General features: G+C 54.6%; 54 protein-coding genes, 1 pseudogene and 1 other annotated feature (2 of these 56 cut by a window edge). Of the genes and pseudogenes, 32 read left to right on the forward strand and 23 right to left on the reverse strand.

The features are described from left to right. Positions 1 to 189: the 5' portion of a response regulator transcription factor gene (locus ACFPPD_RS21910; RefSeq protein ID WP_209744509.1), read on the reverse strand. 486 nt of this gene lie to the left of the window's left edge; the window shows 189 of its 675 coding nt (coding positions 1–189); the start codon lies at positions 187 to 189; the stop codon falls past the left edge of the window. 138 nt (positions 190 to 327) lie between these two features. On the opposite strand from ACFPPD_RS21910, the gene ACFPPD_RS21915 reads away from it, so the two are divergent. Then, a complete protein-coding gene (locus ACFPPD_RS21915) occupies positions 328 to 999 on the forward strand; it encodes a hypothetical protein (protein WP_209744512.1) in 672 nt (223 codons plus the stop codon). Between the two features lie 96 nt (positions 1,000 to 1,095). Here ACFPPD_RS21915 and ACFPPD_RS21920 read toward each other — a convergent pair whose 3' ends face one another. Then, a complete protein-coding gene (locus ACFPPD_RS21920) occupies positions 1,096 to 1,938 on the reverse strand; it encodes a carbohydrate ABC transporter permease (protein ID WP_209744515.1) in 843 nt (280 codons plus the stop codon). Then, the gene (locus tag ACFPPD_RS21925; RefSeq protein WP_209744518.1) at positions 1,938 to 2,828 is read right to left on the reverse strand and encodes a carbohydrate ABC transporter permease; all 891 of its coding nucleotides are present in this window, start codon (positions 2,826 to 2,828) and stop codon (positions 1,938 to 1,940) included. Before ACFPPD_RS21925 ends, ACFPPD_RS21920 begins: the two co-directional genes overlap by 1 nt. A 155-nt stretch (positions 2,829 to 2,983) precedes the next feature. Between ACFPPD_RS21925 and ACFPPD_RS21930 the strand changes: the two genes are divergently transcribed. From ACFPPD_RS21930 to ACFPPD_RS21940, 3 genes are all read left to right on the forward strand, one after another. Continuing rightward, positions 2,984 to 4,816: a sensor histidine kinase gene (locus ACFPPD_RS21930; RefSeq protein ID WP_209744522.1), complete on the forward strand. Its 1,833-nt coding sequence runs from the start codon at positions 2,984 to 2,986 to the stop codon at positions 4,814 to 4,816. Next, positions 4,809 to 6,446 (forward strand): response regulator transcription factor, encoded by a 1,638-nt coding sequence (locus ACFPPD_RS21935; RefSeq protein ID WP_209744525.1) that lies wholly within the window; start codon positions 4,809 to 4,811, stop codon positions 6,444 to 6,446. The genes ACFPPD_RS21930 and ACFPPD_RS21935 overlap by 8 nt, the downstream gene beginning before the upstream one ends. A 132-nt stretch (positions 6,447 to 6,578) precedes the next feature. Next, positions 6,579 to 7,898, forward strand: a complete 1,320-nt coding sequence (locus ACFPPD_RS21940; protein ID WP_209744528.1) for an ABC transporter substrate-binding protein — start codon at positions 6,579 to 6,581, stop codon at positions 7,896 to 7,898. 150 nt (positions 7,899 to 8,048) lie between these two features. On the opposite strand, the gene ACFPPD_RS21945 is transcribed toward ACFPPD_RS21940, so the two are convergent. The 3 genes from ACFPPD_RS21945 to ACFPPD_RS21955 are packed head-to-tail and all read right to left on the reverse strand — an operon-like array spanning position 8,049 to position 11,539. After that, complete coding sequence (locus tag ACFPPD_RS21945) at positions 8,049 to 9,626, reverse strand: DUF3369 domain-containing protein (protein WP_378083351.1); 1,578 nt, start codon at positions 9,624 to 9,626, stop codon at positions 8,049 to 8,051. A gap of 5 nt (positions 9,627 to 9,631) precedes the next feature. Continuing rightward, a complete protein-coding gene (locus tag ACFPPD_RS21950) occupies positions 9,632 to 11,134 on the reverse strand; it encodes a sensor histidine kinase (RefSeq protein WP_209744531.1) in 1,503 nt (500 codons plus the stop codon). A 24-nt stretch (positions 11,135 to 11,158) separates the two neighbouring features. Beyond that, entirely contained in the window at positions 11,159 to 11,539 is a 381-nt protein-coding gene (locus ACFPPD_RS21955) for a hypothetical protein (protein WP_209744534.1), read from the reverse strand. A gap of 168 nt (positions 11,540 to 11,707) precedes the next feature. Here ACFPPD_RS21955 and speD point away from each other — a divergent pair, with 168 nt between their 5' ends. From speD to ACFPPD_RS22005, 10 genes are all read left to right on the forward strand, one after another. Beyond that, positions 11,708 to 12,511: an adenosylmethionine decarboxylase gene (gene speD, locus ACFPPD_RS21960; RefSeq protein ID WP_209744536.1), complete on the forward strand. Its 804-nt coding sequence runs from the start codon at positions 11,708 to 11,710 to the stop codon at positions 12,509 to 12,511. Positions 12,512 to 12,587: 76 nt separating this feature from the next. Then, complete coding sequence (locus tag ACFPPD_RS21965; protein WP_209744538.1) at positions 12,588 to 12,743, forward strand: hypothetical protein; 156 nt, start codon at positions 12,588 to 12,590, stop codon at positions 12,741 to 12,743. A gap of 152 nt (positions 12,744 to 12,895) precedes the next feature. Further along, entirely contained in the window at positions 12,896 to 14,080 is a 1,185-nt protein-coding gene (locus ACFPPD_RS21970) for an ROK family transcriptional regulator (RefSeq protein WP_209744540.1), read from the forward strand. A gap of 21 nt (positions 14,081 to 14,101) precedes the next feature. Continuing rightward, a complete protein-coding gene (locus tag ACFPPD_RS21975) occupies positions 14,102 to 15,049 on the forward strand; it encodes an ROK family protein (protein ID WP_209744542.1) in 948 nt (315 codons plus the stop codon). A gap of 215 nt (positions 15,050 to 15,264) precedes the next feature. Beyond that, positions 15,265 to 15,978, forward strand: coding sequence for a polyphosphate polymerase domain-containing protein (locus tag ACFPPD_RS21980; protein ID WP_209744544.1), 714 nt, complete (start codon positions 15,265 to 15,267; stop codon positions 15,976 to 15,978). A 2-nt stretch (positions 15,979 to 15,980) separates the two neighbouring features. Continuing rightward, positions 15,981 to 16,694 carry a DUF4956 domain-containing protein gene (locus ACFPPD_RS21985; protein ID WP_209744546.1) on the forward strand — a complete coding sequence of 238 codons (714 nt, stop codon included), beginning with the start codon at positions 15,981 to 15,983 and terminating at the stop codon, positions 16,692 to 16,694. Positions 16,695 to 16,708: 14 nt separating this feature from the next. Next, positions 16,709 to 18,454, forward strand: coding sequence for a CotH kinase family protein (locus ACFPPD_RS21990; RefSeq protein ID WP_209744549.1), 1,746 nt, complete (start codon positions 16,709 to 16,711; stop codon positions 18,452 to 18,454). 323 nt (positions 18,455 to 18,777) lie between these two features. Continuing rightward, positions 18,778 to 19,164: a GntR family transcriptional regulator gene (locus ACFPPD_RS21995; protein ID WP_209744552.1), complete on the forward strand. Its 387-nt coding sequence runs from the start codon at positions 18,778 to 18,780 to the stop codon at positions 19,162 to 19,164. Continuing rightward, entirely contained in the window at positions 19,164 to 19,895 is a 732-nt protein-coding gene (locus ACFPPD_RS22000) for an ABC transporter ATP-binding protein (RefSeq protein ID WP_209744555.1), read from the forward strand. The genes ACFPPD_RS21995 and ACFPPD_RS22000 overlap by 1 nt, the downstream gene beginning before the upstream one ends. Beyond that, a complete protein-coding gene (locus tag ACFPPD_RS22005; RefSeq protein ID WP_209744558.1) occupies positions 19,892 to 21,436 on the forward strand; it encodes a hypothetical protein in 1,545 nt (514 codons plus the stop codon). The genes ACFPPD_RS22000 and ACFPPD_RS22005 overlap by 4 nt, the downstream gene beginning before the upstream one ends. A gap of 104 nt (positions 21,437 to 21,540) precedes the next feature. Here ACFPPD_RS22005 and odhB read toward each other — a convergent pair whose 3' ends face one another. Together odhB and ACFPPD_RS22015 are read right to left on the reverse strand one after the other, a co-directional pair. Next, entirely contained in the window at positions 21,541 to 22,761 is a 1,221-nt protein-coding gene (gene odhB, locus ACFPPD_RS22010) for a 2-oxoglutarate dehydrogenase complex dihydrolipoyllysine-residue succinyltransferase (RefSeq protein WP_209744561.1), read from the reverse strand. A gap of 6 nt (positions 22,762 to 22,767) precedes the next feature. Continuing rightward, on the reverse strand, positions 22,768 to 25,659 hold the full coding sequence (locus ACFPPD_RS22015; RefSeq protein ID WP_209744564.1) for a 2-oxoglutarate dehydrogenase E1 component: 2,892 nt from the start codon (positions 25,657 to 25,659) through the stop codon (positions 22,768 to 22,770). A gap of 429 nt (positions 25,660 to 26,088) precedes the next feature. Between ACFPPD_RS22015 and ACFPPD_RS22020 the strand changes: the two genes are divergently transcribed. From ACFPPD_RS22020 to ACFPPD_RS22045, 6 genes are all read left to right on the forward strand, one after another. Beyond that, a complete protein-coding gene (locus ACFPPD_RS22020) occupies positions 26,089 to 27,342 on the forward strand; it encodes a hypothetical protein (protein ID WP_209744567.1) in 1,254 nt (417 codons plus the stop codon). Between the two features lie 361 nt (positions 27,343 to 27,703). Next, positions 27,704 to 28,078 carry a hypothetical protein gene (locus ACFPPD_RS22025; RefSeq protein WP_209744570.1) on the forward strand — a complete coding sequence of 125 codons (375 nt, stop codon included), beginning with the start codon at positions 27,704 to 27,706 and terminating at the stop codon, positions 28,076 to 28,078. Positions 28,079 to 28,114: 36 nt separating this feature from the next. Next, positions 28,115 to 28,711, forward strand: coding sequence for a YdeI/OmpD-associated family protein (locus tag ACFPPD_RS22030; RefSeq protein WP_209744572.1), 597 nt, complete (start codon positions 28,115 to 28,117; stop codon positions 28,709 to 28,711). A gap of 29 nt (positions 28,712 to 28,740) precedes the next feature. Then, complete coding sequence (locus ACFPPD_RS22035) at positions 28,741 to 29,724, forward strand: helix-turn-helix transcriptional regulator (protein ID WP_209744575.1); 984 nt, start codon at positions 28,741 to 28,743, stop codon at positions 29,722 to 29,724. Positions 29,725 to 29,745: 21 nt separating this feature from the next. Further along, a complete protein-coding gene (locus tag ACFPPD_RS22040) occupies positions 29,746 to 30,051 on the forward strand; it encodes a putative quinol monooxygenase (RefSeq protein ID WP_209744578.1) in 306 nt (101 codons plus the stop codon). Between the two features lie 154 nt (positions 30,052 to 30,205). Beyond that, complete coding sequence (locus ACFPPD_RS22045) at positions 30,206 to 30,703, forward strand: DinB family protein (protein ID WP_209744581.1); 498 nt, start codon at positions 30,206 to 30,208, stop codon at positions 30,701 to 30,703. Positions 30,704 to 30,803: 100 nt separating this feature from the next. On the opposite strand, the gene ACFPPD_RS22050 is transcribed toward ACFPPD_RS22045, so the two are convergent. After that, the gene (locus ACFPPD_RS22050; RefSeq protein WP_209744995.1) at positions 30,804 to 31,631 is read right to left on the reverse strand and encodes a 1,4-dihydroxy-6-naphthoate synthase; all 828 of its coding nucleotides are present in this window, start codon (positions 31,629 to 31,631) and stop codon (positions 30,804 to 30,806) included. A gap of 5 nt (positions 31,632 to 31,636) precedes the next feature. Further along, positions 31,637 to 32,290, reverse strand: coding sequence for a futalosine hydrolase (locus ACFPPD_RS22055; RefSeq protein WP_209744584.1), 654 nt, complete (start codon positions 32,288 to 32,290; stop codon positions 31,637 to 31,639). A 200-nt stretch (positions 32,291 to 32,490) separates the two neighbouring features. On the opposite strand from ACFPPD_RS22055, the gene ACFPPD_RS22060 reads away from it, so the two are divergent. Continuing rightward, complete coding sequence (locus ACFPPD_RS22060; protein WP_378083364.1) at positions 32,491 to 33,057, forward strand: ribonuclease H-like YkuK family protein; 567 nt, start codon at positions 32,491 to 32,493, stop codon at positions 33,055 to 33,057. A 22-nt stretch (positions 33,058 to 33,079) separates the two neighbouring features. Here the strand turns inward: ACFPPD_RS22060 and ACFPPD_RS22065 are convergent, their stop codons facing one another. Continuing rightward, positions 33,080 to 33,958, reverse strand: a complete 879-nt coding sequence (locus tag ACFPPD_RS22065) for an AraC family transcriptional regulator (RefSeq protein WP_209744590.1) — start codon at positions 33,956 to 33,958, stop codon at positions 33,080 to 33,082. Between the two features lie 164 nt (positions 33,959 to 34,122). On the opposite strand from ACFPPD_RS22065, the gene ACFPPD_RS22070 reads away from it, so the two are divergent. The 7 genes from ACFPPD_RS22070 (at position 34,123) to ACFPPD_RS22100 (ending at position 40,517) form a co-directional block, all read left to right on the forward strand. Beyond that, entirely contained in the window at positions 34,123 to 35,184 is a 1,062-nt protein-coding gene (locus ACFPPD_RS22070) for a Gfo/Idh/MocA family protein (RefSeq protein WP_209744593.1), read from the forward strand. Further along, positions 35,181 to 36,059, forward strand: a complete 879-nt coding sequence (locus ACFPPD_RS22075) for a sugar phosphate isomerase/epimerase family protein (protein ID WP_209744596.1) — start codon at positions 35,181 to 35,183, stop codon at positions 36,057 to 36,059. Before ACFPPD_RS22070 ends, ACFPPD_RS22075 begins: the two co-directional genes overlap by 4 nt. A gap of 1 nt (position 36,060) precedes the next feature. Beyond that, the gene (locus ACFPPD_RS22080) at positions 36,061 to 36,945 is read left to right on the forward strand and encodes a sugar phosphate isomerase/epimerase family protein (protein WP_209744599.1); all 885 of its coding nucleotides are present in this window, start codon (positions 36,061 to 36,063) and stop codon (positions 36,943 to 36,945) included. A gap of 15 nt (positions 36,946 to 36,960) precedes the next feature. Then, positions 36,961 to 37,158 carry a cysteine-rich CWC family protein gene (locus tag ACFPPD_RS22085; protein ID WP_209744601.1) on the forward strand — a complete coding sequence of 66 codons (198 nt, stop codon included), beginning with the start codon at positions 36,961 to 36,963 and terminating at the stop codon, positions 37,156 to 37,158. Between the two features lie 355 nt (positions 37,159 to 37,513). Continuing rightward, positions 37,514 to 38,950, forward strand: coding sequence for an RtcB family protein (locus ACFPPD_RS22090; RefSeq protein ID WP_209744603.1), 1,437 nt, complete (start codon positions 37,514 to 37,516; stop codon positions 38,948 to 38,950). Positions 38,951 to 38,952: 2 nt separating this feature from the next. Continuing rightward, positions 38,953 to 40,182, forward strand: a complete 1,230-nt coding sequence (locus tag ACFPPD_RS22095) for an AAA family ATPase (RefSeq protein ID WP_209744605.1) — start codon at positions 38,953 to 38,955, stop codon at positions 40,180 to 40,182. A gap of 47 nt (positions 40,183 to 40,229) precedes the next feature. Next, positions 40,230 to 40,517 (forward strand): late competence development ComFB family protein, encoded by a 288-nt coding sequence (locus ACFPPD_RS22100; protein WP_209744607.1) that lies wholly within the window; start codon positions 40,230 to 40,232, stop codon positions 40,515 to 40,517. A gap of 131 nt (positions 40,518 to 40,648) precedes the next feature. Here ACFPPD_RS22100 and ACFPPD_RS22105 read toward each other — a convergent pair whose 3' ends face one another. The 10 genes and pseudogenes from ACFPPD_RS22105 to ACFPPD_RS22155 all read right to left on the reverse strand — a co-directional run bounded on the left by ACFPPD_RS22105 (position 40,649) and on the right by ACFPPD_RS22155 (position 50,848). Beyond that, a complete protein-coding gene (locus ACFPPD_RS22105) occupies positions 40,649 to 41,329 on the reverse strand; it encodes a hypothetical protein (protein ID WP_209744609.1) in 681 nt (226 codons plus the stop codon). A 729-nt stretch (positions 41,330 to 42,058) separates the two neighbouring features. Then, positions 42,059 to 42,931 (reverse strand): haloalkane dehalogenase, encoded by an 873-nt coding sequence (locus ACFPPD_RS22110; RefSeq protein ID WP_209744614.1) that lies wholly within the window; start codon positions 42,929 to 42,931, stop codon positions 42,059 to 42,061. Continuing rightward, positions 42,924 to 43,232, reverse strand: coding sequence for a luciferase domain-containing protein (locus tag ACFPPD_RS22115; RefSeq protein WP_378083372.1), 309 nt, complete (start codon positions 43,230 to 43,232; stop codon positions 42,924 to 42,926). The genes ACFPPD_RS22110 and ACFPPD_RS22115 overlap by 8 nt, the downstream gene beginning before the upstream one ends. A 25-nt stretch (positions 43,233 to 43,257) precedes the next feature. Continuing rightward, positions 43,258 to 43,719 (reverse strand): MarR family winged helix-turn-helix transcriptional regulator, encoded by a 462-nt coding sequence (locus ACFPPD_RS22120; RefSeq protein WP_378083375.1) that lies wholly within the window; start codon positions 43,717 to 43,719, stop codon positions 43,258 to 43,260. A gap of 213 nt (positions 43,720 to 43,932) precedes the next feature. Then, a pseudogene (locus ACFPPD_RS27000) lies at positions 43,933 to 45,364 on the reverse strand (IS110 family transposase). Between the two features lie 714 nt (positions 45,365 to 46,078). Next, positions 46,079 to 46,849: a nucleotidyltransferase domain-containing protein gene (locus tag ACFPPD_RS22135; protein WP_209744623.1), complete on the reverse strand. Its 771-nt coding sequence runs from the start codon at positions 46,847 to 46,849 to the stop codon at positions 46,079 to 46,081. A gap of 41 nt (positions 46,850 to 46,890) precedes the next feature. Beyond that, positions 46,891 to 47,095: a binding site (T-box leader), on the reverse strand. Between the two features lie 391 nt (positions 47,096 to 47,486). Beyond that, positions 47,487 to 48,761, reverse strand: a complete 1,275-nt coding sequence (locus tag ACFPPD_RS22140; RefSeq protein WP_209744625.1) for an MFS transporter — start codon at positions 48,759 to 48,761, stop codon at positions 47,487 to 47,489. Between the two features lie 129 nt (positions 48,762 to 48,890). Continuing rightward, positions 48,891 to 49,238: a hypothetical protein gene (locus ACFPPD_RS22145; protein WP_209744628.1), complete on the reverse strand. Its 348-nt coding sequence runs from the start codon at positions 49,236 to 49,238 to the stop codon at positions 48,891 to 48,893. Positions 49,239 to 49,337: 99 nt separating this feature from the next. Next, positions 49,338 to 50,423 carry a phosphodiester glycosidase family protein gene (locus ACFPPD_RS22150; RefSeq protein WP_209744631.1) on the reverse strand — a complete coding sequence of 362 codons (1,086 nt, stop codon included), beginning with the start codon at positions 50,421 to 50,423 and terminating at the stop codon, positions 49,338 to 49,340. Then, positions 50,420 to 50,848 carry a hypothetical protein gene (locus tag ACFPPD_RS22155; protein ID WP_378083382.1) on the reverse strand — a complete coding sequence of 143 codons (429 nt, stop codon included), beginning with the start codon at positions 50,846 to 50,848 and terminating at the stop codon, positions 50,420 to 50,422. Before ACFPPD_RS22155 ends, ACFPPD_RS22150 begins: the two co-directional genes overlap by 4 nt. Before the next feature lie 250 nt (positions 50,849 to 51,098). Here ACFPPD_RS22155 and ACFPPD_RS22160 point away from each other — a divergent pair, with 250 nt between their 5' ends. From ACFPPD_RS22160 to ACFPPD_RS22175, 4 genes are all read left to right on the forward strand, one after another. Then, a complete protein-coding gene (locus ACFPPD_RS22160) occupies positions 51,099 to 51,962 on the forward strand; it encodes a DUF72 domain-containing protein (RefSeq protein WP_209744634.1) in 864 nt (287 codons plus the stop codon). A gap of 36 nt (positions 51,963 to 51,998) precedes the next feature. Continuing rightward, a complete protein-coding gene (locus ACFPPD_RS22165) occupies positions 51,999 to 52,994 on the forward strand; it encodes a Gfo/Idh/MocA family protein (RefSeq protein WP_209744637.1) in 996 nt (331 codons plus the stop codon). After that, on the forward strand, positions 52,991 to 53,974 hold the full coding sequence (locus ACFPPD_RS22170; protein ID WP_209744640.1) for a Gfo/Idh/MocA family protein: 984 nt from the start codon (positions 52,991 to 52,993) through the stop codon (positions 53,972 to 53,974). Before ACFPPD_RS22165 ends, ACFPPD_RS22170 begins: the two co-directional genes overlap by 4 nt. A 112-nt stretch (positions 53,975 to 54,086) precedes the next feature. Further along, positions 54,087 to 55,217, forward strand: a complete 1,131-nt coding sequence (locus ACFPPD_RS22175) for an MFS transporter (RefSeq protein WP_209744643.1) — start codon at positions 54,087 to 54,089, stop codon at positions 55,215 to 55,217. A gap of 68 nt (positions 55,218 to 55,285) precedes the next feature. On the opposite strand, the gene ACFPPD_RS22180 is transcribed toward ACFPPD_RS22175, so the two are convergent. Both ACFPPD_RS22180 and ACFPPD_RS22185 read right to left on the reverse strand, forming a co-directional pair. Continuing rightward, positions 55,286 to 56,623 carry an ABC transporter substrate-binding protein gene (locus tag ACFPPD_RS22180; RefSeq protein ID WP_209744646.1) on the reverse strand — a complete coding sequence of 446 codons (1,338 nt, stop codon included), beginning with the start codon at positions 56,621 to 56,623 and terminating at the stop codon, positions 55,286 to 55,288. Positions 56,624 to 56,858: 235 nt separating this feature from the next. Further along, positions 56,859 to 57,191, reverse strand: the 3' end of a protein-coding gene (locus tag ACFPPD_RS22185; RefSeq protein ID WP_209744649.1) for a carbohydrate ABC transporter permease. The gene runs 510 nt beyond the window's last position; 333 of the gene's 843 nt are visible here — the last part of the coding sequence; its start codon lies beyond the right edge, outside the window — the gene reads right to left on this strand; its stop codon occupies positions 56,859 to 56,861.

The raw sequence follows: 57,191 nt of genomic DNA on the forward strand, positions 1-57,191 counted from the left end.
CGTATCGCGGCCATTCCCGTCCGGCATCATCCAATCGAGCACGACAACATCGTAGCTGGAAGCCGTCGCATAGTCGAACGCATCGTTGCCCGTCGTTACCCAATCGACCGTGCAGCCGGTTTTTTTCTTCAGCATATGCGCCGTCAGTTCGCCCAACCGGACATCGTCTTCCGCCAATAGGATCTTCATCCCTTTGCCCCATTTCCCGAATAACGCTTCAGAGAAAGTATAATCGATAGGGTTGGTGCTTTCACCATAATTTCACCAAGTCCAAGTAAGATACGAATCAAGCCATACACAATCCAACGAGAAGAAGGGAAGATTACGATGAATAAAAAAACGAAAAGCATTATCGTCTGCGCATTGGCAACCGCGATTGTCGTAAGCGGAGGGTTAGCGTTCAGCAGGAATGACCGGGTGTCTGCCGCACCGGCAAGAGAGGATTGCAAAGGAGGACCTCACGGTAAAATAAACAATAAAACGGACAACGGAACTGTAACCGCTCCTAAGCAAGTCGGCGATGTGGTTATATCCGGCGGATTCGACACGGACCCCCAAGACCATGGCAGACCGGTCGTGCTTATTGCTGCGGCGCTTGGGGTACCCACCGAGGTTTTCCGAGAAGCATTTAGCGGAGTCACTCCTTCAGGATTGGATAGCCAGCCAAGCTCCGAGCTCGCCGAGCGGAACAAAGCGGCCCTTCTTAAAGTCCTTGCTCCCTATGGGATCGCGAATGACCGCTTGGATGAGGTGTCCAACTTCTATCGCTATAACGGAAAACAAAGCAAAACCTGGCAGATGACTCCGGCAACCGCGACTGCGACGATTACGAATGGCGTCGTGACCGGTGTTAAGATCACGAATCCGGGAGCAGGCTATTCTTCCCCTCCGACAATAACCGTGAAGGGGCCGAGCGGAATGATTACCGCGACAGCTACTTTATCCTTCACTAAGGATTTTAAGACGAACGGGAGCATCTCTTCTATAACGATCAAATAATCGTACGAAATAGAGAAATGGCGGTACAGGGATAATTGCCCTTGCACCGCCATTTTTCTATTTGATCAAGAAGTTTGCTGCGAGTAAGCTATCATCTTATCCTTTTACGGCTCCGGCAACGACGCCTTTAACGATGAATTTCTGCAACAAGATAAATACGACGATGGAGGGCAGAACGGCCATGACCATCGCGGTCATCGCGTATTGCCAATCCGACGTATACTGGCCGACGAAGGTGTAGGCGGCAAGCGTTAACGTCTTCGTCGTCGGAGAGCCGTTAACCATGAGGAGCGGAAGCAGGAAATCGTTCCAGATCCACATGACGTCGATAATGATGATCGTCGCGGTAACCGACTTCAGCAACGGGAAAATGACGGAGAAGAACAAGCGGAAGCCGGAAGCCCCGTCTATCGTGGCGCTCTCGTCGATTTCTTTGGGAATCCCCTTCACGAACCCATGGTAGATAAACACGGCAAGAGGCGCGCCGAATCCCCAGTATAGTACGCCAAGTCCCCAAGTGCTGTTCGTGAGATGGATATCCTTGGCGAGTTGCAGCACGGTCAGCATGATCGACTGGAACGGAATGAGCATCGGCATGATGCACAGGATATACAGAATGGCGCTCATCTTGGACTTCGTTCTCGATAGCTTATAAGCCGCGATCGAGGAGACGAGGACGATACCGGCAAGCCCGACGATCGTCACGATCGCGTTATTCAAGAATAACCTTGGATAATTGATGAAGCTCCATACGTACGAATAGTTATCGAAGGCGAGGTGCCTTGGAAGAGCAACGACGTCGGTCATGACTTCGCTGAAGCTTTTCAAAGAGTTGATAAGCGCCAGGATGAGTGGATACAGGAAAAGAATCGATAATAGGATCATGACGATTTCAAGGACGACGCGTCCTGCTGATAATCTGTTCGTTTTCGTTTTCATTACGCCTCGATCTCCCTTCTCTTGAAGAGGGTTAGCTGAAGCAGGGTGATCGCTAATACCGCGACGAAGAGGATAAGCGCTTTAGCCGTTCCGTAACCGTACAGGTTGTTCTGGAAAGTATCTCTGTAAATATCGTACGCAACGCTGTAGGTCGTGCCGCCGGGTCCTCCTCCGGTAAGGGACAGGATGACGTCGAATACTTTGATGGAATTCGTCAACGCCATAAAGACGGAAATGGTGATGGAAGGAGCAAGCAAAGGCAACGTGATGCTCGCGAACCTACGTACAGGTCCGGCACCGTCGACGGTTGCCGCTTCTTTCAGATCCTCCGGTACGGATTGCAAGCCTGCTATATAGATGACCATGTAGAATCCGATCGATTGCCATACCGATACCCCGAGTATGGATAGGAATGCCAGTCCCGGCTCCCCAAGCCAACTGAGCTTGAATATCCCCCACCCCGTGCTTGCTCCGAGAGACTCGAATCCCTGCATGAAGATGAATTTCCAGATGAAGCCCACAATGACGAGGCTAAGGATATACGGAATGAAGAAAGACGTACGCAGCCATGTCGTGCTTTTCAGCTTCATGTCCAGAATGACGGCAAGCCCGATGGCGAGCACGTTCACGATAAGGATATACAAGACCGCGTATTTAACGGTAAACCAAGCCGCGTCCGTGAAATTCGAATCTCCCATGAATATTTGCTTGAAATTATCAAGGCCGATAAACTTAGGGCTCTTGGAAATTCCGTTCCACTTGGTCATGGAGTAGCGAATGGTCATGGCGAACGGAATATAGAACGCAACGGCGATGCAGATCAGAACCGGCAAAGTAAAAATGCCGAACTCCAGCTTATCGCTCCATTTTCTGCCTAGATTCTTGAACATTAGAGCACCTCGTTTCGCTGAAGTCCATCTTATCTCGACTTCTTTTCAATCCAATGAATGTATTATAAAATAGCCCGCATATCGCAAAAATGGATTAATGAAATCATTTTGGGGTAAAAAGGTGAACGGATGCGTATCCGGAAAGGGGGAACAACATGCTCGGAAGAGTCTTAAACATCCTCATGCTGATCCGGTTCGGCTGGATTTCCCGCAGGCTGGTCAACAAGCTTATACTCATCTCCACTACCGCGATTATCCTTGTCGTTGCGTCGTTAACCTTTATTTCTTATCAGATGCTTCAGAGGGAATCCGTAAACAACGGCATCGCGAGCACGACGAATAATTTGCTGCTCGTGAACCGGAACATGGAAGACTATTTGGAGGGCATCGATCAGATGTCCATGCCGCAGATCAAGTACGACGAACTAACGTATGCCCTCGCGCACGAGGACAAGGATTATGCTTCCAGGATGTACTTGGAAAATTACTTGAGGAATCTATACTTCTCGCGCAAGGATCTCGATTCGATTTACTTGTACGTCGTCGATCAGCAGAAGTATTATTCCATCTCCCAGGAAAACTATAATATTACGGTGCGAACGGGCTCTAACCCTTCCATCGTCGGCATGCATTGGTACAAGCAGGTCATGGAAAGCCCCGCTAACTCGGCTCATCAATCCTTCGCGGAGCCGGGAACCGAGACGGGCTACCCTGTCGATAAGAAAACGAGCTTCATGGCCTACCACCGGGTTCTCAAGACCATCGTTACCCGCCAGCCGCAGGCGGTCATTTCTTATTACTTCAACGCATCGGCCAAGGACGAGATTATGAAGGATATCCCGTTCAACGAAGATCAGCATCTCTTCTTTCTGGGACCGGACAACGAATTGTTCGACGCGGACGACTTGGGCTTCTACGGTCGGGCCGACGATGCCGGACTGATCGATCGGTTGAAGGACAAACCGACCGGCCGGTTGAAGTGGACCGGCGACGGGCAGAAGTATCTGGTCGTCTTCGACGCAGGCAAGCAGCGAGGTTGGAAGCTGGTCAAGCTGATTCCTTACAAGCAGCTTTACGAAGCGGCGATCACGACGCGCAATCTCAACTACGCGATCGGTTTATTATTCCTGCTCCTGTCGGTTATTCTCGTGACCCTAACCTCCAACGCCATCACGAGACCGCTCAAGAGGCTGTCCCATCAGATGAGCCGTTTCAGCGCGGGCGATTTCGACGCGGAGACGGAAGTCAAGGGGAGAGACGAGATCGCGTACTTGTCCCGGCACTTCAATCAGATGGTGAGAAGAACGAACGAACTTATCAACGAGCGGTACAAAATGAAGCTAGTGGAGAAGAACGCGATTCTGAAGGCGCTGGAAGCCGAGATTAATCCGCATTTCCTCTATAACGCTTTGCAGGCGATATCGACGAAAGCTATTAAGAACGACCGATACGATATCGCCGATATGATCGATGCGCTCGCCATGACGTTGAGGTACTGCATCAGCGGCAAAGACGTCGTATACGCCAGAGAAGAGCTGCAGCATATCGAGCGTTATTTATCTCTGCAGAAAGCCCGATTCGGCAGCAGGCTTCAAGTCGTTTACGAGTGGGACGACTCGCTGATGGAGCTCAAGATCCCGAAGCTGTCCATTCAGACGTTGGTCGAGAATGCGATTAAGCACGCGCTGGAGAGTGTTTCCCATACGGTCACGATCGTCATCGGGGCACTGTTGACGCCAACCCTTGCCGTCATTTCGGTTAGGGATGACGGTCCCGGATTTGCTTCGGGAAGGCTGGATCAGGTGTTGAATTCGTTCCGGAACGAATGGGAAGATCGGACCGGGGACAGCGAAAGCGTCGGATTGGTTAACCTTCATACGCGCTTGAAGCTGCTTTACGGAGAAGAAGCGGAGCTTGGCATCAAAACGGATCATACGGGAACGGTAATGGAGATGAGGTTACCTCGGGGGAGTGGCAGCTATGTATAAAGTTCTGATCATCGACGACGAAGAGCCTCTGCGCGAGGCGATACGCATTCTGGGCGATTGGGAGAAGCTAGGGGTCGAACGGGTGCTGGAAGCGACCGACGGTAAAATCGGCCTTTCCATGCTGGAGGAGCATAAGATCGATCTCGTCATCGTGGACATGAAGATGCCCGAGATGAACGGCGTGGAGCTGCTGCGCGTCATCGAACGGGAATATCAGGATTTGCTGACGATCGTCATTAGCGGGTACAACGATTTCGAATATACGAGACAGGCGATCCACGCCAAGGTCGTTGATTATTTGCTTAAGCCCGTCAACCGGCGCGACCTCAACGAAGCGCTGCTGAAAGCGATCAACGTGCTCGAGGCCAAGCGGAAAATGAAGAGCGAGCACATCAGCAAAAACATAACGCTGAACTTGTCTTTGCCCAAATTGAAGGAAAAAGTGTATATATCCCTCATCGAACGCAGCTTCAAAAATCAAATGAACGAAACGTTCCTGCCTCTCATCGGCGCGGACGATGCCATGAACCGCTTCGCGACGGTCGTCTTGCGAGTGCTGAATCTGGAAGCCGTAAGCGTCGGCCGCTTCCATAACGACGTCGATCTGCTTCGATTCGCCATCGCGAACGTAATCGACGAGATCGCAAGCGACCATTTTCATTGCTTCAGCTTCGCCAGCCCGAAGGAAGAGAGGGAGATGATCGCGGTCATCACCATGAAGGGCGGGTACCGGGAAGATATGGTCTACCGTTCCGTTCACCAGATGAAACGGGTTTCCGCGACTTTGGCCAAGCTATTCGGCATCGTCGCGCTCGTCGGCATCGGCGACCTATGCGACGAAGCGCTGGACATAGCCGATTCTTACGATAATGCGAAAGCGTCCATCAACGGGGTCGATCTGTTGAAGCTCAATGGAAGCGCGGTGACGAACGAAGCGGCGCAATCGTTCCATAAGGACAATCTTTCCATCTCCAGCCGAATTCCGATGATTCGAAGCGCGCTTGAGAACGGAAGTATCCAACACGCGAAGGGAATCATGGGCGATCTGGCGAAAAGCTGGAAATCCTCCGGCGGTTTCAGCGTTTGGGAAGCCGACCGGACGGCGCGCGAGCTCGTCGTTCTGCTGAACGACATCGCGTTGGAACTGAAGGTATCGCCCGAGCGGTTGCTGATCGGCGGAGATCACGCCCTGCGGATGAAGGGAATATCGGCCGATTATACCGACTTCGGCCAATACGAGTCTTTGCTTAACCGGATCCTCGAATATTACGTCGAAGAAATTCGCAAGGCCTTGACGGTGAATCGCCCGTTCGACGTCGGAGATATTAAAAGCTTCATCGACAATCATTACTTCGAAGACATCAAAATATCGGTCTTCTCGGATAAATACTTTCTTAGCAGGGAATACCTGATGAAGCTTTTCAAACAGGAGTTCGGTACCGGCATCCACGAGTACGTGCAGAAAGTACGCATGGACAAAGCCAAGGAGCTGCTCGACGATCGCAGCCTGAAAATCCAGGATATCTCCGAGATGTTAGGCTACAAGGACAAAAATTATTTCAGCAAAGCCTTCCGCAACTATTATTCGTACTCGCCAACCGAATATCGGGAGAACCGGATGAACGGATAAAATGCGAACTCAAGCACATCCGTACGCTTTTTTACCCTCAACAATTCACTTATGTGCATTTTTATCCGTCTTCCGAAACATTAGAATAAGCCTCGTAGACGTTATTCAACCACATGAAATGGGGGCATTTCGATGTTAAAAAGGCTTCTGGCACTGTCGACTAGCGCGGTGCTGACGATGGGAATTCTGGCGGCATGTTCGGGCAACAACGATAACGCGAACAACGGCGCCGCAACGGGAACGGCATCCGCGCCGGCGAGCGGGGAAGCGGCTTCCGTAACGATCAACATGTTCACGGCTTCTCCGGAATACACGGATGCTTTCAATGCTTATATCGCGGAATACAAGAAGGTAAAGCCGAACGTGAAGATCAACCTGGAAATCATGCAGGCCGATTACAACACGGTTCTTAAATCGAGAATCGCTTCGGGCAGCACGCCGGACGTGTTCCAAACGACGGCAGGCGGAGATATCGACACCTTCGCGGAATATAGCGCCGATTTGACGAACGAACCGCTTGCGGCCGCGATGACCGACGCCGTTCGCTCCAATATGTCCTCCTCCGATGGCAAGGTACTCGGCTTGCCGGTTAAAGGCAACCTCTTCGTTCTGATGTACAACAAGAAGCTGCTGGCGGATGCAGGCATTTCCGCGCCGCCGAAAACGACGGCGGAGCTTAATGACGCGATCGCGAAGCTGGAAGCCAAAGGAATCACGCCATTTGCTAACGGATACAAAGAGTGGTGGGTCTGGAAGCATATTTTCCAGCATTTCGTTGACGCCGCGGCGCAAGACGCGAATATGAGCGCTAAAGATTTAGTCGCTAAATTCATTGCCGGGGAAACGACGTTCAAGGATCATCCCGTTCTGAACGACAACTTCTTCAATTTCATCGACCTAACCGTTAAGCATGGCACGGACAAACCTCTTGAGCGCGATAGCAATGCCGAAGTCAGCGATTTCGCGTCCGGCAAAGCGGCATTCATGACGGGTAAAGGCGCATGGGACGAAGAAGCGATCAAGAAAATCGCCCCGGATTTCCAACTTGGCATCGCCGGTTATCCCGTGAGCGACAAAGCGGATCAAGCGTTGATCATTACGGGCGCGGACCAAGCGCTGCGGATTAACAAAGATTCGAAAGTCGCCAAAGAAACGATCGAATTCTTCAATTGGCTCTATACTTCCGATTACGGCAAGAGCTGGTTTTCTAACGTAGCGAAGGTTATTCCTCCAATCAAGGATGCGCCGCTTCCGAATCTCGACATGCCGAAGCAAATGGAAGAAATCCTCAAAACCGAGAAGTCCGGAGACCTTTCCGTCAACTACTCGCTCGATACGTTCCATCAGAAGTTCGGCGAACTGATGCAGGCCTATATCGGCGGCAGCAAGTCGAAGGACGATACCGTCAGCGAGATTCAGAAAGCTTGGATTCAATTCGGCTCCGCCCAATAAGATAGATCCGCGAATTTGTCTATTCAAGCGGTAACTTGTCGCCGGAGATGAAGCGTCTGGATATTACGATCAAATAACTTCATGAGTAGCAAAGAGGAGAATCCCGGCGGGATTCTCCTCTTTGTAATTTAAGGCAATCGATTAATCCGATCAACTTTTCGCCGCTTCCGCGTACTCGTCCCGGATTCGCAAAATGCCGGGCAAGTTGTCAAAGAAGACATCGAGCAGCTTCGGATCGAAGTGGCGGCCGCTTTCTCCCCTGAAATAGGCGAGAATGTCGTCCAGAGGCCAAGCTTTCTTGTATACCCTGTCGCTGCCGAGGGCGTCGAAGACGTCCGCGATCGCCACGATTCTTCCGTAAATATGAATGTTCTCGCCGGCGAGTCCGTTTGGATAACCGGTTCCATTGAATTTCTCGTGGTGCTGGTGGGCGATGATGGCGGCGTATTTGATAATATCGCGGTTCGAATGATTCAGCATATCGTAACCGAAATTCGTATGGTGTTTGATCGTATCGAATTCCTCGTCGGTCAGCTTGCCGGGCTTGTTCAGGATCGCGTCCGGAACGGCGACCTTGCCGACGTCGTGCATCGAAGAAGCCAGCCGTACGAGCTCGGCTTCTTCCTCGGGAAGGCCGTACTTGAGCGCGAGCAGCTTGGCGTATTCCGCGACCCGTTTGACATGATAGCCGGTTTCCTTCGATCTCGTCTCCGCGATTTCGCCGAGCGTGAAAATAATTTCTTTCTGCGTGTTCTCGACTTCCTCGTTCAAGTAAATGTTCTCGAAAGCGACGGACACGTTGGAGCTGTATATTTCGATCAAATACCGGTTCCATTCGTTCAAGGGCGTCGATCCTTCGAAATAGATGACGTTTTCGCTGCCGGTCTTGCTCTGGAAGTAGCAGGTGAAGTGCTCGTCGTAAAAGCTGCCCTTCTTGTCCTTGAACGTTTTCTCGATGCTGCTCAGCACGCGGGGAGGCACGAGGTCTTCGATCCGATCGTTCTCGCTCGGGGCGTAATCGCCGCTGGCGGCCAATATATAGATTTTCTCTTGACCCTTCGAGACGGCATAGCTGTTGCAATGAAGCGCGTTCTTGTTCAGGTTGAGAATCGACGTGAGCTGGGTGAGCACGCCGGAAGCGAATTTGCGCATCGACTTCAGCTCGAACAGGTCCGCGGAGGAGTTGATGATTTTCTCCAGGCCGAGCTTGTTGTTCTCGATTACGACGATGTCGCGAAAGGACCGAAGAGCGGACATGACCGTCGTAAAAAGCTTCTGCGAAGTCAATTCCGTCTTCTCTTTGTAATCGTTGATATCGTAGTTCGTGATCACGAGCTTCTCCGGCGCTTGACCGGGCTGGCCCGTGCGCAGAATGATGCGCGCCGATTGATATTTCAATTGCTCGCGGATGTGCCGGACAATCCGCAGGCCGGTATCGTCCTGGTCCATGACGACATCTAACAAAATGATGGCGACGTCCGGATGGTCCCGTAACACCTCGTGCGCCTCGGCCTCGGAGTACGCGCTGATCATCTCCAGCCGCTTGCCGTCGAATTCGAAGTCGCTTAATACCAGCCGGGTAACGTTGTGGACTTCGTGCTCGTCGTCGACGATAATGACTTTCCAGCGCTCGCCGCGGGCAGCGGTCCCGGAAGCCTCCGGGTTCCCGCGCTCATCGTTCTCGTCGTCGGCGAAAATCAGAAAATCGTCCTGTTGGTCGCTTGCCATAGCTGTCATCCCTCGTTCTTCATAGGTATTTGGATAATGAATTCGGTGCCGATGCCCGGATTGCTCTCGCATCTGATCGTGCCGCCAAGCGATTGCGTGACGAGATTGTAGACGATATGCATGCCGAGTCCGGTGCCTCCCCCTGCCCGGTTCGTCGTGAAGAAAGGATTAAAGATCTGCTCGACGATCTCCGATGCCATGCCTCGGCCGTCGTCGGAATAATGGAGGGTCATCTCGTCTTTATAGGACGAAGTGTTGATCGTGATCGTTCCTTCGGCGTCGGCGTCGTACGCATGGATGATCGAGTTCATGATCAGGTTCGTCACGATTTGCGAGATCGCGCCCGGATCGCTATAGATGGACACTCCGTCCTTGCCGAGCAGAACGACCCGCAGCTTCGTCTTCTTCAGGTTCGGTTGAAGGCTGATTAACACTTCCCGGATATATTCCTTGATCTGGAACGTTCTCTTCGTCTCGACTGACCGGTCGACGGCTACCTGCTTGAAGCTACGGATCAGCTCCGATGCGCGGAATAAATTCGTCTGGATCATGCCCGTCGTCTCCCGAACCGACTTCAGGTATTCATCCAAATCCGAGCGCTTCATCTTGTTGTCTTGGTACAACGACTGGAATGCTTTGGATCGCTCGTCCAGATAAGAGGCCGCGGTGACGCCGATGCCGATCGGAGTATTGATCTCGTGAGACACTCCTGCGACCAAGCTGCCCAAGGCGACCATTTTCTCCGATTCGACGAGCTGTTTCTGAGCTTGTTGAAGCTCTATGTACCGGCCTTCCAGATTACCGACCATCTCGTTAAAAGCGGAAGCGACTTCGTTGATTTCTTGGCTGGAATCAAGCAAGAGTTCCTTGTAGTCGTCGCCCTTCTTGACCGATAGCGCGGCTTCCCGCAATCTGAGCAGCGGCCGGATCAGCAGCTTGCGGATAATGAACGAGAGAACCGCGAGCAGAAGAACGGCCATGGCGATCCCTACGCCGACGATAATGCGAATGCGGTCTTGGATCAGACGTCTGCTTTCGGATGTATCCAAGAGGAGCTCGATCCCACCGATCGTGACTCCGTCTTCCTTTAGCGGAGCGGTCAGCCTGTCCTTGGGAATGCCGTCGTCTTCGTTGCGCAGGTGCGCGACGAGCGTCTCGTCCTCGGATGACTGCAGCGAGTTTAGCAATTCGCGCGGGGACGGTTGGCCGACCAGGTTGCGATCCGTCGAGGCGAGAATCACGTCTTTCCCGTACAACGTCAGCTGAATCACATTTCCGTCTTTGTACTGGATATAGTCGAAAATTTGCTGGACGTCTTCCATCGAATGGGACTCCTCGTACCGCCCGTTGATCGCGGTCGTCATCCCGTCGAGCTGGCTGACGTACGTTTCTTCGACGGAGCGCTGCAAGCTATAGGAGTTAAACCAAACGACGATGGACATGAGTACGATGGTAACGGCGGTAACGAGAACCAGAATTCGGGTTTGCAGGCTAATGTTTTTGAACACGTCTCTTCTCCTGTTAACGAATCGTTATTTGATCTCGAAATCGAACGTTTTCGTGACGTCGTAGGGAGTATGATCGTTGTTGTGCAAGGATACTTTCAACGTATGCTTGCCTGCGGCAAGATCGGGGAATACCTTCTTCCCTTCCTTGACGCCGATTTTCTCCCCGTTGTCGAGATACATATGGATGTGTCCTTCGCCGGTTTTGCGGGCCATGCCGTAATGCTCGGGCGAGATCTTCATATCCGTATCGACGGTGACGCTTACTTGATTGCCTTCGATAACCATCTTGACGTCCATCGTCGGTTTGTGCGCTTCTTGGTTGCTATCGCCGCCGGAGCTCGATTTCGTTGAGCCGCATGCGGACAGAAGAAGACAGCAAAAGAGCAAAACGCTTATGATTCTCATTCGTAACACCTCGCCTATAAGTTGCATTCGACTATATTATAAAGTTTTTTGTCGAAAAATGGAGGGATATTTTTCCGGGATTCAATCTTGCAGCCTGCGGGCGGGGACGCGGCTGAATCGGGAACGCGGGAAAGGGGCACGCTGAGTGGAGAACGGGAGGGGAAGACGATGCTGACGCCGGAACAAAGGCTCACGCTGCATGGATTCAACAATCTGACGAAGTCGCTCAGCTTCAATATGTACGACGTCTGCTTCACGAAGACGAAAGAAGAGCGCGAGGCGTACATCGCTTACATAGACGAGCAATACAATTCCGACCGCCTGACCAAAATCCTGAACGCCGTGTCCGACATTATCGGCGCTCACGTCCTTAACACGGCGAAGCAGGATTACGTGCCGCAAGGGGCGAGCGTGACGCTTCTCGTCTCGGAAGGTCCCATAGTGGAAGTGCCGAACGAATCGTACGACGAATCGCCCGGACCGCTCCCCGGCAACGTCGTCCTGCAGCTGGACAAGAGCCATATCACGGTGCATACTTACCCGGAATACCATCCGAGCGAAGGGATCAGCACGTTCCGGGCCGATATCGACGTATCGACGTGCGGAGAAATCTCGCCGCTGAAGGCGCTGAACTATTTGATTCATTCCTTCGATACCGACATCATGACGATCGATTACCGGGTAAGGGGCTTCACTCGCGACATTAGAGGTAACAAGCTGTTCATCGACCACGCTATCAATTCGATCCAGAATTACATCCCGAAGGAAATCATCCAGCAGTACGACATGATCGACGTCAACGTGTACCAGGAGAACATTTTCCATACGAAGTGCAAGCTGCGCGATTTCGACTTGAACAACTACTTGTTCGGCTACTCGAAGGACAAGCTGAGCGAGGATGATCAGCGCGATATCGCCGAACGGCTGAAAGACGAAATGGACGAAATTTTTTACGGCAAAAATATCAAGTAATCGGACTTTTTGAACAACCTCCGATCGTGTACAATAGAAACGTAGATTTCGGTTCATGCAAGGGGGTTGTCAACAGATGAGCCAAGCGGACGCGATCAAGAAAATTCTCGAGAAGAAAAAAGCTCGCCAGCAAGCGCAGAACGGCAAAGCCGGATTCTCCTCGGACGTCAAGCAAATGAAGACGCAGATCAACAAAGTGCAGAACAACCAGAAAAGGCGAACGGGCGTATAAGTCCGTCGGCTTAGTCGGTTTCGGCGCGCCCTTCCGGTTTTCCTCCGGAAGGGTTTTCGTTTACTCAGGCCGGACCATGTACTATACTATAATTATTCCATTGAATGAAATAATTACGACGGCGACAGGTGCGGACGGGAGATTGACGCGACGTGCGAGTAAAGGGCAACCTGCAATTGATGAAAGAGATCAATACCGCGATGATTATGAACCTGCTCCACCGGGAAGGGAAAATCACGAGGGCGGAATTGACGAAGATCACGAAGCTGAGCCCGACGACCGTCTCGGTGCTGATCGAGGAGCTTATCGCCAGAAACCTCGTCGAGGTCATCGGGGAGAAAATCTCACCCGGCGCGGGTCGCAGGGCGCTCGCCTTGCAAATCAACAAGGACGGCGGGTGCGTCGTCGGCATCTCGCTCGGCATCCATTCGCTGATCTGCGCGGTGATGAACCTGCACGGGCAGATCGTCGCGGAGCATCGAACGAAGCTCGAGATCGGCGGAGTATCGCTTGCGCAACAAATTTTCGACGCGATTACGGTTTGCGTCAACCAAGTCGAAACGTTGCGCGCGGACTTGATCATGGGCATCGGCATCTCGATTCCGGGCATCGTCGACGAGCAAGAAGAGACGGTCGTCTATTCCGGCTTGCTGAAGCTGAGAAACGTCGACCTGCGTAAGCAGCTTTCCGTGATATTCCCGAGCGTGCCGATCAAGGTCGTTAACGATTCGAACGCGGCCGCCTTCGCCGAGCATTATTTCGGCGCGGGGAAGGACAAGAGCAACCTCGTCTATTTGAGAATCGACGAGGGGATCGGAGCCGGCATCATTCTCGGATCGGAGATCTATTCGGGATACAGGGGAGCGGCCGGCGAGATCGGACATATTTCCGTCGATCCGGACGGTGAAATCTGCAATTGCGGTCAGCGGGGCTGCATGGAAACGGTACTGGGCGGTCGTTATGTACTGGGCCGATGCAGGGACCTTGCCACGAATCTGGGCATCGCCGTCCCCGATTCGCTGGACGAAATCATCGCCCGTTCAGATGCGGGCGAGACATGGCTTGAGCCGGTATTCGAGCGGATTTCTCGCGTGACAAGCCTCATGATCGCCGGCACCGTCAACTTCCTCAGTCCCGAGGTCGTCATCATCGAGGGCTGGATCAATCGTTCCGTCAAGCTATCGGAGCAATTGAATGCCGCACTACTGAATATATCGGTTCCGTTCGTCTTCTCGAAACACGGAATATTGCGGGCGACTTTTGGAGAAAAAGGCGCTCTGTTCGGCTCGGCGGCGTTAATGCTGCACAACATTTTCAGCGCGTCGGTGTTGAAATAAAGCGGAGGTAGAATGAAGGCTATGGACAAGAAAGTATACGCGGGCATCGACTTGGGCGGCACGAAAATTCTCGCGGTGCTGACGGACGAGAACGGAACGAAGCTCCGCCACGCGGAGACGAGCACGAATGCCGCCGAGGGGGAAGAGGCCGTCATCGGTCGAATGATCGCGCTCCTGCGCGAAATGCTGGAGCCGGGCGAGAAGCTGGCAAGCATCGGCGTGGCGACGGCGGGCACGCTGAACGCCGCCGAAGGCATCGTCGCGACCGCGGCGAATTTGGGATGGCATCAGGTGCCGCTCGGCAAGAAGCTGGAGAATGCGTTCGGCGTACCGGTGAGGCTCGAGAACGACGCTAACGCGGCCGCGTACGGCGAATGGGCTGCCGGCGCGGGCAAGGGCACGCAAGATTGCGTCTACGTTACGGTATCGACGGGAATCGGCGCGGGCATCGTCAGCTCCGGCAAGCTCATCCGCGGAAGGGATTCCAGCGCGGGCGAGCTCGGTCACATTACGCTCGACTGGAACGGACCCCGCTGTCCTTGCGGCAACGTCGGGTGCGTCGAGCTATACGCGTCGGGGACTGCGATCGGACGCGCCGGACAACGGCTCGCCGCCGAACGTCCGGAAGAAGCGGCTACGCTGCTCGCGATCGCCGGCGGAGCGGCGATCACGTCCCGGCACGTGGCGGAAGCGGCGGCCGCGGGCGACGGGCTGTCGCTCGGCGTGCTGCGCGAAGCCGGCAGAGCGCTCGGCACCGCTCTCGTCAGCATTATCCATATGACGAATCCGGAAGCGATCGTGCTCGGCGGCGGCGCGTCCGCCATCGGCGAGCCGCTGCTCGGGCCGATGCGCGAGGCGATCGCCGACCTTGGCATCGCTTCGATGGCCGCGGACGTGCGGATCGTCAGTCCTCTGCTCGGCAAGGAAGCCGGGGCGATCGGCGCGGCTCTGCTCGTCGCGAAGGGATGAGGCTCATTGTTTTTTCATATCGGTCTTGCAATCGTACCGTTTTCGCCCTCTCGGCGGAACGGTTTTTTTTGTGCTTGCCCGGCTTGGAGAATATGTCCGTTTTCAGCAAATGCTCAGCCCATCCTAAGGTTCGTTTCAGTTATTTTTAAGGGGAGAATCATTAACGGAATGTAAAGTAACAAATGCGGCCAACGACAGAGACGAGGTGTTAACCGATGAACAAGCAACTGAAATTCCGCCACGAGCTGAAATATTACATGAACCCGATGCAGTACCTGGTCATGAAACGCCAGCTTTCGAACGTGATCAAGCTGGACAAGCACGCGGGCCCGACGGGCGAATACCATATCCGCAGCCTGTACTTCGACGATATCGAGAACAAGGCGTTGCACGAGAAGCTGGCCGGCGTCCGGGATCGCGAGAAATATCGGATCCGGATCTATAACAAGTCGGACAAGGTCATTCATCTGGAGAAAAAGGTCAAGTTCAACGATTACGTATCGAAGCTGAAGGAAACGTTGACGCGGGAGATGGTCGATTCGGTGCTGGCCGGCAACTATGAATCGTTCAACGATCCATCGAGACCGCTCCTCGCGGAGATGTACTACGAGATGAAGAACAAGCTGCTTCGGCCGAAGGTCATCGTCGACTACGTGAGGGAAGCGTACGTGGCCAAGGAAGGCAACGTGCGGATCACGTTCGACAAGCGGCTCCAGACCGGGCTTAACCAAGTCGATATATTCGACCCGCAGCTGAGTACGATCAACGCTTTCGACGACGACATCACCGTGTTCGAGGTGAAGTTCGACGAGTATTTGCCGGAATATATCCGGATCGCGATCCAGGCCGGCGGTCTGGTCCGGCAATCCAATTCGAAGTACGTCATATGCCGGAAGCTCATTAAATTCAACTCCTGGGAGGATCAATAAACATGGATACGACAACGACAGGCGCTGCCGCGGATACGAAATCTTTTTCGGACATACTCAAAGATTCGGTGCTGGACAATTTCACGTCGGATATCGATATTTCCAAAATCATCATTACGATGCTCATTTCGTTTTTCGTCGGATTGTTCATTTACGTGTTATACAAGCGCATTTTTAGCGGCATTCTCTACTCCAAAAGCTTTAACGTATCGCTGATCGGCATGACGCTCATCACCTCGATGGTCATTATCGCGGTCAATTCCAACCTTGTCCTGTCTCTCGGGATGGTCGGCGCGCTGAGCATCGTGCGTTTCCGGACGCCGATCAAGGATCCGACCGATCTGATCTTCCTGTTCTGGGCCGCGGCAGCGGGCATCGTGACTGGAGCGGGCTTCTATTCTCTCGCGGTCATCGGGTCGATCATCGTCGGATTGGTGCTGTTCATCTTCGTGAAAAACACTTCGTTCGAGACGCCTTACCTGCTTGTCGTGAACTGCGACGGCGACGAAAGCGAGCAAGCGATCCACAAACGGCTCGGCTCGGAAGTCAAACGGTTTAACGTGAAGCAAAAGACGGTGACGAGCGACAACATCGAGATGACGGTGGAAGTTCGGCTGCGCGGGCAAGAAACGGGCTTCGTCAATAAAATCACGGCGCTTGGCGGCGTGAAAAACGCGGTTCTGATCAGCTACAGCGGCGACTACGTGTCGCAGTAAGGGAGGCGGTCGCCATGAAAAGGCAACTTACGGTGCCGCTGCTCTCCGCGGTTCTCGCGATCGCGCTGCTTGCCGCGCTGACGTGGAATGCGCGAGGCACGGACGGCGAGGAGGCGACGACGGCGCGAACGCAGATGAGCGCCGGCGCGGAGACGGCGGACGAGGCGGATCAAGCCGTTTTTCCGAAGGATAAGGTCGCGGACGTGAAGATTACGATCGACGAGGACGATTTCCAGGACATGATGGATAACGCCTCGGCGGAGGAACTGAAGCACGCCTCCGTCGAGTACAACGGAATCAAGCTGGATAACATCGGCATTCGGACGAAGGGCAACCTGTCGCTGAGGAGCGTCGTGAATTCGGATTCGGACCGGTACAGCTTTAAGCTGAGCTTCGACGAGTACATCTCGAGCCAGACGCTGATGGGCATAGGCAAAATCAACCTGAACAACAGTTACAGCGACGCGACGTATATGAGGGAGTTCCTGACTTACGAGCTGGCGGAATCGATGGGCTTGCCGACGCCGAAGTATTCTTACGTGAACGTCTACGTGAACGGCGAGCTGTACGGGTTCTATTTGGCCATCGAACAAGTCGGCGACGCTTACTTGGAACGGAATTTCGGGAATTCGTACGGCGCGCTGTACAAAGCGGAGTTCAACGGGTCGGGCGCGGTCGGAGGAGATCTTCTCTGGCAAGGCGACGATCTGGATTCGTATACGGCGCTCGTGCAGAAGTCGGAGAAATCGAACGACGGCGTGTTGACCGATATGCTGGACGAGCTGAATAACGGCGACGATTATAGGAAGGTGCTCGACGTCGAGGATGCGCTCAAGTATATCGCGTTAAACGCCGTGACGGTCAATATGGACAGTTATTTAGGCTCGAATAAGCAAAATTATTATTTGTACGAGGACGACGGCGTGTTCTCCATCTTGCCGTGGGATTACAATATGGCGTTCGGCGGCATGGGCAGCAGCTCGCAGGTCATGATCGACGAGCCGACGCAAGGCGCGGTCACCGAACGGCCGTTGGTAGCCAAGCTGCTCGGCGTAGCGGAATATAAGGAAAAGTATCACGAGATCATTCAAAGCATGGTGGACGGCTACTTGTCGGACGCGAAATTCCAGGAGAGAGTGAAACAGCTGCAGGAGCTGATCTCGCCGTACGTGAAGGCGGATCCGCGGCCTTTCTCCACCTACGACCAGTACGAAAGCGCGATTCCTCAGCTTGTGACGTTCACGTCCGCCCGGGTGGAAAATGTATCCGGACAACTGAACGGCACGATCGCGTCGTCGGGAGACGGTAGCGGAAGCGGAGGCGGTATGGGCGGTTTCGGCGGAGGACGGGGCGGCAACGGTCGGAGAACTGATCAAGCGCAGCAGCAGCAGCAGCAGCCGGATCAAGCAGCGGCAGCTCGGCCGGATGCGAACGTGGCGGCAGCCGAGGCGAAGCAAGGCGCCGTTTCCGGCCAATACGGGCAAACCGGTCAACAGGGCTTGCCGCAGGGCGGACAATTTCCGCAAGGCGGACCCGACGGGCAAATGCCGGACGGGTTTGGCGGAGGACAAGGCGGAATGGGCGGCGGTTTCCAGGGCGGCTTCGGCGGCGACAGAGGCGGAATGATGGGCATAAACGGCCAAGCGGGCGCTGCGACCGAAGGCGGCAGCGAAGACGCGGCGATCACGACGGCGATCTCGCTCGGGGTGCTGGCGTTGGCGGGATTATTCGTGGCCTTCTATCGGCGGAAAAGGCTATAGGTTAATCGAGAACGGATGGGCCGACCATACACGCGGATCGCGCGTAGGGTCGGCCTATTCGCGTTCTCGCCATTATCTGCTCTCGGACCGCCGACCTCTCTATCTTTTTTGAAGGATTCCATTATTTTCTGCAAGAAGTACGATTGATCTAGGCGATCGATGTCCGAATTGATGATCCCGTTCCGTGTCGTCTGCCGGAGCGGGATTTTACTTGAGGCTTGCATTGTATAGTGTGTCGTGATACACTAATTGCAATGTGTATGGCATGTGTCCACACACTACTTACAATATTGGCTTGCATTTGCCAAAGCGGGGTGGGAATCATGAAAGATGAGATCGTGTTGCTATCGGATGATTTCCAGATTAATCCTTCCCGTCCAATCTACGAGCAGTTTGTTGAGCAAATCCGCGCACGGATTGTCAGCGGTCTTATTCCTGCTGGTTCAAGGCTTCCCTCGGTAAGGGATCTTGCAGCGGATAGACGCATTAATCCGACTACGGCTGCCAGGACTTATCAAGAGTTGGAAAGGAAGAGGCTAATCGTGACTTACCGAGGACAAGGCACTTTCGTAACAAGCGCAGAGGATACGATTCATGAAGCGCGGAAAGAAATGGCGGTGGAAGCAGTTGCCCAGCTCAAGGCTATTGCACATTCGCTTGGGCTAACCGTGCACGAAATGATTCAATTAGCGGATCAGGAGGAATCATGATGGTCGATCACAAAGAGGTCTCATATACACCAGTCGGGAGTAACGCCATTCATTGTCGTGAGGTATGTCTGCAGGTAAAGAAGAAAAAGATTCTAGACCAGGTGAGCTTCGAGGTTCCGAGGGGAAGCATTACGGGGCTGCTTGGGCCCAATGGAGCTGGCAAGTCGTCGCTTTTGCGTATGATTGCGGGATTATCGGCGCCGGATTCTGGATCTGTGCATATATTTGATCAGCCGGCAGGAGAAGCGATGCTCAGTAAGCTATCCCTTTTGCCGGATCGTGGAAGCTTGCCGGGTTGGCTAACAGCCGGGAAATGGCTTGCTTTTGCCCGAAGCATCTATCCGGATTGGAACGATGCCAGCGCGGAGCAATTAGTCGAAAGCTTGAAGATCAGCTTGGATTCTCGGATATCCGTCATGTCCAGGGGAGAAGAGGCAAGGCTTCAGCTTCTGACATGCTTGGCTCGGACGGCTCCTCTTGTCATTCTGGATGAGCCATTTACGGGTGTCGATATGATCTCCCGAGAGCAGATCTCCTCGACGGTTGTTAGCGAGCTTGCGGATGGAGAGAGGACTTTCCTGATTGCTACGCATGATATTCGGGAGATGGAAATGTTGTTCGACAGGTTAATCTTAATTAAAGACGGTCAGATTCAAAGCGTTGCTAACGTAGAGCAGCTGCGGAGCTCCGGAAAGTCCGTGGAATCCCATTACAGGGAAGTGTTCGCATGACAACACTCAGTAGATTAGCTCATTTTGAGTTCAGCCGCTTCAGTTCATCTTTGCCTGGACTGACAAGTAGAGGAATCAAGATAGCGATATCTTACTTAGCTCTAATAATAGCAGGCGGTATTTATTTCTTTAGGGAAAATAATTCGCCGGAAATCGTATTCGCGTTCGGGGTGACGTTATCATGGGGAATCCTTATGTCGTTATCCATGTCTCATATTATGACCTTCTGGGCACAGCCGCAGAGAGAATGGTGGCTGTCGCTGCCTCACTCCCGTTCCCTCTTGGTAAGCGCTAAAGCGTTGGGTCTTATGCGAGTAGGCTTGAGAGTCGTTATTCTTATCCAGCTTGCATGCTTGTGCTATTATGGGGTCGCAGCGGCTTCAGGTAGGATGAACCCGTTGCCTGCGGGGCAATTGATAGCCATAGTCGGAGCAAACCTGGTGATTTCGCTATCATTCATTCCCGTAGCCGTTCTGTTAGGATTGTCAATATGTACGATGTACAACGGGTGGGCGCGGTGGGGGCTAATTCCATATCTAATTATCATGCAGAGTCCTTACGGATTATTCGGAATTTTAATGGAGATGAAAAGCTCCGAATTCCGAGCTATCTCTCCAGATTACTTATTGCTCTATTCATTGGGCATCGTTGTCATTGGATGGCCTATCGCCTATGTCCTGATGAGGTTGATTTCAGGCATAGGAATGAAGAATATGGCGGATGTCCGCTTACGTATTAAATCGACAGCTTCCTCCAGATCAACCGGTAAAAACAAGGATGATTTGATTCGCAGCGCAAATAAGTTAAGCGGGTTTGCCATTCTATATTCTTTGGAACGCGAACGTTTTCGTTACTATGGTTCTATTAAATCCATTCGGATGGTTAAATACGCCATATTGTCGTTGATAGCGTTGGGTGGATTCCTATCTTCGGCATATTCCACGGCATTACTGGAAATGATGCAAATATTATTCATGCTCCCCGTGCTGGGGGCATCCGTCTATATGATGAACAAGGGTAATATAGAGCGGAAAAACTTGCAGTGGTGGTTAAGCTTTCCTCTCCCTCGCAGTCATTTGGTGTTAGCGCAAATTGCCGGCTTGTGGATGACCGTTGTTCGAATCATTGGGGCATTGTCGGCGGCTTACGGGTTTGGCATTGCGATGGGCATTGTTACGGGACGCATGGGAATGCAGCATCTAATGGAACATATTGAATGGTTTGCCTATACGCTTGTCTTGTATATCTCCATGCTTACTATTGCTTTAGGTATGCTGCAGTCTTCCTATTATTTTATGAAGTCTACGTTGTTGACGTATATCCACTTACCGCTATACATGCTTGTTGGGTTCCAGACCGTTATCATTAACGAATTCTTCTTTCCCAAGAACTTTGTTACCCCTGCTCAAGTTCCTTACTGGGATTACGTAGGAATTTTATTGGCAATTGGATTGCCTATTGCTGCGCTTAGTACTTGGATTGGTGCAAAATATATGCAAGTATTGCTGAATATTCAGTCCAAATCAACGAATCAACGATGATAAGTTAACTTAGGAAGAAGTCAGGAGCAGCGAGAAAAGCTCTATAAAAACATGTACCGCCATCCTTAGGACGGCGGTACATGTTTTTTATAGACGAATAAGAATCAACCCTCGAGCAAAAGCGTTTCCGGATCTTCGAGCATTTCCTTGATTTTGACGAGGAACTGTACCGCTTCCGCGCCGTCTACGATTCTGTGGTCGTAGGAGAGGGCGATGTACATCATCGGACGGTTCTCCATGCGTTCCGCGTCGATCGCGATCGGACGAAGCTGGATTTTGTGCATGCCGAGGATACCGACTTGAGGCGCGTTCAGGATCGGCGTCGAGAGCAGGGAGCCGAATACACCGCCGTTCGTGATCGTGAACGTTCCGCCTTGAAGCTCGGACAATTCCAGCGTGTTATTGCGGGCTTTGCCGGCCAATTGAACGATCGTGCGCTCGATTTCGGCGAAGCCGAGGCGATCCGCGTCGCGGAGAACCGGAACGACCAAGCCTTCTTTCGCCGATACGGCGATGCCGATGTCGTAGTATTTCTTGACGATGATGTCTTCGCCGCTGATTTCCGCGTTCAGATGCGGGAATGCTTTCAGCGCGCCGACGACCGCTTTCGTGAAGAAGGACATGAAGCCGAGACCGACGTCGTGCTTCTCTTTGAAGGAGTCTTTGCGGCGTTTGCGGACTTCGAGAATCGCGGTCATGTCGACTTCGTTAAAAGTCGTCAGCATCGCGGCCGTTTGTTGCGCTTCGACGAGGCGTTTGGCGATCGTCAGGCGACGGCGCGACATGCGCTTGCGTTCTTCCGGCTTGTTGGCGTTGGAAGTCGGCTTGTCGACCGCAGGGGCAGCCGAAGCCGCTTTAGGCGCCGCGGCTTGCGGAGCCGGAGCGGCACCCGCGTTCGCGACGTCGCTCGCGTGAACGCGTCCGATCGGATCGCGTGCGGGCACCGCGTTCAGGTCGATGCCTTTCTCGCGGGCGAGCTTGCGGGCCGCTGGCGTCGCGAGCGTGGAACTCGCGTCGACCGAAGGCGCCGATGCCGCCGGTGCCGCGGCGGGAGCAGGAACAGCCGGAGCAGCCGGAGCAGCGGCCGAGCCGCCTGCTCCGATCCGTCCGACCGCTTCGCCGATACGAACCGTGTCGCCTTCGTTCGCGAGAATCTCGGAGATGACGCCGTCTTCTTCGGCGCTGATTTCAAGGTTTACTTTGTCGGTTTCGAGTTCCAGCAGCAAGTCGCCTTGGCGGACGGAGTCGCCCGCTTTAACGATCCATTTGGAGACCGTTCCTTCCGTAATGGATTCACCCATCGCTGGTACGATAATGTCGGACATTGCTAGTTACCTCCCGGATTTGACTGACGATTTCTTTTTCTGAACCAAAGTCTGATTGATGATGAACTGTTGCTCGAACGCATGGATCTGCTGGTAGCCGCTTGCCGGGCTGGAACGTTTCGGACGGCCGTTGTAGCCGACTTCGACTTTGGCGTTGTCGACGAGCTCGCGGATGCGAGGCTCCATGTAGCTCCAAGCGCCCATGTTCTTCGGCTCTTCTTGCACCCACAGCACTTCGGTCAAGTTCGGGAAGCGATCGACGATCGCCTGGACTTCTTGCTGAGGGAACGGATACAGTTGCTCGATCCGCGCGATGTGGAGCCAGTCGCGGTTCACGTCGGACGATTTGTCGAGCTCGTCGGCCAAATCGATGGCCACTTTGCCGGTGCAAAGCACGAGGCGTTCGACGCGTTGCGGGTTGCCGCCGAGTCCCGGTTGCTCGATGACCGTCTGGAACGTGCCTTCGCTGAGCTGGGACGCCGGAGACGCCACGTACGGATTGCGGATCATGCTCTTCGGCGCCATCATGATGAGCGGACGGGCTTCGTCCGTATTCAGGATGGAAGCTTGGCGACGGAGCAGGTGGAAATATTGCGCCGCGCTGGACAAGTACGCGACCGTCCAGTTTTCTTCGCCGGACAGCTGCAGGAAACGTTCCATTCTCGCGCTGGAATGCTCAGGTCCTTGGCCTTCGAAGCCGTGCGGCATGAGCATGACCAACCCGGAACGTTGCGACCACTTGGACTTGCCGGCGGAGATGAACTGGTCGATCAGCACTTGGGCGACGTTCGCGAAGTCGCCGTATTGCGCTTCCCAGATGACCATCGTTTCCGGCGCGTAGACGTTATAACCGTATTCGAGGCCGAGGACGCCGGCTTCGGATAACGGGCTGTTATGAATCGCGAAGGAAGCATTCGCTTCTGGCAAGGCGTGAAGCGGGCAGAACGTCGCGCCCGTCTCGGGATCGTGAAGGACGAGGTTGCGGTGCGCGAACGTCGCTCTTTCGACGTCTTGGCCGCTCAGCCGGATCGGCGTGCCGTCGGCCAGGATCGAAGCGAAGGCGAGCGTCTCGGCTTGGCCCCAATCGACCTTCTCCCCGTCGTTCAGCGCGTCGGCGCGGCGCTCGAGAATTTTCTGTAGCTTGCCGTACACTTTGAAGCTGTCCGGCCATTTCAGCAGGTTGGCGTTGATCGTACGCAATTTCTCGATCGGAACCGCCGTAACCGGCTTCGGCGCGGAAATGTTGAACGCCGTAGGGCCGGCTTGATGCACCGGATCCTTCTTCTCTTTGCCCTTCACTTCGTCGTAAGCGGTTTTCAGCTTGTTCAGCACGTCGCGCTTGATTTGGTCCGCGCCTTCCGACGTCAGCGCGCCTTCGAGGACGAGCTTGTCGGCGTATAGCCGAGCGACCGGGGAGTGGGCTTTGACCTTCTTGTAAATAAGCGGCTGCGTCGTTTCCGGATCGTCCGTCTCGTTGTGGCCGTAGCGGCGATAGCCGATCAGGTCGATCAGGAAGTCCTTCTTGAACTGCGTACGGTATTCGCTTGCCAAGCGCGCCGCGGCGATGACGGCTTCCGGCTCGTCCGCGTTCACGTGGATGATCGGGATTTCGAAGCCTTTGGCCAAATCACTCGCGTAATGCGTCGAACGGGAGTCGTGGCTCTCGGTCGTGAAGCCGATGCGGTTATTGGCGATGATGTGGATCGTGCCGCCGCTCGTGTAGCCTTTCAGGTTGCCGAAGTTCAGCGTTTCCGCGACGATGCCTTCGCCGATGAAGGCGGCGTCGCCGTGAATGACGATGGACGCCGCGGCATCCAGGTTCTGTACCGGGTAGCCGGGCTTGCTGCGGTCTTCTTGCGCCGCGCGGGCGAAGCCGTTGACGACCGGATTAACGTATTCCAAGTGACTCGGGTTGTTCGCGAGCGTGATGCGCGTTTCCGCCGTTTGGCCGGACTGGATCGACCGGTTCGCGCCCAAGTGGTATTTGACGTCGCCCGTCCAGCCGTAGTTAATGCCGATGGAGCCTTCGGACGGGATCAGGTTCTTGTTCGGGGAGTGGTGGAACTCCGAGAAAATGTTGCCGTAAGGCTTGCCCAGCACGTGCGCGAGCACGTTCAAGCGGCCGCGGTGGGCCATGCCGATCGCGATCGAACGCGCGCCGTCGTTCGTCAGCTCATGCACGATCTCGTCCGCGAGCGGGATGAGCGATTCGATGCCCTCGGCGGAGAATCGCTTCTGGCCGACGAACGTTTTTTGCAGGAAGTCTTCGAACTGCTCGGCCTCGAGCAAGCGGCGAAGAAGGGATTCGCGCTCGGAAGCGAGAAGCTTTCTCGTCGGAATGACGTTCTCCGCTTGATTGTTCAGCCAATTGCGCTCTTCCTCGGAGTGGACGTGACCGAATTCGAACGCGATCGCTCCCGTGTACACTTCGCGAAGCTTTTGCGCCGCTTCCCAGGCGTTGTTGAACGCGTAGGGGGAGTCTTCCCACACGCACTCCGGAGGCAATTGCTTCAGATCCGCTTCGGACAAGCCGTACGTGCTTGGCTCGATCATGTCGGCGCGTGCTTTGAAGCTAAGCTCCAACGGGTCGATATTCGCGGCCAAGTGGCCGAACGAACGTATATTCCAAGCCAATTGGCCTGCAGCGATTGCTTTTTTGAGAATAAGGGAATCCGGTTTCTCGTTGCCACGAACTTGTTGCGGTTGCTCTGCCAGCGTCCGGGACGTGCCCGCTTCGATCCGGGGAGGCGCGCCGTATTGCGCGAAAAGCTCCCGGAATTGCGGACTTACCGCTTCCGGATTGTTCGAATAAATTTCGTGCTGCTCTTGGATGTAGCCTAGATTGGGCCCGAAAAACTGCTGCCACAGTCCTTGCATCATTTCATTGTCAACAGACATCTGTTCATCCCTCTGCATTCTTGATTGTTAAACGATCGGCCTCGAGATTGGTTCCTTGGGGCCTATTCCATTCTAATGCATTTTTCTGTTCGGAAATAGACATTATTATGCATGAGAATGATCTAATACAGAGAACGGTTATGCTACGTCCGCATTCATGGATAGATTGTGCAATTTTGGCGATTTTGACTCTTCGCTTTCGGTCCGGGATCGCTCGTTCGCTTTCATTTATGGATTTTTGTGTAAAAAAATTGGCGAATGTACTATTATAGAAGAAAAGATGCGAGTGGTTTAAGCGGCGCGGTTGACGTTAATTCGGGGAATCAAGCGATTTCGCGGATATAGCAACGCGAGGCGACGTTAATTCGGCGACTTCCGTGCGATCCGCTCAACAACAATATCTGACCAAACGGGAAAGGATGTGTCGCTATGGCGTACTCGATCGGATACGTGGCCCTGACTTCTTCGCCCTTGCCCGCGATCGGACGGGTGTCTTCGATTCACGACGGCTACCGGCCGATCGACGGCTGGTTGAAGCACGCGTGGAGCGGCCATTCATACGGCAAAACGATGAAGGAAGAAGCCGCTTCGATCGCGGGGTTCCTACAGGCCGCGGGACGGACGCGCGCGAACGCGACGGCGTTCCTCGGCGCTTCGACGTTGAAGGCGAGGCAGGTTTCGCCGCACGCGCCGGAGGAAGGGCTTTCTGCCATCGGAGCCGCGCGGGACGGAGCGGCCGTGAAGAGCTATCGCGTGACGGTCGGACGTTTGGCGGAATCCCAGCGCAATGTCGGAGATGCGTTCGATCCGGCCGATCGAACGGCGATCCGGAGCGGTACGAACCGGTTCGGCCTTTCGATCGGCGGACGGACGAAGAACGTGAAGGTAGAGATCGGAGAGACCGACACGAACGAGAAGGCGTTATCGAAAATCAAAGACGCGATCAACGGTTCCGGAGCCGGCGTGAAAGCTAGCCTTGTGCGGGATCGGGAGACGAGTTCGCTTCGCTTGGAGCTGACGGGGTCCCATACGGGCAAAGATAACGGATTCGCGATCGCGGACGAGACGGGGAACGCCGTCGCGGCTACGGGAATCGGCTCCGTCGCGCGGCAAGCGGCGGACGCGAAATATTTCGTCGACGGCGGCGACGAGCGCAGCTCCGCGACGAACGAAATCGTACTGGAGAAAGGGAAGACGACGGCGACGTTGCTGAAACCCGACGCCGCGGGTGGCACGGGGACGACGATCGACGTTCGGCCGGACGTCCGGCGAATCGCGCAGGCGGCGCGGTCGCTCGTCGACGGCTACAACGATACGCTCGATCGTCTGCGCGATGCCGGAGAGTTGTTCGGTCCCGCGGCGAAGCGCTCGCTCGACCAAGCGATCGGCCAAAGCGACGATCTTGCGGACGTCGGCATTCGGCGCGGCGCGGACGGCAAGTTAAAGCTGGACGAGAGCCGATTGTCGGATCGGGTGCTCGGGGACTTCGGCCGGGCCGGCGGCTCGCTGACGAATTTCGCGAAGAAGCTGGAGCACGCGTTCTTCCGGTTCTCGGAAGCGTCCGCAGGGAGCCTCGTCAACGATCGCGCGCAACGGCTGCAGCCCTTCTCCGCTTACGGCTCCGCCATGAAGCCGAAGCTGCGGTATCCGGGAACGGGACTTCTGGTGGATGAGTTGTTCTGATATTTGATATCCGCGATCCAATGATGCGTCCGAAGATTCTACGGACTCAGAACGTCGAGAAACCGTACGTATAGTGAAGTATCCTTATTTCACCAGGCAAAGGGCCTCTGCCCTCCCAATAAACTGCAAAAGTGCAGGTTAATCGACACGAAATCGGCCAAACGGCTCAACAACCTGCAAATGTACAGTTTGATAAACCGATATGACCGGATTCTCGCGAAAAGCGGCAAACAACCTGCACATTTGCAGGTTGTTTGCGTGTATCGGAAGAAATGAGCTAACCAACCTGCATTTTTGCAGGTTGTTCGGCGCAAAGGCGCAACAACCGTCGAGTTGAGGGGCGGATCAAAAAAAAGTATCCATGCATTCGAAACATACGGACTTTCTCGACAGCCTTCTGGACGCGGACGCCGTCGTCAACGTCGTCGTCGCGGGCTCGCTCGTCGCGCTCGCCGTCTGCTACGCCGTTACCCCGTGGCTAACGTCCGAGCGCTCCGCTTTGTCTCTCGGCGTCGGAATCGTGCTGCTTCGGCGGCAATCGCGCTTGGCATTCAAAGATCGAGTAAAGACGATTACGCGAAGGAACCAGTCAGTGGATGTAAAGAAGATTGTCCGGGAAAAGCTGAATCCGTATTTGCGAGGAAGGGCAACTACTTTGGAAATGGGATACAAACGTCAACAGCCATCCGAAAAACGGCGAAGCCGGTATACTAACCCTGACTGTCTCTGTCAGTGATGTTCATGTAAAATTCAAGCAAAGGGGGTGAATACTGTGGGAAAGAAATCCAACGAGCTGCCCATTCGGTTTTTCGGCGAGCTAACGGCTCTTGAGAATTGGCTTAAGGAACATCATGACGATTCGCCGGGCATTCGATTGCGGATCGCCAAGAAGGATTCGAAACTTGTTTCCGTAACCTATGGCGAAGCGTTGGAATGCGCGTTGTGTTACGGATGGGTCGATAGCCTAAAAGAGACGTACGACGACGAGACGTGGCTGCAACGCTTCACTCCGCGCGGGCCCAGGAGTATTTGGTCGAAAGTGAACAAAGACAAAGCGGAATCGCTAATCGCTACAGGACGTATGAAGCCTTCCGGCATCAAAGCCATCGAAACGGCTCAACGGAACGGTCTTTGGGACAAGGCTTACGAGTCTCAAAGCGTCGCTTCGATCCCTGACGATCTGGCTGCCGAGCTGGAGCTCAATGCCGTCGCGAAGGCGTTTTACGAAAGTCTGGATAAGCAGAACCAGTACGCGATCAAGTTCCGTATCCACCAGGCCAAGAAGCCTGAAACAAGAGAGCGGCGAATTCGGCAATATGTCGAGATGCTTGCTAAAGGCGAGAGAATATACCCGGAATCCAAATCATAGAGCCCCGATTGGCTTGGAGGGCGACAAAATTGTCCAAATCGACGAACATGCTGTCCATCCTTTGGCTGCTTAGGGCGGGAAGGCGAATGACGGCCCAGCAGCTCGCGGACGAGCTGGAGATCCATATCCGCACCGTATACCGCTGCATCGATTCCTTGTGCGTCAGCGGGGTTCCCATCATCGCCGATTCGGGTCCGAACGGCGGATACAGGATTCTGGGCCATTTTGCGGAATCGCCGCTTCTCTTCGACATGGAAGAGCAGAAAGCGCTCGTACAGGCTTCGGCCTTTGCCCAGGAAGCGGGGTATCCGTTCAAGGAGGCGCTGAATCGGGCCGTAGACAAGTTGAAGCGATACACCAACGAGGAGCAGCTTGACCGGATCGAGCGCCATATGGGCGGATTCTCGGTTATCCATCCGCCTGTTGAAGGGCGGCAGCAGGAGCTGCTTCGCGTGCTGGAGGAAGCAGCGGCCCAAGGCCGGTCCGTGAAGATGGAGTACGATAAGGGCAGGGGGGAAGCTCCGAGCTCAAGAGTGTTCGATCCTTACGGCATCGTTCACTGGAAAGGCGCTTGGTACACGGTCGGCTTCTGCGGTCTTCGCGGGCAATTGCGAAGCTTCCGGACGGATCGAATCGTCCGGTTGGAGGCGGACGAACGGTGCTTCGTTCGTCCGAACGATTTTTCGGCTAAGGAGCACTTGATGCGCGAGTTGCTACCCGATGCCCTCGATGCGGAATCGCTTGTGCTCGTTAGGTTGCAAGGGCACGATCACGTGCTGGATCTGCTCGGCCAGCATTGGCTTTTCGGTCATGCGCTCGTCGAACGGGAGAACGGGCAGGCCGTGTATAGACTCGGGACGTCATCCTTGCTGACGTATGTGCCGTACTACCTGCTTCCGTATGGCAAAGCTTTGACCATTCTCGAACCGGATATTTTGGTCGAAAGACTGGCGGATATTTGCCGCGGCCTGACAGAGCATTACCGGTCGATGAGGTCGGGAACCCATTCATGAACCTAAGAAAGGATGATGAATATGAGTAAATTCGCGATGTACGGGAAATTCAAGGCGCAACCCGGTCAAGGGGACGCGCTGGCCGGAATATTGCTGGAGGCGGCGGAGCAGTCCGAATCCGTGGCAGGTTGCGAGCTTTATATCGTCAACGTTTCGGAAGAGGACTCGGATACGATCTGGGTGACGGAACTATGGAGCGATGCCGAAGCGCATGACGCTTTCTTGCGCAACGAGGACGCTCAGGCATTGATTGGGCGCGCCAGACCGCTGATCGCGGGCGTTGAACCGGTCAAGTTGCGGCCGCTCGGAGGCAAGGGATTCCGTTAATCGGATCGAGCGGCGCAAATAGGATGGTAAGAAATCGCTCCCGCTTGGGGCGATTCTTTTTTTTTTTTGAGGTTCGAATTCCTGACCGTAAGTGTCAGCGATTGTGTTCAATAATGGGTATTGAGTTTGGAAAATAAATAGAGGAGGTTCGTAAATGTTTACTAGTATCAACGAGTTCGTGAAGGAATTCGAGTCGGAGTCCGCCATTACGGAACGCGTGCTCGATTCTCTGACCGATGAATCTCTCGGACAGGCCGTTACGGCCCAACACCGGACGCTTGGCCGTATCGCCTGGCATCTCGTTCTTTCTTTCAATTACATGACCAACTTGGGATTAACCTACGACGAGCCTTTGGCCGATAATTCCGCGCCTTCGTCGGCAGCAGCCATTACCGGCGAATACCGGCGTCTCAGCCAATCTTTCCTGCGCGCCGTACGGAGTCAATGGACGGACGAGTCGCTAGGAAATGCCGTGAACATGTTCGGAGAGGACTGGCTGAACGGCGCTTCCTTGCGATATTCGCTGCGCCATGAAATCCATCATCGGGGACAAATGACGGTACTGATGCGTCAAGCGGGGCTTCGCGTACCCGACGTTCTGGGCTCCACCCGGGACGATTGGATCGATCGGGGCAAGGAACCTCTTGCTTGACGGGCCTTAGTAGTAGCGATTCCCTTTAAAGAAAGAAAACCTCCAGTACGGCGCACGATACGGCGCAAAGTCTGGAGGTTTTGACGTGTTTGGCACGAGATTATCGAAGAGAAGCCAAGTCCATCCGAGGCACAAGATTTTCGTCCATGGCACGCTGAAGGAGAGTCGTGACCGCGGCAAAGCCGTCATCGCCTAGATCCGCCGTGAATTCGTTCACGTACAGATCGATATGGGATTGAGCGACGCTCGGATCCATCTCCTGGGCATGAGCCATGACGTACTCGCGTGAGACGTCCGGGTGCTCCCAAGCGTAACGAACCGATTGCCGGATCCATTCCCGGACCGCTTCCAAGTTCAGCGATCGTTTCGCGATAATCGCCCCGAGCGGGATCGGAAGCCCCGTATCCGACTCCCACCAACTCCCGAGATCCGCGACTTGGGACAAGCCGTAATTCTGATAGGTAAAGCGCGCTTCGTGGATGACGAGGCCGGCGTCGATGGAACCGGCCTGGACGGCGGGCATGATCTCGTGGAACGGCATGACTACGATCTCTCCGACGCCGCCGGGAACGTTCTTCGCCGCCCATAACCGGAACAGCAAATAAGCGGTGGAGCGTTCGCTCGGCACGGCGACCCGTTTGCCGGACAGGCCAGCGGCATCCCCGCCTTTCTTCGAGAGTACGAGCGGACCGCAGCCGCGGCCGAGCGCGCCGCCGCAAGGGACGAGCTTGTACGACGGCAACATCCAAGGCAAAGCCGCGTACGATATTTTCATGATGTCGAGAGAGTCGTCGGTCGCGGCCAAGCCGTTCGTGATATCGATGTCGGCGTACGCGACGTCGAAGGAAGGGGCTCCCGGAACGAGGCCGTGCGCGAGCGCGTGGAAGGTGAACGTATCGTTCGGACACGGAGAATAGGCGATCGTCAAAGTTGTCATGGCAGTACCTCCGTTAATGTCGCGCACGCGGCTTCCAACGCCGCCAGCGCGTCGCCCATCCGCCAGGCGGATCGATCGCGAGGGCCGACCGCGTTGGAGACGGCGCGGATTTCGAGAAAGGGAACGTCGAACCTGCGGGCGGCCTCGGCGATGCCGTAGCCTTCCATCGCTTCGGCGGCGGCGCCGGGATAACGTTCCGCCAGCTCGGCGGCCGTGGCGGCCGTACCGGTAACGGTCGACAGCGTCAGCACGGGGCCGAGGCGGACGCCGATGCCCGACTCGCGCAGCTTCTCCGTCAGGCGGGCGGCCATAGCGCCGTCGACGGGCAGCCGGCTCGATCCGAAGCCGAGCTCGTCGACCGAAACGAAGCCGTCCGGCGTCTCGGCGCCGAGATCGGCGGCGACCGACTCGCTGGCGACGACGACCGAGCCGACGGGGACTTGTCCGGCGAAGCCGCCGGCGATGCCGGCGCTGACGACGAGGCGGTAACGGCCGGGATCGCGGGCCAGCGCGGAAGCGGCCGTTACCGCGGCTGCGGCCGGGCCGACGCCCGCGGCGATCGTCACGAAGCGCGAGTCCCCCCGCAAGCCGCGGACGACCGCTTCTTTTTCCGCCTCGACGGCGGTAAGGACGAGAATGATTTTATCCATAAGGTTCCCTTTCGGACGTTCGGGTATGGTCAAGCTACTTTATTAATTATAGTGCTCGAACGCGGACGAACACAACGTTTCGACATGCCCCTATCGGATTTTCGACTATCGTACAGGCTTCGGGGAGGTTCGAGTTCGGAAGGAAGCGCCATACACTAAAGGAGGAAGTCGGCGCACGCGAAGCAAGGGGGGCAATGAAGATGATGAGCGCGATATCGGCTTGGGATGACTTGAGCTTCCAGAATCTGTCCGAAAGCGGCATGAGCGTGGACCGCGTCCTCGAGAAAATCATCGCCTTCATCGCCAAAGACCCGAAAGGAACGTATCAATTCGTCATCGGAACGGATAGCCAAGTCCATAGGGGCCAAACTAAATTCGTGACGGGGATCGTCATTCACCGGATCGGCCGCGGGGCATGGGCGTGTTATAGGCAAGTGGGGCTGCCGCGGCAACTGACGTCGATACGCGAGAAGCTTACGCTGGAAACGTCGTTCTCGCAACGGGTGGCGGGTTATTTCGTCGAGTCGGAGGCGGTGAGGCGCATGGAGGATTTGCTCGTTCCTTACGTCTATCAAGGCGCGAGACTGCGGACGTACATCGATATCGACGCGGGGACGGAACCGATCGTCAGCAAGACGGCGCAATACGTGCAGGAAATGGTCGACAGAGTAGAAGCGATGGGCGGATACGCGCCGAGAGTGAAGCCGGAAGCGTGCGTCGCTTCCTCTTACGCGAACCGTTTCACGAAAAGCCGAATGGTGCTGTAGCGGCGCGACGGCGCCTTGCCCGTCAGCGGTCGCCGTTCCGCCATTCGGACGGGGAGACGTTCTTCAGCTTCTTGAACGTGCGGCTGAAATAATAGATGTCGCTGAATCCGGTCGCCAGCGCGATTTCGGATATCGTGAGCCTTCTGTCGCGAAGCAGGCTCTCGGATTGGTTGATGCGGACGAGGTTGACGTATTCGACGAGCGACTTATCCGTCACTTGCTTGAACAAACGGCTGAAATGAAACCGGCTCAGTCCGGCGACGTCGGCCAACTGCTGCACCGTCAATTTTTCTTTCGCGTGCTCGTCGATATACAGGAATACGGGGGCGAGCCGCTCCAGCTCCTTGAGCCGGGCGCGGTATTCGTCCTGTTCGCGCACGGTCGCCACGTAGTGCCGGACGAGCAGGGTCAGCAGACGGTACAGATGCGCTTTGACCGACAGTTCGTATCCGATCGTCTTCGTCTCGAGCTCGTCGTTGATGGCGAGCATGCAGCCCGATACCCGGAGATCGTCGGAAATGCGATTCTGAAAAAGTAACCGGTTCTGCGAGATGGGCGTAATGAACTTCTTTTCGACGGCGTCGGCGGCATGGCTATGCAGCAGCGAGATATCCACGATCATCGCATAATAGGATAAATCTTCGGAGTGGCTGATGCCATAGTGAAGCTCGTTGCTGTTCACGACGCATATTTCTCCTGCCCGGAAGTCGAGAGGGAGGGAACCGCATTCGATCGTCGCCTGTCCGGATACGAAATATAGAACCTCCAAATGCTCATGCCAATGGTGCGGGAACAACGTAGCGCCGACTTCCATTCTTCCCGTATGGCGAGGGTGGACTTTGATCGGGAACGAAGGGTCGGGCATTGGCATATGCTCGCGTAAGGCGGATAGATTTTCCATCGTGGTCGACCTCCGATAGCACGATCGTGCAAATATAAAGCATGCCTCTTCATGGTTCCGATCGCTAATCCCATTATAATACGAATTATAGCGCAAGACGACCGCTAAGCCGCCGCGCCTAACGGCGGCATATCCCAACGGAACCTAAGGAGAGTGCGAAACGAATGAACCCGATTCGAATTGGCGTCATCGGAACCGGATCGATCTCGGAATGCCATCTGAACGCCTATGCCCGCAACGCGAACGCGCGGATCGTCGCCATCTGCGACGTAAACGAAGAGCGCGCGCGCAAGGTCGCGGCGAAATACGGCGCGGACAAAACGTTTACCGACTACCATCGGTTGCTCGCCGACCCGGATATCGATGCGGTCAGCATTTGCACATGGAACAACACGCATGCCCCGATCAGCATCGCGGCGCTCGAAGCCGGCAAGCATGTGCTCGTCGAGAAGCCGCTGGCGCGTACCGTCGAAGAGGCGCTCGCCATCGAGCGCGCGGTCCGCTCGACGGGCAAGCTTCTGCAGGTCGGCTTCGTTCGCAGGTACGACCCGAACGTGAAGATGCTGCGCGAGTTCGCCGATCGCGGCGAGTTCGGAGAGCTCTATTACGCCAAAGCGTCGACTATTCGCCGTCTCGGCAACCCGGGCGGCTGGTTCGCGGACGTCGAGCGTTCCGGAGGCGGTCCGCTCATCGATATCGGCGTTCACGTCATCGACCTTGTCTGGTACCTGATGGGTCGCCCGAAAGCGAAGACGGTCAGCGGCAACGTGTACAACAAGCTAGGCAACCGGTCCAACGTCAAGCATCTATCTTTTTACAAGGCGGCCGACTACGACGCTTCCAAGAACACGGTGGAAGATTTGGCGAGCGCCGTCATCCGCTTCGAGAACGGCGCTTCGCTGATGGTAGACGTCAGCTACTCGCTGCACGCGAAGAAGGATGAAGGAACGGTGAAGCTATACGGCGCTAAGGGATCGTTCGAGATCGATCCGGAAGTCGTTATCGTTACCGAGAAATACGACACGATTCTGAACATCGAACCGCAAACCGACAGCAAGGCGGGCTTTAGCGGCGATCCGGCGTTCCAGAACGAAATCGACCATTTCATCGACTGCATCGCTAACGGAACCGAGCAGATCAGCCCCGTCGAAGACGGCGTCGAAATCATGAAAATCTTGAGCGCCATCTACGAATCGGCCGCCAAGGGAGAGGAAGTCCGCCTATGAAATTCGGCGTAAGCACGTACTGTTTCTGGCAAGCGATGCAAGCGGGAGAACTGGACGTCCTTCAGGCGATCGGCAAAATCGCGGAGATGGGCGGGGAACACGTGGAGATCGTGCCGCTCGGTTACGACCTGACCGATAATCCGAAGCTGGTCGCGGCGATCGTCGCCAAAGCGGCGGAACACGGCCTCGACATCTCGAACTACGCGATCGGGGCGAACTTCGCCGGCTTGAGCGACGAAGCGTTCGAGCAAGAAATCGAGAGGGTGCTGCGCCAAGTCGACATCGCCGCGGCGCTCGGAGCGAAGCTGATGCGCCACGACGTGGCGAACTCGGAGGACCGTTCGATCAAGCGATTCCTCGAGGACTTGCCGAAGCTGGCGGACGCTTGCCGCCGCATCGCGGATTACGCCGCGGGCTTCGGCATAACGACGAGCGTGGAAAACCACGGCTACTACGTTCAGGCGAGCGATCGCGTCCAAGCTCTCGTCGGCGCGGTCGGCCGGGATAACTTCCGGACGACGCTCGACGTCGGCAATTTCGTATGCGTCGACGAAGATCCGCTCGTCGCCGTCCGCAACAATATGCCGTACGCCTCGATCGTTCACGTGAAGGATTTCTACCGGAGGCCGGCATCGTCCGATCCGGGAGAGGGATGGTTCGAATCCTCGAACGGCACCCGTCTGCGGGGCGCCATCGTCGGCCATGGCGACCTCGATATTCTCGGCGCGCTGCGCGTCGTCAGGGAATCGGGCTTCGACGGGTACGTCTCGATCGAGTTCGAAGGCATGGAGCCTTGCGTACAGGCGACGAGGATCGCTTTGGACAATACGAAGAGATTGTGGGAACGGACTAAATCGACGGAAGGGGTTCGGTAAAATGCCGGATAACGTCAAGCCATGGAAAGTCGGAATCATCGTCGACAGCTTCAGGGTCGGCGTGCGCGAGGGCTTAAAGAAAGCGAAGGCGCTCGGGGCCGAAGGCGTGCAAATCTATGCGGTGGAAGGCGAGATGGACCCCGCGAACCTGTCCCCGGCGGCGCGCAAGGAATGGAAGGCGTTCGTCGAATCGCAAGGACTGCAAATTTCCGCCCTCGTCGGCGATCTGGGCGGACACGGCTTCCAGGACCGGATGGTCAACGCGGCCAAAGTCGAGAAGTCGAAACGCATTCTCGACCTCGCGGTCGAGCTCGGCACGAACGTCGTCACGACGCATATCGGCATCGTGCCGGACGACAAGAACGGAGCCGTGTACGAGGCGATGCACGAAGCTTGCGCGGAGCTCAGCCGTTACGCGACGAGCATGAACGCTTACTTCGCCATCGAGACGGGACCGGAAACGGCCGCGCATCTGAAAAGCTTCTTGGACGGACTCGGCTCCAAGGGCGTATCCGTCAATTTCGATCCGGCGAATATGGTCATGGTGACCGGCGACGATCCGGCGCAAGGCGTCTACGCGCTTCGCGATTATATCGTCCACACGCACGCGAAGGACGGCATCCGCCTTCGCGAGATCGATCCGCGCCTCGTCTACGGAGCGCTCGGCTTCGATCCGCTCGACCATGCCGTCATCGCCAAGCAGGCCGAGTCGGGCGACGCCTTCCGCGAAGTGCCGCTGGGCAGCGGCAGCGTCGATTGGGACGCCTACTTGAAGGCGCTTCGGGACATCGGTTACGATGGATACCTGACGATCGAACGGGAAGTCGGCGCCAATCCGGAAGCGGATATCGCGGAAGCCGTACGGTTCCTCAGAGCGAGAACGTAAACGAGGTGTCGCGCCATGAGCTTCAGCGAAGTCGATCCATCCGTCTGCCCGCTGTGCGGAAGTCCTAACGAATGCGGCAGCATCGCCGGCAAGGAGGCCGGAACGTGCTGGTGCTATGCCGAGACTTTCTCCCCGGCGCTGCTGGAGAAAGTGCCTCCGGAGAGCCGAAGAAAGGCATGCGTGTGCCGGGATTGCGCGAGGAAGAACGGCTAGGTTCGGATAAGCGTTCGTTATCGGCACGATCAAGTTTTTTTATATTCACTGTTGACAACCGCATGGGAAGCCCTTTATGCTTAGCCATATCTTAACGACGGAAGGAGGCCAATGATCATGATTCGACTTCAATTCGGACGCAACGCCGCAACGACCGCAACGCAACTGAATAGGGCGAGACAAGATCATCGGTCTCCACGACTTTCGGCTAGGAAGGCGGAAGGGTAAGCAAGGCGGCGCGGGCCGCCGTCGTTTCCTTCGGCGTTTTGGGCATACGGAAAGATCGCGAGCGATGGCTTGCGGTCTTTTTTGTTTTTTCTACACCCAAAACAACGATAAGGAAATGATGGAAAACATGGATAAGCACGATAACAACGAAAACGAATTTTACCGGCAAGTGAAGCTGCCCGCGGGCGACTTGCACGTCTACGCCGGAGAGGCGCTGTTCGGCGACCTCGGCGGCAAAGTATTCGAGATGGCGAACAACAATTTGCAAATACCGGACATCCGGTACATGAGCTACACGCCGGACGTCCACGTCGGCGTCGGCACGTGCATCGGAACGACGGCCGTCTGGGACAAAGATCGGGCGTTCGTGAGCCCGTCCATCGTCGGAAGCGACATCGGCTGCGGCATGCGGATGCACTTGACGAACTTGGACGCGGAGCAGCTTCGGGACGTGAAGACGCGCCGTAAGCTCGTGAAGGCGATCGCGTCGCGATTGCCGACCGAGGAGCATAAGCGAGGCCATTACGACGGATTCAGGCTGGAACGAATCGTGACGAAGGGATTGCACGGCCTGCCGAAAAAATACGTGCCGGACGCGTATACGCCGCGCAAAGCGACGTCGCTCACGCACGTCGAGCATAGCCGGTTCCGCTTCGACGAGAGCGTCCTCGACCGCGTGCCGGAAGCGGCCTGGCACCGGGCGTTCCGCCAATTGGGCACGCTGGGCGGCGGCAACCACTTCGCCGAGATCCAGCGGATCGAGATCGCCGAAGAGAATCGCGGGCTCGCGGAGCGATGGGGCTTGTTCGACGGTCAGATCGCGGTCATGATCCATTCCGGCTCCCGCGCCTGGGGAGGCGCGGTCAATCAAGTGAGCGGCTCGGAAATCGCCAAGCTGATGCGCAAGCTCGGCATGGGGACGGCCGATCCGAAGCTGATCTTCGCTCCTCTCGGCAGCGAAGCGGGGCGAACGTACGTCAATCTCATGTACTCGGCGCTGAACTACGCCGTCGCGAACCGCCATCTGATCTCCTACGAGATTCGCGAGGCGTTCCGCGACGTGCTCGGTCCGAAATTCGAGATGAGCACGCTGTACGACCTCATGCACAACTATGCATGGGAAGAGAGCCATGAAGATCGGGAGCTGCTCGTGCATCGCAAAGGAGCGACGCGCGCGCTGCCGCCGGGACATCCGGACAATCCGGAGCCTTACCGGGAGACGGGACATCCTGCGCTCATCCCCGGATCGATGGGGACGGCGTCCTACTTGATGGTCGGGCGGCCGGAAGGCGCGGCGAACCATTTCTCGATCTGTCACGGGGCGGGCCGCGTTCGTTCGCGCAACGCGACGAAGCAGCTCGTGCCGGTCGAAGCGTTCGCCGCGTCGATGCGGATCGGGAAGGAACACGAGATCGTCGTTAACCACAAGTCTCTCGAAGCCATTTTGGACGAAAGTCCGCAAGCCTATAAAGATATCGATCGCATCATCGACAGCGTCGTCGGCGCGGGGCTCGCCTCCGTCGTCGCCAAGTGCCGTCCGCTGGCCGCGATCAAGGGGGTGTGAATATGAACATGGAGCAATATTTCGACTATATTCCTACCGCGAACCGGATCTTGCGCAAGCTGGAAGAGGAGTACGGCTGTACGTTCGGGCTGTATTTGCAGGAAGGTCAGGGCGACATCTGGGACGACGTGTCGGAAGATATTCTGGGCGGGAGCCCGGAAGCCGAACACGTCATGAGCATCTACGATCTCGTCGAGACGAGAAGGTTCGTGTCCCGGACGGACGACGACGCGCTCAAGGTCGACTTCGGGCCGACGCTGCGCAACAACGTCTTCTGCTATCCGCGTTTCGGCATCGCATTCGCCAGAATTCCGATGCTGAGGGCGCACGGCATCGGCTTGGAAGATATCGTCTACGCCAAGGACGACGAAAGCTTGCTGCTGATGCTGAAGGATTTGCGCGAGCGGCAATTGAACGATCGCCGAATCGGCGTCTTTACGGATACGCGGGAAGGGCTTTCGAGGACGAGGGAGAAAATCGCGTACGGGGTGTCGCGGGACGAAGTCGTCTTGGACGAAGGGCTGAAAAAGCAGATTTTCCGCTCGATCGACGAATTTTTCTCGAACGACCGCTCGTTCTTCCAAACGTACGGCGTGCCTTACAAACGGGGCATTCTGCTGTACGGAAGTCCCGGCAACGGGAAAACGACGCTCGTGAAATCGATCGTCGGCAGCATCGACGCGCCGGTCAACTATTGGCAAATTACCGAGTACACGAGCAGCGAATCGATCCAGGAGGTGTTCGCGGCGGCGACGCGGCTGGCGCCGACGGTGCTCGTCATCGAGGATATCGATTCGATGCCGGAAAGCTGCCGTTCCTACTTTCTGAACACGCTCGACGGCGCGACTTCCAAGGACGGCATCTTCCTCATCGGCACGACGAACTATCCGGAGAAAATCGATCCCGCGCTCATGAACCGGGCGGGGAGGTTCGACCGCGCTTACGAAGTAAAGCTGCCCGACGAAAGCTTGCGCTTCGCGTACTTGACGCTTCGGGGCATGCGGAAGTTCGCGGACGAGCCGGCGGTCGCTTACGCGGCGCGCAGGACGGGCGGTTTCTCGCTGGCGCAGCTCGGCGAGCTGTACGTGGCGCTCGCGCTTCAGGCGCACGACGAGGGGGCGATCGACGTCGACCTTATGGTCATGGAGATGAAGGCGGACTTGAGCAAGGACCGCAAAGGCGCATGGTTGTCTAAGGAAGAGGACAGGGACAAAGTCGGATTTGTGGTATAATGGGGGCACTTCCATAATCAATGACTATCATTGGAGCGTGCTTGCGAATGATACCTTCCAGGGAATTGCCCGTGCTCAACGTGATGGAGCCGATCGTCAGCCATATGTTCGAGGACCATTTCGAGAAAGCCGGCATCTTGAAATGCGGCTGCGAGAAATGCAGGGTGGACGTCCTGTCGCTGACGCTGAACCGCGTGCCTCCCCGTTATACGTCGACGCAGGCGGGCGAAGCGTTCGTTAAGGCGCTATACCAGGATTCGCAGCTGCAATCCGATATTTTACGGGAATTGGCGAAGGCGGTTCAAGTCATCGAGGAGCATCCCAACCATTCATAAAGTCGTTTCGCCGAATCCGCATAGGAGCGGCAAAAAAACCGTCAACGTACCCGGGAGGGGCGTTGACGGTTTTTTGGTTTCGGACTGCGCGCCGCCGCGAGTCTGCCGCAAGTCGGGTTGCCCGCGCCGCGTTACTGCGATTGTTGTTGATCTTGTTGCGCGTTATTGCCGTTTCTCCGGCCGGCCCCGCCGAATCCGCCTTGACCGAGCGTGATCGTGACCGCGTTCTGGCTGCCGTCTTCCAGATCGACGCTTACGATATCGCCTTCTTTCAGGTCGGCGAGCGCCAGCGCGGTTTCTTTGCGTTCATTGTTCTCGAACGTCGTCTTGACGATCTTCGTGGCATCGGTCACTTGGATATCGACCGTCTCGTCGGAGAACATGTTCGCCATGTTCGGACGGTTCTGCCCGGACGGAGCCGCTCCCGGATCGCCGCCTGCGTTGCCGCCGTTCGAATCGCCGCTTGCCGGCGGCTGATCCCCTTCGTTCGCGTTGCTTCGGTCGCCGGATCCGGTTTGCCCTTCGGGCCGCTGACCGCCGCCCTGACCTCTCGCCCCCGGCGTAAAAGACGACTTGTACACGGTAACCGTCTGCCCCGATATGCTCTTTACTTTGCCGAGCAAGTCCGCGCCCATCATCGGCGAGCGCCCCTGGCTTTGACCCTGATCTTGACCTTGGACGTTACCTTGTTGTTGAACGTTGTTTCCTTGGGCGGCGTTCGCCTGAGAATCGCCGTTCGAGCCGCCTCCGCAGCCGGTTAACAATAGAACGGAGGACATCGCGAGGACAAAAATTCCATTTTTGACGCGCATGAACAGAACACTCCTTTTAACGGGTTGGCTTTAACTAGACCTCTTATCTACGTTCAAGCCGCGCCAAAAGTATCGCCCCGTCCAAACGATTAGAAAAAGCGTCCTCAAGCCGCATTACGCGCCGCCGGGAGACGCTTTTTTCGTATGATCAGATCAGCCGGAGATTTCTGGTTGGCCTATTTTGTGCACGAATCAGAATTAATTAGCGGTATGCTTTTTCGTGAACGGAATCGTCTCCGCAAAGCTTCTTCGGCGCACAGCGGACGCCGAAGTCGCGTGGGATTGGTACGGTGGGCGAGTTGGGGTTACGAGTTGGCTTGCGAGTAGGGAGGGCGTTGTGCGTGCAGGTCTAACATTCTTCCATCGACCTGCAAAAGTGCAGTTTGTTTTCGGTAATCGGCTGCATCGAGCGGATCAAACTGCAGGGGTACAGTTTGATACCAAGGAAAGCGCGAAAATGAGCTATTTACGAAATTTAAACTGTAGTAGATGCAGGTTGTTGGGCGATGATGAGGAAAATGGCGAATCAAACTGTAGTCCATGCAGGTTGGCGTGGCAAGGGGCCTATGAAGGGAGGGGATTACGGGAGCGAGAGCGAGAGTGCGCCACCCGCCAAAGAGCATGAATTTCAGCCCATTTCATCGAAAACCGGGTAATGTTGAGAAACAGTTGTCTTTTGTGCAACGCGGGGCGGCGTTTGTCCACCCTATAAATTCGTTAAACGTAACGTTATTTCAAATTTTTCAGCCATACGGCAAGGGCTTTCCCAACCTCATCAGGTGCATCTTCCATTGGATAATGAATTCCCGGCACCGTGACTTCTGTCTGTTCAGGCCAACTGCGACAAAAATCCAAGTGAGATTGTGTAGTTCTTCCTTGTTCCGTATGGAGGAATAGTTTTGGAATGGGACTTTGCGCTAACCAATTTCCATTAGCTGTCATAATTTCGGCAACCGCCGAATCGCTATCAAAAGGAAGTTGTCGTGCCCAAGATAACATCGGACGACGCCCCTCGCCTGGTTCGATAAAGGGTCGGTGATACTGCGCCACCTCTTCCTCCGTTAACTCACGTAAAATATTAACAGGAAGATTGACATTGAGAAAAGAGTTTTGTTCCAGTATCATCTTTTCTCCTTCTGAAGATTGCAATGCCTGAAAGATTTTCCGCCCTTGTTCCGATATCTCGCTCCAGCTACCCGGGAAAAGTGCTTCCGTATAAACAATGCCATCTACAGCGCCAGGATGTCGCCGTGCCCAATCAAAGCCCAAAACCGAACCCCAATCTTGTACTACGAAAATGATATTTTTATGGATTCCAAGTTTGTCGAGAAGCTCATCGAGATATTTCCTATGCTCAAAAAAGCTGTAGGAGTCAGGACCGCTAACCGGTAATTTATCGGAATCTCCCATCCCAACTAAATCAGGCGCAATGCAGCGGCCAAACTTCTGGGCATAAGGAATAATGTTGCGCCAAAGATAGGAGGATGTCGGATTGCCGTGTAGGAAGACGATCGGATCGCCGCTTCCTTCATCCACATATGCCATCTCTAATCCGAATACTTGAATTCGCTTTTTCCCATAGGGGAATGCCGCGTTAATCATTTTTCATCTCGCCCTTCCATTTTATTTGATCATATTTAGAACGCGCGATTTCAATGGCACAAGCAATATCTTGCTCGGTATTCAAATAAACGGATACCCAGCCTGAATCGGGATACATATGATGCGGACTTGCCTTCCCTTCTTCAATCCACCGATCGCGTTCGGATTTTGGCAGAAGCAGGTCGAACAAGCGGTTGCCGTGAAGATGCCCGATTTCCGTTTCGTTTAGCTGAAATTCCACCCCTCCGAACCGATGAGGTTGCATTGTAACGTCAGCCCAAGCTAACAGCTCTTCCGTCAAGTCTGTTCTCCCGTACCCGCTCATCTTACGTCTCCTCCTTCTCGGTCAGATTGCGAAGCACGATTTTCAGCAAGCTTACTAACAAGTCATACTCTTCATCGGTAATACCTTTCCGTGTTTTGTTCTTAACGCGGGCCAGCGCTTCCTGCACCTTAGGTACCACCTCACGTCCCGAGTCCGTCAAATAAAGCAGATGATAGCGGTTGTCGGCGGGATCGATTTCCCTCCGTACGTAACCTTCTGCTTCCAGCTTGGTAATCGCTTTGGCGGTAGTCGTTTTGTCAATGAGCAGTTTCTCACTTAGTTCCTTCTGAGTGATTGGTTGCCGAAACGCAATTGCCATCAGAAAAATATACTGTCCGCTTCCGATGCGATATGGTGCCAACTCGGCTGAGATCAATACCTGCATGTGTCGGTAGATAGCTGAGATGTATTGACCGTGCGATTCCGCTGCGCCCTTGTCATTCTGCCTCCAATGCTCGCCCACATTATCCCTCCTTTAATAGGATGTTATTGCAACTAATTTCATGATACACCGAATAGGATGTTATTGCAACTACCGCCGCACGAGTCTAATGTAGTGTAGTGCTTAGAAAATGTAAATGAGCCCATCACCGTAATCTTGGAAGCTTCTTATTTCCAATTTTACATGGCAATGGGCTATTTATGTTCAGTCTAAGACAGTGTAAGATGCTGGCGTTTATAAGACATCGTCATCTGCTAACTCATCCGCTTGGCGTTCGTAATCTTCTAAATTAGCTGGGATCTTTAATCTTACTTTATCACCGTCAAGGATTACTCCCATTTTGCTCGCGTGTTTGAAAGGATCATACGGTTCATTGTTTTTAAGGCATGAGTATAAAACTTGGGCAATCTTACCGCATACATGCCCTATTGCTTTTCTCTTCGCCATTCCTCGATCAACTAAACGCTTATAGTAAACACGAAAACTATTTTCACTTATTTTTGGAGATATTAGTAGCAAAGTCATTAAGAATAGAACTCTGCGAGTATCTCTAACACCCTCGTATGTCTGCCTACTCTTAAAAACGGATGTGCCCGAAATTTTATTCTCCGCAGCTACACCAAGGTACTTTTTAAGCTCTAAATATGTTGAGAAACGTTCAATATCACCAATAGCGCCGATAAATGTACAGGCCATAGATTCACTCATGATAGGAAAGGACATAAGTATCTTTGTATAAGGATGAGGTTTATATCCTTTTTCTATATCACCATAAAGCAGGGAAGCTATCTGTTTATCCATGCTTTTTATCGCTTCATCTATACGTAAAGCTTCTTCAATTAGCCACGTTTGCCGTTCAGCTAGGTGTGGAATGTTCAAGGCTAATGTGTTGGGTAACAGTTCTGCCAAGGTCATAGAGGCTTTTGTAGCAGTAGTTTTTGCACCATTTGTTATTAGAGTTTGCCTAAGTTCATCCTGAGTTACCTTGGCCATTTCTTGCGCTGTAGGATACTTCAGAGCTAATTTGAGGACACTTAACGCACCTGTTTTTTTCAAAAGCTCGTTTAAGTTCAGGATTAGTTACAGAAAATAATTGCTGGACTTGATTCTTACGTCTCGTTAATTGAGTAGTAAGTAACCAGCGATCCCTAGTTAATGTGCGGTATAAAACCTGCTCTGCACTTGCAGGACGAACTATTCGCACCGAACGCATATCAGGATGAAGGGTTTTGTGCCATCCCATATAGGCCATAATCCTAGCATCAATTTCATCGGATTTTTCATTAAGTCCTAGCTGGCGTTCACGAAAATCCTTTACAGCTTTATTTTCAACCTGATAAATAGAATAGCCTCGATCTAATAGAACTCTAACAACTAAATATGAATAATGCCCACCCGTTGGTTCCAGTAATACAAAGAAATCCTGGGGTTTATACCCGAATTGTGCTTGAATATCTTCTAAAGCATGGATAAACTTTGTAATCCCTTGGCTATCCGAGTTAAACTTCATTGTTTTACTGCGTTTCCATTCCTTCTCACTGCGGAACTTTTCAAATGGAATGCAAGCAGCAACATGGAAATCCGAGCCAATATCTACTCCAACATAGAAGGGATAAAAAGCTCTTGAGTTGTCTCGGTCTTCAATAATGCTCGTATCCGTAAGCATAAAATTATTCAACTTATGATCACCTGTTCGATTCATTTGCACCAGATTAACCAAGTTTTCTTAAGAGCTCCACAATGGGCCCAATGTAGCATGTCAGGTTTTAGATTCGGTGCATTACCCATAATAAACTGAGAGGTCGAGAATCCGCCTCAATAACTTTAAAGGGCTTCTGTTAAGTTCTTTCGACAGAAGGAAACAATTTCCTGCTTTCTCTGTTAAGTTCTTTGTTTATCTATGCAAAAAAACCTGTCATTTCGACAGGTTGAATAATCATCAAATGTGCAGTGCCAAAAACTTGGAGCGCCTCATTTCTGTTAAAGAAGTCCAGGAGGATGTCCTGCCGGCTCCAAACCTATTCTGGGCGGTTGTTCCCTGAGAGGTCACTGCACAATAATATATACTCCATAATAGGGGCTAATTCCTTCTAAATACCGTACCAGTTACCACAAATACTTTATAGAAGTCTTTCTAAGCTCCACATTAGACTCAGAGGTTAACTGGCACTAATGTATTTTAGCATGTTGCTCAAAAGTGGTAAAAGCCTATTTATTGAACTAACGTTCGCCGTTAGCTCAATAGTCTTATGTTTTAATTAGAGTCGCTGCTTATAGTTGTGAGGCTTGCCGAACACCTAATGCAGTGACGTCCCTACGGGCTTAGGGGGCTGAATGTGGTCACTCGCTTCTCAGAGTGACCCGAAGCGTCAATATGGTGTTAGTCGAAGGAAGTTCTGGAAGCAGCCATTGCATTTAACGCGTTCTCAAAATAGCTATATACTTCATCTGCAATTCCCAGAAACTCTTCAACAAGTACATTATTACTATCCAAGTAACAAGCATAGAGATAATCAACTAAAGCGGAGTCAATCTCACAATAGTTTAATATGGCATTCTTCATCTTAATAATGTCATCTTGCCATACACCTGTATCTTCTAAAATTAAAGAGTATAATGCACGAATTAATCTCTTAGAGTAACCTTTAATATATCTAGTTTTCATTGTGTTATCACTAGCATTAGAAAGTGAACTACGTACACGATCTACTTCCTCCTTGGTCTCTGTATTTAAGTCTAAAATGAACTCTGGAGAAATAATTATCGGTGGTACTTTTTCACCAACGTCATGACCATATATGCAAACACAAATTATCTTAATCCAAAAACCCCACTCATTTGGTTTGCTTAATACATCGTCAATCGAGCAAATTATCGTATCAATCTTAGTTAGTAATGGATATTCTTCCAACAGCCTGTCTTTAATATTTGACAATCTTTCGTAATCAATATCATTGGGATTTACACATACAATAGTAAAGTCTGCATCTGACTTAAAAGGTTTAGCAGTTCCTTTTGGAATCGAGCCACACATATAAATGCTATGAATCTTACCTTTAAATTCGATAAGTATATTATCTATATACTTATCAACAAAATCCTTATATTCACTTTGTATTACAATTCTTTTTATAACTTTTTCTAATATCATATAGACTCCTCCCAAAATAAAAAACGCCCCAAAGCCAAATGCTCTGGGACGATATTAATCGCGGTACCACCCAGGTTGCTGTATTTTCACACAGCCACCTTAATTGACTATAACGGGTCAAACCGATGGGTATTAGCCATACTCTGGAACTGGCATTTTCAATCAGTACTCTAGGGTTTTCTCAGTCATGAAACCCTTTCCTGTGAAGAGTTTAATGATTTACTTTTGTTCCATCATTGATTTACGGATATTGGTTAAATATTACTCTTTCCCGTCACCTTAGTCAAGAACTTGCTCAAGATAACTGCCCGTTAGCCATCCATGCATCTGTTTCTGCACCACAGAGCATTAAAGTTAATACGTTCTTTCATGGTAGTTCAATAAAAAGAACGCTCCCGCGCATTCGCTTGGGCTACGTCCTCCTCATTATATTCCATTTCCAATCACCTATTAAAGAACTTACGCGGGTAGCATGTAATGCTTAAACAGGGGACTTATCTTAACTTAAGCACTAAGAAAATACTTTATTTTCATCGAACAAATGGAAGCGTTGGCTGGACTAGCCGAGCAAACGGTTCGTACCGGCGGAATAGTTACACAAACGCAAAAACAGAAATAGAAACAAAAAACCGTCAAGTTAACCCTGACGGTTTTTACTGTCTTTCATGACAAAGTAGAAATAGATCGCCGACGTCACGTACAAGGCGCCGGTAATGCTGAACGTTAGCACGTAACCCCAGTACGCGCCGTAACGCGAGATGAGGTGGGGCTGCACTTGTCCCATCGATGCCCAGCCGAGCATGAATACCGTTTGGGTGAGCGAGTTGGCGACGCCCCGGCGGGAGTCCGAGATCCGGTCGACGAGAATGGACGACTGGATCGGATTGGCCGCGTTCATGAGCGCTTGCCGGAACAGGAAGGCGACGCCGGCGACGAACAGAACGTTCGTGAATCCGGTGAGCAGCAGGAACGGGAGCGACAGCAGTTGGAAAATAACGACCGAGCGCACTTGTCCGACTTTGCCGACGAGCGACGGTCCGATCAGCATCGAGAGGACGGTCATCATCTGCCCGAGCGAGATGAGCAGTCCGATCGCGGACAGCGAGACGTCGAACCTGTCCGTGAAGTACACGTTCAAGTAAGGAACGACCATGCCCGAGCCGAAGCCGATCAACAGCTGCGCGAACGTCAGCCGCGCGATCAAGCGCCACTCCCGGCGATGGCCGTCCGCGTCCGCGGATTCCTCGCTTATCGCCGCGTCTTCCGGCGCCAGAACCGCCTTACTCGCCGAGCCGCCCCCGTGCGTCCGCTCCTTCACGAACAGCAGCGGCACGCAAGCCGTTATGCTGAGCAAGCCGCCGAGCGACAGCGCGCTTCTTAAGCTGGCCGTCTCGCTCCAACCGATCGCTTGAAGCAGATCGCCGAGGAAGCCGCCGGCCAAGCTGCCGACCACTTGGGAAGCGAGCATGACGGAGAAGTGGAAGCTGAACATCCGCAACCGCTGATGCTTGTCCGAGTTCGAAGCGAGGAAAGGAACGGCCGTCACCTGGAAGAACGCCGTGAACAAGCCGGACATGATCGCGAAGCCTCGCAAGGCGAGCCCCGTCTCCGCGAAGGAGCTGCCCACGTACGCGAAGCCGGTCAGGAGCATGCCGGCGACGAGGATCGTTTTCCGGCTGGACCGGTCGCCTAGAAGCCCGATGGGGATGATCATCAACGCGGCGGCGAGCGACTGCACGCTAACGATGGAGCCGATCGTGTTCTGGCCGAAACCTAGCGAATCCACGTACAAATTATAGAGTACCGTAAACATACCGTTGCCGATCTGATAGAGAACGTTGGCAAGGAAGAACATCCGCACGCCGCGGCTCCATCCTTGCACGTCCGTTCTCGCTTGGCGAAACCATCTCATGCCGTAACCTTCGTTCGTTTCTAGACTGGATGATCCCAACATTGTATCACAACGGGGGAAGGGCGATGGAAGGGAAAAGCTGCCGGGCCGGATCGGGTTCGCGCAAAGGGGGCGGGTGCGGACGACGACTTACGGCTGCGAATGAACGTACAAGTACGGCGTGCGGACGACGCGGTATGTGCCTTCCAGCGCCTTCTCCGATAGGAGATTCGCCTTCAGAAGCGCGCCGATCTTGACGGAATCCGCTTTGAACAGAGCCTTCCACAGCTCCGGATCGGGCACCGCCTCGAACAGGCGAACGTCGTCGTACTGCCGCTTGTCTTGATAGACGAGCTTAAGAGTGCACCCTTCCAATTCGAATTGCGCGTCCGCGGAGTAAGCGGCGATGATTTCTTTGCGCAGCGATTCGAGCTCGTCTTCGATTTTCTTATGCTGCGCCTTCAACTCGCAAAATCTGGCTAGTTTTTTCTGCTCCATATCGGATCCCTCCATACGTAAGGCTTATCATGAAAGGTATGAGCCGACGGATCGGATTATTCGGCTAGGGTCCGCGATCGAGCCCGGCAGGTTTAACGTTTATTTGAAGAACAAGAAGTTCGTCGGCACTTTGCGAAGCTGCCCGTCGGAGGGATGATTGATGACTTTGCCTCCGAAGACGAGCGAAGTCGATCCGCCGCCGTCCAAGTTGTAACCGTCCAAAGCCCCGAATCGCTGAAGTAAAATTTGCATTTCCGCAAGCGTCGCCCCCGAGCTGCCTCTCTCGTTATAGCCGTCGGCGACGAGGATGAGCAATTGATCGTCCTTATAGTTCGCGATGACGGTGCGGGGCGCGCGTTTCGGACTCGATTGCCATTTCGACGGAATGTCCGCCATCCGGCCGTTCCGCAGCAGGACGGGTACGAACGAAGCGCCGAATTGAGGCTGCAGCGCGTCGAGCTGTTCTTTGCTTGCGAATTTGCCTCCGACGAGCCGGTTGCTACCGTTCAAACCGACGAAAAACAAATCCTTGTAGCTCGCTTCGAACCCGCCGACGTATTCGCCGTCCACGATCGTCGTGCTGAGCGGGTATCGCTTGCCTCCGCTGTCCGCGAAACCGCCGGCGTTAATGCCGATAACGGCGTCGGTGCGATTGACCGCGGCCAGCGTCGTCTCCGAGCCGCCTTGCTTGTCTTTGCCGAGAGCGAGCTTCATGGCGCCGTCCTTCTTGAGTTTTATTTTCAGCGCGTAACTCTTGAAGTTCGAGGTTCCGAGGTAGAAGAGCTGCGCGCGCAGCTTGTCCGATTGAATGGTGGCCGACGGCGTTCCCAGCTTGCCCGTAATTCTCTTATCGTAAATCGCGTAAGGTCTAGCGGCTTGAGAAGCAGCCAGTTCGGCGATCGCATTCATGTCCGCGTTCGTCTTATTGTAGAGCGTGATCTGTTTCTTGAGAGACGTGCCCGTTCCTTTGGCGATCCGTTCGGCTTGTCCGAGCTTGGCGAGAGTCGTCTCGGTCGCGGCGGCCGGCGTTTCGGACGCGGACGTATCGGAAGCGGGACGTGGGAACGAGCCTTCCAAGAGCGTGACGCTGACGTTGGAGAGCAATAACCAGACGAGCAAACCGGCGAAAGGAGCGACAGCGTACAGCAACGTGCGGTTCAAGGAACGTACGGCCAGCTCGCTCATTTCAGCACGTCCAGGCTTTTTTTCAGATCGGCCAGCTGTTTCTTCACTTCCGCCAATTGCGTGTACAGCTTGTTGCTATTGTCGGTTTTCGTGTCCGCGTTGTCCTTGGCGAACGTGAGCAGCTCGTTCAGCGATTGGATTTTGCTTTCCATCTTGGCGATTTGTTCTTGATAGCCGGTTTCCATCTTGGCGATCCGAGAGTCGTAAAGTTGCTGCATCTCGGAGATTTGGGCGGCGGTCTGCCGCGAGACGTCGAGGGCGACCCGTTGCTGGATCCGGTCGGAGTACCATTTCGCTCCCAGCGTTCCGCAAGCGATCAGAACGACCCATAGGAGGAGGAAAAAGAGGAAGGCGCCGCGCTTCTTGTTTCTGGGCGGCGTTTCTCGATAGGCTTCGCGGTAAATTTCCGGCGAAGTGCGTTGCATTGCGCTTTCTCTCATAACGAAGTCGATGACACCTCTCTTGTTGCCCCGAATGAGGGGCTTCAGTATGTACGGACTACCCTATGAACGAAAATCATGTCGAAAAGTTGCGTCCGTCATGCGATTGTAACATAGCACGAGGCCGGATTACGCTAGATCGCTTCACCTTTTCGCGGTAAAACTTGCCGGGAATGGGATAAAGTTTTAGACTCAGGTTATGAAAAAAAGCTCGGAAGCGAAAGGAGTACCGCCCATGATCCGGGTCGGCTTGGCGGGGTGGGGGGACCACGATTCCCTCTACAAGGCGGGAACGGCGGCGAAGATCAAGCTTAGCCGTTACGGAGATCATTTTCCGTTCGTGGAGATGGACAGTTCGTTCTATGCGGTTCAGCCTCCCGACCGAATGGCGCGTTACGCGGAAGAAACGCCGGAAGATTTCCGCTTCGTCGTGAAGGCGTATCAAGGGATGACCGGCCACTTGCGCGGCAAGCCGTATTATGCGAACGACGAAGAGATGTACGCGGCGTTCCGCGACAGTCTAGAGCCGCTGATCCGATCGGGCAAGCTGTGGGCGGCGCTTTTCCAATACCCGCCGTGGTTCGATTGCTCGAAGCCCAACGTGAAGCTTCTGAGAGAGACGAAGCGGCGAATGGAAGGCTTCCCTTGCGCGCTCGAGTTCAGGCATCAAAGCTGGTACGAGCCCGAATTCCGCGAGCGGACGATGGCGTTCATGCGGGAGGAAGGCTGGATTCATAGCGTCTGCGACGAGCCGCAAGCGGGGATCGGTTCGATTCCGATCGTCCTGGAAGCATCGCGCCCGGACTTCACGCTCGTTCGCTTCCACGGCCGCAACGCCGGCGGATGGAACCATAGCGGCGAAGCCAACTGGCGGGAAGTTCGTTATCTGTACGACTATAGCGATGCCGAGCTGGAGGAATGGGCGGAGCGGGTACGCGAGCTGCTCGCAAGTACCTCCGAAGTGGGCATCGTCTTCAACAACAATTCCGGTGGCCACGCGGCGGGCAACGCCAAAAGCTTCATGAGAAAACTCGGCTTGCCCGTGCCGAAATTCCCGGACTCGGACATTCCGACGCAATTGGATTTGTTTCACATGTAACGACAAGACGACTCGACGAAGGGAACATACATAACTATGACGACATTCGGCATTATCGGCACGAACTGGATTACGGAAAGATTCATGCAGGCGGCGGGAGAGACGGGAGAGTTCGTCCCGACGGCCGTCTACTCGCGAACGGCCGATCGGGCCGACGAGTTCGCGGATAAACACGGCATTCCGCATCGGTATTCGGATATCGGACGGTTCGCGTCGAGCGGGGAGTTCGAGGCGGTCTATATCGCGAGCCCGACTTCGTTCCACGCCCGGCAAGCGATCGCCTGCATGGAGCAGGGCAAGCACGTGCTCGTCGAGAAGCCGATCGCCTCGAACGCGGCGGAAGCCCGCGAGATGTTCGAGGTCGCCAAGCGCAACGGCGTGCTGCTTATGGAAGGGATGCTGACGACCCAGCTTCCGAACTTCGAAGCGATCCGCGATCATCTGGGCGAGCTCGGAACGATCCGGCGGTTCTTCGCGAGTTACTGCCAATATTCTTCGCGGTACGACGCGTTCAAGCGCGGAGAACTGCCGAACGCTTTCGATCCGCAATTCTCGAACGGCTCTCTCATGGATCTGGGCGTCTATTGCCTGTATCCGCTCGTCGCGCTGTTCGGCAAGCCCGACAGCCTTCGCGCGAACGCGCACATGCTTACTTCCGGCGTGGACGGGGAAGGCAGCATCCTGCTCTCTTACGAGAACATGGACGCGGTCGTCATGTATTCGAAGATAACGAACTCGTACGCTCCCGCGGAAATTCAAGGGGAGCATGCCACGATCGTATTCCAACCCGCCAATTGTCCGGAGCAGGTAGAGATCCGTTATCGGGATGGCACGATCCGTTCGCTGACCCGCCCTCAAGACAATAGCCCGATGTATTACGAGGCTCGGGCTTTCATCGAATTGCTGAAGCGGGGAGAGACGGAGGAACCGACCAATTCCCCGCAGAACTCGATAAGAACGATGGAAATCATAGAGGAAGCGCGCCGGCAAATCGGTCTCGTCTTCCCTGCAGACCGCGGAGAACGGGCATGATCCGATTCGGCGTCATCGGCACGAGCTGGATTACGGATCACTTCATCGACGCGGGCAGATCCTCGGAAGGCTTCGAGCTCGCGGCCGTCTACTCCAGAACGCAAGCGCAAGCCGAAGCGTTCGCGGCCAAGCACGGCATCCCCCTTACGTTCACGAGTTTGACGGCGTTAGCTTCAAGCCCGGACGTCGATGCGGTGTACGTCGCCAGCCCGAACGCGCTGCACGCGGAGCAAGCGATCGCCTGCATGCAAGGCGGCAAGCACGTGCTCATCGAGAAGCCGGCCGCATCGAATGCACGAGAATACGAGAGGATGGCAGCGGCGGCGAAAGAGAACGGCGTGCTGCTTATGGAAGCGATGAAGTCGACGTTCACGCCGACGTTCCTCGCGATCCGGGAGCATCTCGGCGACATCGGGCCGGTTCGCCGTTATTTCGCAAGCTACTGCCAATACTCGGACAGCTACGGCGAATACGTATCGGGCGGGTCGCCGAACGTGTTCGACCCGGCGATGTCGGCCGGCGCGCTGATGGATCTCGGCGTCTATTGCCTGTATCCGCTCGTGTCGTTGTTCGGCGCGCCGGAGCGGATCGTCGCGACTGGCCGATTGCTGGCCGCGGGCGCGGACGTCGCCGGCGGATTGCTGCTCAAGTATCCGGACATGGAAGCGGTCGTGCAATACTCGAAGATGACCGATTCCTATGCCAAGGCGGAAATCCAAGGGGAGAACGGAACGATCTTATTCGAGAAGATCAGCCGGCCGGATTACGCGGAAATCCGCTTCCGGAACGGCACGTCGAAGACGTTGACGGTTCCCCAGGAAAAGAACGCGATGGCGTACGAGGTACGGGAGTTCATCGGCTTGATCGAGAGGGGAGCCATGGAGTCGGCTAAGAATTCGCATGTGGTCTCCTTGGCGACGTTGCGGACGATGGACGAGGCGAGAAGGCAGATGGGCGTGACGTTCCCGGCGGATCGTTAATCCCGCCCGGCCGCAAGGGAGCCTGCCAGCGCAAGCACTGGCGGTTGCGGAATTCCTGCGGCGCACCGCACACCGCTATTGCAACCTTATATATAGAAGGAGTTTTTTCGTTTTGTCCATCATCGCCCGTCTGAAAGGGTTTAATTTCTCGTATTTCGCCTTATTCGCGTTGTTCATCTCGTTCCTTCCGGTCTATAGCGCGGAAGTCGGCATCTCCGGCACCCATATCGGGCTCATGCTCGGCTTCGGCAGCCTGGTAAGCATCGTCGCCCAACCCTTATGGGGCATGGTTAGCGACAAGACGCGGACGATCAAGAAGGTGCTCGTCTTCCTGCTCGCCGCGTCCACGATCGTCGGCATGCTGCTCTACAGAACCGAAGCGGCATGGAGTCTCGTCCTGCTCGTGGCGCTCATGAACGTCTTCTACTTGCCGACCGATCCGCTCGTCGAAAGTTTGAACTTCCAGACGGCCCAGCGGGAGAACGTCGGGTACGGCTCCGTCCGAATGTTCGGCGCTCTCGGGTACGCGTGCGTCTCGTTAACGGCCGGATACGCGACGAAGACGTGGGGGATGGGAAGCCTGAGCTGGATATTCTTCGGAATGGGTGCGCTCTCGCTGCTGCTCGCTTTGGGCCTCGCCGACGTGAAGGCGTCCGCGTCGAGACCATCCTTGAAGCATTTGAAAACATTCCTGTTCCAGTCCCATACGTGGCTGTTTTTCCTGCTCGTGCTCATTGTCGCCATTCCGCACAAGATGAACGATACGTTCATCGGTCTGTATATGGAACAGCTTGGAGGAGACATCCGGCTGACGGGCTTGTCTTGGTTCGTCATGACGCTCGCCGAGACGGTCATGTTCGCGGTCAGCTCCCGCTGGATCAAGCCGGGTAAGGAAGCATCTTGGATGGCCGCCGCCGCGGGGCTGTACGCGGTTCGGTTTTTGCTTAGTTCCATGGTTGGTTCGCCTTATGTCCTCGTCGCTTTGCAGGTGTTCCAGGGCTTTACGTTCGTGCTGTTCTACGTCGGGGCGATGCAATATTTGTACCGGATCGTGCCGGAGCAGTGGAAGTCGACCGGCCAAACGGTACTGACCGCGACGTTCTTCGGCGTGTCGGGCATCGTCGGATCGAGTGCCGGAGGATGGCTGATCGACGAATACGGCGGCGAGTTCCTGTACAGGGGGATGGCGCTGCTCGCGTTGGCGGGATTCGCGCTCGGTTGGACGATATTAAGGAAGAAATAGAAAAAGGTTGAGCGGAGAGGGGATCCGCTCAACCTTTATTCGTTACGAAGACGGGGGGACTTCTTCGCTTATTTCTGCTTCGCCATAATGTCGGCTACGCTTTTATCCAGCTTCTCGAGCAATTGGTCTTTGTCGATGCGGCCGCCTTGGAATTCTTGCATCGCCGCTCCGAACGCTTGCGTCGTGCCGTCCGGGAAACGATCCCAGTGCCAGCCTTTGACGCGATCCGGATTGTCCGCTTGCAGCTTGTTCAGCTCGGTCGCGATCGGTCCGATGGCGCTCGCGTCCGCCGGAATGCTCGTGAACGCCGGGATGAATTTGAATTCCGTCGCGATATAACGTTTGCCCGTCTCGGATGTAACGAGCCATTCGAGGAATTTCTTCGCTTCTTCCGGATGAGCGGATTTGCTATTGACGATCCAGTTGTTCGGAACGCCCGTGTACACGTAACCGGTGGAACCGTCGTTGATCGGAAGCGGAATCGTTCCGATGTTCATGTTCGGCGTCACGCCGTCGATCATGCCTTGCACCCAGTTGCCTTGCTGCATCATGGCCGCTTGGCCGGAAGCGAAGCCCGTCACTTGGGAGTTGTAATCGGTCGTTACCGCGTTTTTCTGGCCGTATTCGAACATGAGCTGCACGAGCTTAACCCACTCTTCCATGATCGCGTTGCCTTTGAACGTCGCTTTGCCCGCTTTCAGGTCGTTCGCGAATTGGGCGGGGTCGGCTTGGTTAGCGATTCCGACGTTGACCAAGTGGATGCCGAGCGACCACCATTCGTTCGTCAGCATGAACGGCGTGATGCCCGCGTCCTTCAATTTCTTCGCGGCCGCTTCGAGCTCCGTCAAGTTCGTCGGAAGCTTGTCGATGCCCGCTTTGGCGAACAAGTCTTTGTTATAGATGAGTCCGTAGCCTTCGACGTTCATCGGCATGCCGTACAGCTTGCCTTCCACCGTCGTCGGCGCTTTCGCCACTTCGATGACGTCTTTCGCCCACGATTCGCCCGACAAGTCCGTCGCGCGGTCCATGTAAGGGACGAGGGAAGAGAATCCGCCGTTGTTGAAGATTTCCGGCTCTTCGCCGGCCGCGAGCGCCGCCCGGAGCAACGCGCCGTAATCTTCGCCGCCGCCGTGCGTTTCGATTTCGACTTTCACGCCCGTTTCTTTCTCGTATTCTTTGGCCAACGCTTTCAGTTGCTCGTCGATTTCGACTTTGAATTGGAAAATCTTGATCGTGACGTCTTTCTTCGGCGCTTCCGAAGCCGGCGTTTCGCTGGCGCTAGGGGAAGCGGACGGCGAAGCGGAAGGGGATGAAGCTTGGCCGTTATCGTTGTTGTTCTTCCCGCAAGCCGCGAGTAGAAGGAGAAGCATCGTAGCCGTTAGCGCGAGTAAGCCGATTTTTTTCATGAATGAGACCTCCCATATTTGTTGTACGATCCGGATGCGCTTTTTGCTGGTCCGACACGCTCATTATAGTTGGGGCTTCATCGCGAGCGATATGGACGAAATTGATCGAAATGGTGTAAATTGTTGACTCGTTCATTATTTAGCAATTACATTTGCGACATTTTCTGAACGAGCTCCGCAAAGCTGCCTCAACGGCCGTCAGTCGTTGAGTGCGTTTTAGCTTGACTTGTTAGATTCAGCCTTTGATCGCGCCTTGGGCGACGCCTTCCACGACATGCCGTTGCAACGCGAGGAAGAAGGCGACGATCGGCACGATGCTAAGCGTAAGCGCGGCCATCGCCAAATCCCACTTCTTCGTATATTGCCCGAAGAACGACTGGATGGCTAGCGGAATCGTGCGGAGCTCTTCGTTACGGCCGATGATGAGCACGGGCAACAAATAGTCGTTCCATACCCACAGGACGTTAAGGATCATGACGGTGACGGCGATCGGACGGACGAGCGGGAAGACGATTCGGAAGAACACCCCGTAAGGGGAGCAACCGTCCATGACCGCCGCTTCCTCGAT

The sequence above is a fragment of the Cohnella suwonensis genome (genome assembly GCF_042655365.1).
In the GTDB taxonomy this organism is placed as follows: Bacteria; Bacillota; Bacilli; order Paenibacillales; family Paenibacillaceae; genus Cohnella; species Cohnella suwonensis.

Excerpts from the sequence above, each read along its gene's own strand:
- ACFPPD_RS21985 (WP_209744546.1), top strand. The coding sequence starts at position 15,981 with ATGGATACGACAACGACAGGCGCTGCCGCGGATACGAAATCTTTTTCG.
- ACFPPD_RS21965 (WP_209744538.1), top strand. The coding sequence starts at position 12,588 with ATGAGCCAAGCGGACGCGATCAAGAAAATTCTCGAGAAGAAAAAAGCT.
- ACFPPD_RS22065 (WP_209744590.1), bottom strand. The coding sequence starts at position 33,958 with ATGGAAAATCTATCCGCCTTACGCGAGCATATGCCAATGCCCGACCCT.
- ACFPPD_RS22085 (WP_209744601.1), top strand. The coding sequence starts at position 36,961 with ATGAGCTTCAGCGAAGTCGATCCATCCGTCTGCCCGCTGTGCGGAAGT.
- ACFPPD_RS21940 (WP_209744528.1), top strand. The coding sequence starts at position 6,579 with ATGTTAAAAAGGCTTCTGGCACTGTCGACTAGCGCGGTGCTGACGATG.
- ACFPPD_RS22145 (WP_209744628.1), bottom strand. The coding sequence starts at position 49,238 with ATGGAGCAGAAAAAACTAGCCAGATTTTGCGAGTTGAAGGCGCAGCAT.
- ACFPPD_RS22170 (WP_209744640.1), top strand. The coding sequence starts at position 52,991 with ATGATCCGATTCGGCGTCATCGGCACGAGCTGGATTACGGATCACTTC.
- ACFPPD_RS22075 (WP_209744596.1), top strand. The coding sequence starts at position 35,181 with ATGAAATTCGGCGTAAGCACGTACTGTTTCTGGCAAGCGATGCAAGCG.
- ACFPPD_RS22000 (WP_209744555.1), top strand. The coding sequence starts at position 19,164 with ATGGTCGATCACAAAGAGGTCTCATATACACCAGTCGGGAGTAACGCC.
- ACFPPD_RS22135 (WP_209744623.1), bottom strand. The coding sequence starts at position 46,849 with ATGATATTAGAAAAAGTTATAAAAAGAATTGTAATACAAAGTGAATAT.
- ACFPPD_RS22025 (WP_209744570.1), top strand. The coding sequence starts at position 27,704 with ATGCATTCGAAACATACGGACTTTCTCGACAGCCTTCTGGACGCGGAC.
- ACFPPD_RS22060 (WP_378083364.1), top strand. The coding sequence starts at position 32,491 with ATGATGAGCGCGATATCGGCTTGGGATGACTTGAGCTTCCAGAATCTG.
- ACFPPD_RS22080 (WP_209744599.1), top strand. The coding sequence starts at position 36,061 with ATGCCGGATAACGTCAAGCCATGGAAAGTCGGAATCATCGTCGACAGC.
- ACFPPD_RS22155 (WP_378083382.1), bottom strand. The coding sequence starts at position 50,848 with ATGCAACGCACTTCGCCGGAAATTTACCGCGAAGCCTATCGAGAAACG.
- ACFPPD_RS22055 (WP_209744584.1), bottom strand. The coding sequence starts at position 32,290 with ATGGATAAAATCATTCTCGTCCTTACCGCCGTCGAGGCGGAAAAAGAA.
- ACFPPD_RS22105 (WP_209744609.1), bottom strand. The coding sequence starts at position 41,329 with ATGCGCGTCAAAAATGGAATTTTTGTCCTCGCGATGTCCTCCGTTCTA.
- ACFPPD_RS22160 (WP_209744634.1), top strand. The coding sequence starts at position 51,099 with ATGATCCGGGTCGGCTTGGCGGGGTGGGGGGACCACGATTCCCTCTAC.
- ACFPPD_RS21915 (WP_209744512.1), top strand. The coding sequence starts at position 328 with ATGAATAAAAAAACGAAAAGCATTATCGTCTGCGCATTGGCAACCGCG.
- ACFPPD_RS21930 (WP_209744522.1), top strand. The coding sequence starts at position 2,984 with ATGCTCGGAAGAGTCTTAAACATCCTCATGCTGATCCGGTTCGGCTGG.
- speD (WP_209744536.1), top strand. The coding sequence starts at position 11,708 with ATGCTGACGCCGGAACAAAGGCTCACGCTGCATGGATTCAACAATCTG.
- ACFPPD_RS22070 (WP_209744593.1), top strand. The coding sequence starts at position 34,123 with ATGAACCCGATTCGAATTGGCGTCATCGGAACCGGATCGATCTCGGAA.
- ACFPPD_RS21925 (WP_209744518.1), bottom strand. The coding sequence starts at position 2,828 with ATGTTCAAGAATCTAGGCAGAAAATGGAGCGATAAGCTGGAGTTCGGC.
- ACFPPD_RS22150 (WP_209744631.1), bottom strand. The coding sequence starts at position 50,423 with ATGAGCGAGCTGGCCGTACGTTCCTTGAACCGCACGTTGCTGTACGCT.
- ACFPPD_RS21975 (WP_209744542.1), top strand. The coding sequence starts at position 14,102 with ATGGACAAGAAAGTATACGCGGGCATCGACTTGGGCGGCACGAAAATT.
- ACFPPD_RS21990 (WP_209744549.1), top strand. The coding sequence starts at position 16,709 with ATGAAAAGGCAACTTACGGTGCCGCTGCTCTCCGCGGTTCTCGCGATC.
- ACFPPD_RS22140 (WP_209744625.1), bottom strand. The coding sequence starts at position 48,761 with ATGAGATGGTTTCGCCAAGCGAGAACGGACGTGCAAGGATGGAGCCGC.
- ACFPPD_RS21945 (WP_378083351.1), bottom strand. The coding sequence starts at position 9,626 with ATGGCAAGCGACCAACAGGACGATTTTCTGATTTTCGCCGACGACGAG.
- ACFPPD_RS22165 (WP_209744637.1), top strand. The coding sequence starts at position 51,999 with ATGACGACATTCGGCATTATCGGCACGAACTGGATTACGGAAAGATTC.
- ACFPPD_RS22040 (WP_209744578.1), top strand. The coding sequence starts at position 29,746 with ATGAGTAAATTCGCGATGTACGGGAAATTCAAGGCGCAACCCGGTCAA.
- ACFPPD_RS22095 (WP_209744605.1), top strand. The coding sequence starts at position 38,953 with ATGAACATGGAGCAATATTTCGACTATATTCCTACCGCGAACCGGATC.
- ACFPPD_RS22110 (WP_209744614.1), bottom strand. The coding sequence starts at position 42,931 with ATGATTAACGCGGCATTCCCCTATGGGAAAAAGCGAATTCAAGTATTC.
- ACFPPD_RS21980 (WP_209744544.1), top strand. The coding sequence starts at position 15,265 with ATGAACAAGCAACTGAAATTCCGCCACGAGCTGAAATATTACATGAAC.
- ACFPPD_RS21955 (WP_209744534.1), bottom strand. The coding sequence starts at position 11,539 with ATGAGAATCATAAGCGTTTTGCTCTTTTGCTGTCTTCTTCTGTCCGCA.
- ACFPPD_RS21935 (WP_209744525.1), top strand. The coding sequence starts at position 4,809 with ATGTATAAAGTTCTGATCATCGACGACGAAGAGCCTCTGCGCGAGGCG.
- ACFPPD_RS21995 (WP_209744552.1), top strand. The coding sequence starts at position 18,778 with ATGAAAGATGAGATCGTGTTGCTATCGGATGATTTCCAGATTAATCCT.
- ACFPPD_RS21920 (WP_209744515.1), bottom strand. The coding sequence starts at position 1,938 with ATGAAAACGAAAACGAACAGATTATCAGCAGGACGCGTCGTCCTTGAA.
- ACFPPD_RS22100 (WP_209744607.1), top strand. The coding sequence starts at position 40,230 with ATGATACCTTCCAGGGAATTGCCCGTGCTCAACGTGATGGAGCCGATC.
- odhB (WP_209744561.1), bottom strand. The coding sequence starts at position 22,761 with ATGTCCGACATTATCGTACCAGCGATGGGTGAATCCATTACGGAAGGA.
- ACFPPD_RS22045 (WP_209744581.1), top strand. The coding sequence starts at position 30,206 with ATGTTTACTAGTATCAACGAGTTCGTGAAGGAATTCGAGTCGGAGTCC.
- ACFPPD_RS22090 (WP_209744603.1), top strand. The coding sequence starts at position 37,514 with ATGGATAAGCACGATAACAACGAAAACGAATTTTACCGGCAAGTGAAG.
- ACFPPD_RS22015 (WP_209744564.1), bottom strand. The coding sequence starts at position 25,659 with ATGTCTGTTGACAATGAAATGATGCAAGGACTGTGGCAGCAGTTTTTC.
- ACFPPD_RS22180 (WP_209744646.1), bottom strand. The coding sequence starts at position 56,623 with ATGAAAAAAATCGGCTTACTCGCGCTAACGGCTACGATGCTTCTCCTT.
- ACFPPD_RS22020 (WP_209744567.1), top strand. The coding sequence starts at position 26,089 with ATGGCGTACTCGATCGGATACGTGGCCCTGACTTCTTCGCCCTTGCCC.
- ACFPPD_RS22005 (WP_209744558.1), top strand. The coding sequence starts at position 19,892 with ATGACAACACTCAGTAGATTAGCTCATTTTGAGTTCAGCCGCTTCAGT.